Here is a 57671-nt window from a genome sequence, read left to right on the forward strand (position 1 = left end):
TGTGATGTAAATCGTGACGACGCCCCTTGGCGCGGCCCGGAAAAACGAGAACTGCCGCCCCAGGGACGGCAGTTCTCGGATCGGCCGACTCACCATGGGCAAGTCGACAAAGTTACTTCTCCTGCTGCTTGCGCCAGCGAATTCCGGCCTCCAGGAAGCCGTCGATCTCGCCGTTGAAGACGGCCTCGGGGTTGCCGACCTCGAACTCCGTACGCAGGTCCTTGACCATCTGGTACGGGTGCAGGACGTACGAGCGCATCTGGTTGCCCCAGGAGTTGCCGCCGTCGCCCTTGAGGGCGTCCATCCTGGCCTGTTCCTCCTGCCGGCGCCGCTCCAGCAGCTTGGCCTGGAGGACGTTCATGGCCGTCGCCTTGTTCTGGATCTGCGACCGCTCGTTCTGGCAGGAGACGACGATGCCGGTGGGGATGTGCGTGAGACGCACCGCGGAGTCGGTGGTGTTGACGCCCTGGCCGCCGGGGCCGGAGGACCGGTAGACGTCCACCCGCAGCTCGGACTCGTCGATCTCGATGTGGTCGGTCGTCTCCACGACGGGGAGGACCTCCACGCCCGCGAAGGAGGTCTGGCGGCGGCCCTGGTTGTCGTAGGGCGAGATCCGCACCAGGCGGTGGGTGCCCTGCTCGACCGAGAGCGTCCCGTAGGCGTACGGCACCTGCACGGCGAAGGTGGTCGACTTGATGCCGGCCTCTTCCGCGTACGACGTCTCGTAGACCTCGGTCTTGTAGCCCTTCTGCTCCGCCCAGCGCAGGTACATCCGCTGCAGCTTCTCGGCGAAGTCGGCGGCGTCCACGCCACCGGCCTCGGCGCGGATGTTCACGAGCGCCTCGCGGGAGTCGTACTCCCCGCTGAGCAGCGTCCGCACTTCCATCTCGTCCAGCGCCTTCTTGACGGCGGCCAGCTCGGAGTCGGCCTCGGCACGGGTGTCCGGGTCGTCCTCCTCCTCGGCCATCTCGAACAGCACCGCGAGATCGTCGATCCGCCCGCGCAGCGCCTCCGCCTTCCTGACCTCGGCCTGGAGGTGGGAGAGCTTGCTGGTGATCTTCTGCGCCTCGTCCGGGTTGTCCCACAGGGACGGCGCGGCCGCCTGCTCCTCGAGCACGGCGATGTCTGCCCTCAGCTTGTCGAGGTCCAGAACGGCCTCGATCGACTCCATGGTCGAGGAGAGGGACTTGAGCTCTTCGGATACATCGACGACTGCCACGCCTCCCAGCGTAACGGCTCCGCCAGGCGCACAGCGCCGGGCCGGTGGCGTCAGGGAGCCGACGTGCTGTGGGTGTCCTGGGGCGGGGCGTCGTCGCCGGAGGTGGCGAGCCAGGCGCCGACACCCACCGCGGCGGCCAGCACCGCCCCGGCCACGCCCAGCGTCACCCGGCGCCGCCGCTGCGCCGCCCGGTGCCGGGCCGAGCCCGGCCGGGGCGCCCCGGAGGCCCTGGGAACCCGGGCGGTGCCCCGGGCCCCGCCGGCCAGCTCGTCCGGCCCCGGCACCCGCATCGAGGTGTGCGTGTCCCGGTTGGAGTCGGGCTTCGCGCCCGGCACCAGGGAGACGGCCCCGCGGCGCCGGGCCCGCTGCTCCTCGGCGGCCGGGGCGGCGGACGGCTCCTCGGCGGTCTCCTCGGGCTGCGCCTCGCTCTCGGGTTCGTCGACGTCCAGCGGCGGCATGCCCGCCAGCGTCGGCAGCTGCTCACGCAGCCGCGCGCCCAGCTCGGAGGCGCGCAGCCGGGAGGCCGGCGCCTTGGCCAGGCACTGCACGAGCAGCTGCCAGAGCTCCTCGGGGATGCCGGGCAGGGGGACGACGGTCTCGGTGACGTGCCGGCGCAGGACGGCGCCGGGGTGGCCGCCGCCGAACGGGGTGAAGCCCGCGAGGAGCTCGTACAGGACGGTCGCCAGGGCGTAGATGTCGACGGAGGCCCGGGGCGGCAGGCCCTCGACGATCTCCGGTGCCAGGTAGTCCGGCGTCCCGATGATCTTCGTGGCGCGGGTCCGCTTCGGGGAGTCGATCAGCTTCGCCACGCCGAAGTCGGTCAGCAGGGCCGGGTGGGCGCCGCCGGGGCCGAGCGGGCCCTGCATGTCGAGCAGGACGTTCTCCGGCTTGACGTCCCGGTGGACGACGCCCGCCGCGTGCGCCGCGGCCAGGCCGTCGGCGACGTCCGCGACGATCGCCACCGCGGCCTCGGGCGCCAGGCGCCGCTCGCGCTCCAGGCGGGTGCGCAGGTCGGTGCCGCGGACCAGGTCCATGACGAGGGCGAGGTCGTTGCCGTCGACGACGAGGTCGCGGACGGAGACCACGTGGGGGTGGTCGAGGCCCAGCAGGGCCGTGCGCTCCTGGACGAAGCGGCCCACCAGCTCCTCGTCGGAGGCGAGGTCCTCACGCAGCAGCTTGATGGCGACGGGCCCCTCCGGCCCCTCGCCCAGCCACACCGTGCCGGCGCTGCCCCGCCCCAGGATCTGGTTGGCGGTGTACCGGCTGCCGATCTTCCGTGCCAAGGCTGCTCCTACAGACGCGTGTTGCCGACAAAAGTACGCGTCCGAAGAGCCAACCTTCACCAGGGAGGCGGAAATCACCCGCCGGATGTCGACAAATAACCAAACTCGCGGTCAGTTGCCGGCGCCCACGCTGTCGAAGAAGTCGCCGACCGCCTTCGACCAGTCCTTCAGCTGCTGCCAGTAGCCCCTGCCCTCGCCGACCCAGGTGTGCACCGGGGTGAGGTCCCAGATCAGCCAGCCCGCGACGAACAGGATGACGACCATGAACAGGCAGCCCTTGAGGCAGCCGAGCCCGGGGATCTTCATCGGGTTGGCGCCGCGCCGGCGCGGCTCGCGCGGGGCCCGCTGCGGCTCGGCGGGGGCGGCCGGGGGCGCGTAGCGCTGCTGCTGGCGCTGGGGCTGCTGCTGCGGTGCGTACTGCTGCGGCTGGTGCCCGTAGCCGGCGGGCTGCTGCCGGCCGTATCCGCCGTCCTGCTGTCCGCGCGGCTGCTGCCCGCGCGGCTGCGGCCGGCGCACCGGCTGCTGCTGCGGGGCCTGGCGCGGCTGGTCCTGCGGCCGGGCCACCTGGCGCTGCGGGCGGCGGCGCAGCGGGTCCTCGTTCGGGTCGAGGTACTGGATCTGCGTCTGCTCGTTGCGGTCGCGGGCCGCGCGCAGCTGGGTCTGCCAGGGGTGCGGCTGCTCCGGCTGCGGCTGCCCCTGCGGCTGTCCCTGCGGCATGGGCGGCATGACGGCCGTCGGGTCGGGGGCGCCGGTGTTCGGCAGTACGGCGGTCGGGTCGGCGGCGCCGGCCGGCCCGCCGGTGTGCGGGAGGAAGCTGGTCACCGCGTTCGGGTCGTACGAACCGCCGGGACCGCCGGTGTTCGGCAGCACCTGGGTGGGGTCGGCCGACCCCGGTACGGCGGTCGGCGCCGGGTCGGGGGCCAGCAGCGCGCCGACTCCCTCGGCGGCGGCGATCTGCGCGGAGTTCGCGTGCACGCCGATGCCCTCGGCGACGACCCGCAGGCCGCGGGCGAGGTTCTCGGCGCTGGGCCGGTCGTCGGGGTTCTTGCGCAGGCAGCGCTCTATGACCGTCCACAGCGGGTCGGGGACGGTGGACGGGCGGCGCGGCTCGGCGCTCAGGTGCTGGTGGAGGACTTCGAGGGCGCTGCCGCCGGAGAACGGCGGACGGCCGGTGACCAGCTCGTACAGCAGGATGCCGGCGCCGTAGACGTCGACGGCGGAGGTCTGCGGGCGGCCCTCGGCGGACTCCGGTGCCACGTACGCGGGCGTGCCGACGAACTCGTGGGTGCGGGTCAGGCCCGGGGAGTCGGCGAGCCGGGCGATGCCGAAGTCGGTCAGCAGCGGGTGCATCCGGCCGTCGTACTGCTGGAGCAGCACGTTGGCGGGCTTGAGGTCGCGGTGCACGACGCCGTCGGCGTGGCTGGCGGCGAGCGCGTCGGCGATCTGCGCGGTCAGCAGCGCGGCGGCGACCGGCGAGAAGGGGCCGTTCTCGCGCAGGTACCGGTGCAGGTCCGGGCCCTCGACGAGGTCCATGACCAGGGCCAGCAGGTCGCCCTCGACGACCAGGTCGCGGACCCGGACGATGTTCGGGTGGGTCAGCCGGAGCAGCACGGAACGCTCCCGCAGGAACCGCATCACGATGTCGGGGTCGCTCGCGAGCTCTTCCTTGAGGACCTTGATCGCGACGGTCTCTCCGGGCTGGCCGGGCACGGCCGCCTCGGCGCCCGCGGTCTCCCGCTGGCGGGCACGCCAGACGGTACCGGTGGCGCCGCGTCCGAGCGGCTCCTCCAGGAGGTACTTGCTGCCTACCGGCCGCACGTCATCCGCTCCCTGCTGCTTGCTGGTGTGTCCGGTTCTTGTGTCCGACCCACTGTAGTGCCGTGGCCCCCGACACCGGGCTGTCGTCCGGCTGTGCTTTGCCTCGCCCGGCGGGCGGTCGGCAGGTGTTCCGGACGTATCCCCATACGTTGGCGTTCCCGCACTTGTTCGATGGGAAGACGCTCGCTTCGGTCCGTCGGTTGCCGGGACAGGACGTGACCGATCTCAAGTGATCGTCCGCGCAGTATTGGTCAGGCACTTTTGGGGGCAGAGCTGACCAATCAAGATCACTTACCATCGGGGCGTGGGCGTGTTGTCAGTGGCAGGTGCGAGGATGCGTGCGACAGCAGAACTGGCCGACGTGCTCGTGGCGGTGGGGGGAATTCCGCGCCCGCGCAGAAGGGACCGCTGACGGCGATGCAGATCCGGCTGACCGTCGTAGACCCGCTGGGCCCGGCCGCGCAGCGGGGCCGGACCGTGAGCCGGGACGTGCTGGTGACGGCGCCCGCGGGCACGGATCTGGCGGCGGTGGCCTCCGCACTGGCCTCGGCGGTCACCGGTGACGGCAGCGTGGGCGGCCGGGAGTCCGGCGGCGCCCCGGTCGTGCTGTACGCGGGGGCGGAGCGGCTGGACGCCCGCCACCGGATCCTCGGCGAGCCCCCGCTGGTCGACGGCGCCGTGCTGGCCCTCGGCGCGCCCGCCGCCCCCGAACCGCATCCCGAGCTGGACGACGCCCCGGCCCAGCTGCACGTGATCGCCGGTCCTGACGCGGGCGGGGTGCACCTCCTGCACGGCGGCCGGATCACCGTCGGCCGTTCCGCCGACGCCGACGTCCCGCTCGACGACCCGGACGTCTCCCGCCTGCACTGCGCGGTCACGGTCGGCGCCGACGGCCACGTCCTGGTCGCCGACCTGCGCTCCACGAACGGCACGGCCCTGGACGGCGCCCGGGTCACCGACCGCCCGGTCCGGCTCGTCCCGGGCGCGCTCCTGCGCATCGGGGAATCGGCCCTGCGGCTTACGCCGTCCGGCGGACCCGGGGCCCGGGTGGAGACCGCACCGGACGGCGAGGGCTGCGTCCGGGTGCTGCTCGACGACGCGGACCCGGACGGTCCGGGCCTCGGCGGTGCCGCGGGCCCCGGGCGCCCGGTGGCCGCGCCCGGCGGTCCGGCGGGCCGCACCCACCAGGGCCACGGCACGGCGGGCTGGGGCGCCCCGGGAGCATCTGCGGGCCAGGAGCACGCGCCCGCGGAGCCGCACGTGGTGCCCGCACAGGGCGAGGCACCGCGGATCGAGAGCCACGGCGGGGTGCCGACGGCCGCGCGCGGCGCCGCGCGCCCCGCGGCCGGAGCCGGCCGGGACGGCGGGCCACGGACCGGTGCCGGGTCGTCCTCCGCGCCGGGACCGGGGCGGGAGCCGTTCCCGGCGGCCGGATCCGGCCGGTACGAGACCTCGCAGGCCGCCGGTCAGGGCCGGCTGCCCGGCCCGCGCGACGGCTCCGCCGCCGTGCGGCACACCGGCGACCCGCGGCACACCACGGACCACGCCCTCGGCACGGCCGCACGTTCCGGTGACACCCATGCCGGCCGCTCCGGCGTCCTCGGCGGCCCCGGCGCCCCGGCGGACGGCTCCGACGGCCGGCCGTCGGAGGCCCGCCACCGGCCCGCCCCGGACGGCGAGGCCCCCGAGGACCCCGCCGCGGGCCGCAAGGGCACCCCGCTCCGCGGCACCGACGCCCCCGCCCTGCCCGGCAGCCGCAGACGCGGGCTCGGCGCCTGGGCGCGGCGGCTGGCCGGCGGGCGGCCCGAGCCGCTGCCGGACGGCGACGACGAGCCCGCCGCCGAGGCCGCCCCCACCGTGCCGGCCGAGCGCGCGGCCCAGCCGGAGATCTGGCCGGATCCGGCCGCCCTGCTGCTGACCGCACTCGGCCCCGGCCCCCGTCTCTGGGAGCGCGGCGCCGGTCACCCCGAAGCGCTCACGGTCCGGCTAGGCACCGCGGACCGCCCCACGCCCGACGGGCCCGGACTGCTGCCCGCCGTGCCGGTCACCGCCGACCTGCGCGAGGCCGGTGCGCTCGGTCTCGCGGGCCCGCGCACCCGGCTCGCCGGCCTCGCCCGCGCGGTCCTGGCCCAGCTCGCCGCGCTGCACTCCCCGGACCTGCTGGAGATCGTGCTGATCAGCGCGGACCGGGCCCGGCCCCTGGAGGAGCGCGCGGCGGAGTGGGCCTGGCTCGGCTGGCTCCCGCACGTCCGCCCCGGACACGGCCAGGACTGCCGGCTCCTGCTCGCCTACGACCGCGAGCAGGCCGCCGCCCGCGTGGAGGAACTGCTCCGCCGGGTGGAGGACCTGTCCACGCCCCGCAGGACCGCCACCCCGTCCGACCGCCCCGACCTGTCCGGCGCGACCGCCCTCACCGCGGCCGCGGACCGCCCCTCCTGGGCCCGCGACGGCCTCGACGCGCACGACGGCGACGGCCCCTTCCCGGGGCCGTACACGGTCGTCGTGGTGGACGGCGATCCCGGCGGCTCCGCGCTGCGTGACGCGGTGGCGCGGCTGGCCGTCGCCGGGCCGCGCGCCGGAGTGCACATGATCTGCCTGGCGGAGACGGCACCGACCTCGCCCACCTCGCCGGTCGCCCGGACCTACGAGTCGGCGTGCGCGGTGACGCCGACGTTCCGGGAGTGCGGGGCCGTGGCCCTGCTCAGCGGGGACGTGGCGACGGCACTGCACCTGCTACGGGTGGCCCGTACCGACGCGGCGGGCCCGCTCGGTCCCGGCACCCTGGCCGCGGTGGACGCGGTCTCCGCCGCCTGGGCCGAGCGGTTCGCGCGGGCCCTGGCGCCGCTGCGCCCCGACGGCCCGGCCGACGACCGGCACGGGCGTCCGGCCGCCCCGCTCCCGCAGTCCGCCCGTCTGCTCGACGAGTTGGGGCTGGCGCGGGCCACCCCGGCGTCGCTGATGGCCCGTTGGGCGGACGCCGCCGACGACGCCGAGTCGCTGGGCGGCCGGGCCCGGACGGTGCTCGGCGCCGGACCGCGCGGCCCGCTCGGCGCCGACCTGGTGGCCGATGGACCGCATCTGCTGGTCGAGGGCCCGTCCGGCAGCGGCCGTACGGAGCTGCTGCGCGCGATGGTCGCCTCGCTGGCCGCCGCCGAGCGTCCCGACCGGCTCGGGATCGTCCTGATCGACGGCCGCGACGGCGTCGGCACCGGGGGCGGCGCGGGTCTCGGCGAGGGCCTGCGGGTGTGCACCGACATACCGCACGTGACGACCCACCTGTCGGTCAACGACCCGGTGCGGATGCGGGAGCTGGCGCAGTCCCTGAGCGCGGAGCTGAAGCGGCGGGCGGAGCTGCTCGGCCGCTCCGACTTCACCGACTGGCACGCCCAGCGGGAGATCTCGGGCCGGATCGTCGCCCAGCGCGGCCGTCCCGCCGCGTCGGGCGCCGCCGACATCGAGGCACCGCCCAGCTCGACGATCCGGCTGCGCCCGTCGGGCGGCGCCGCCGCCCGCAGCCGCACCGAGGTGCCGCCGCCGTTGCCGCGTCTGGTCGTCGTGGTCGACGACCTGGACGCGCTGGTCTCCCCCGCCCTCGGCTCGCCGGGCCGGCCGGCCGCCGGTTCGGTGATGCGGGCGCTGGAGGCCGTGGCGAAGGAGGGCTACCGGCTCGGCGTCCACCTGATCGCGGCGACCGGCGCGGGCGGCCGTACGGCGGAGACGGAACCGGCCCGGCGGGCCACCCTGCGCGTCACCCTGGACCCGCCGGCCGCGGGACCCGACGAACCGGCCCCGGGCCGCGGCCGTCTGACCACACCGGACGGCCGTGTCACGGCCTTCCAGGCGGGCCGGGTCACCGGCCGCATCCCGCGCACCGCGACCCAGCGCCCCACGGTCGTCGCCCTCGACTGGCCGCGCATGGGCGACCCGCCGACCCGCCGCCCGGTGCGGGAGCTGGGCAACGGCCCCACGGACCTCGCCCTGTTGGCGAGCGCGGTGGAGCGAGCGGCGCGCGAGGTCTCGGCGGCCGAGGTGCCCTCCCTGCTGTGAGCGGCGGTGTCCCCGCCCGCTGATCACGAGGCCATCACGATCCCCGGCCCCCACCTGCAGGCACCCTTGCCGCACAGGCGGCCCCCGCGTACACCGGAGCGCACGGAACAGAGTTCCGACGTTCAACGAGGAACGACGAACGGGGAAGTGATGCGCGCCATGAGCAGCACCATCCGGACCGGCAGGGCCCTCACGACGCTCGCCGCACTCCTCTCGGGAGCCTTGGTGCTCACCGCGTGCGGAGGAAGCGGCGGCAAGAAGGACGACGGCGGCTCCAAGGACGGCGGCGGTACGTCCGGCTCCACCCTCACCCTCCCGAAACTGGACGGCACCACACTGGAGGTGGCGGCCGTCTGGACCGGGCAGGAGCAGAAGAACTTCAAGCAGGTACTGGCGGAGTTCGAGAAGCGCACCGGCGCGAAGGTGACCTTCGTGCCCGCCCAGGACCCGATCATCAACTTCCTCGGCTCGAAGATCGCGGGCGGCCAGCCGCCGGACATCGCGCTGCTGCCGCAGCCCGGGGCGATCAAGCAGGCCGTGCAGAAGGGCTGGGCGAAGCCGCTCGGCGCGGACGCCCTGAAGGAGGTGCGGAAGAACTACTCGCAGGGCTGGCAGGACATAGGCAAGGTCGGCGGCAAGCAGTACGGCGTCTACTACAAGGCCGCCAACAAGTCGCTGATCTGGTACAACACCAAGGTCTTCGAGAACGCGGGCGCCAAGGAACCCAGGAGCTGGCAGGACCTGCTGACGACCGCTCAGACGGTGTACGACTCGGGCGTGACCCCGTTCTCGGTCGGCGGCGCCGACGGCTGGACACTGACGGACTGGTTCGAGAACGTCTACCTCTCCCAGGCGGGCCCGGAGAAGTACGACCAGCTCGCCCAGCACGAGATCAAGTGGACCGATCCGTCGGTGAAGCAGGCGCTGACCACGCTCGCCCAGATCTGGGGCAAGAAGGGGTACGTGGCGGGCGACGCCGACGGCGCGCTGCAGACGGAGTTCCCCGCCTCGGTCACCCAGACCTTCACCGGCGGCGACCAGCCGAAGGCGGGGATGGTCTACGAGGGCGACTTCGTGCAGGTCAACATCGGCGAGACGAAGGCGAAGGTGGGATCGGACGCCAAGGTGTTCCCGTTCCCGGCGGTCGGCTCCGCGGCGCCGGTGGTCTCCGGCGGTGACGCGGCCGTCGTCTTCAAGGACTCCAAGGGTGCCCAGGCGCTCGCGACCTTCCTGGCCTCCCCGGACGCGGCGACGATCCAGGCGAAGCTCGGCGGCTACCTCTCGCCGAACAAGAGCGTGGCGAACTCCGCCTACCCGAACGAGGTGCAGCGCACGATCGCCAAGTCCCTGATCGCGTCCGGAGACGACTTCCGTTTCGACATGTCCGACCAGGCCCCGCAGGCGTTCGGCGGCACCCCCGGCAAGGGCGAGTGGAAGGACCTCCAGGACTTCCTGAAGAACCCGAAGGACGTGGCGGGCACGCAGGCCAAGCTGGAGAAGGACGCGGCGGCCGCCTACGGCAGCGGAAGCTGACCCGGCGATGGCCGCACCCGCGACGACGGCCCCCGCTCCACCGGGCCGCCGCAAGAGCGTGACCGGCACCCGCCGGACGGTGGCGTTCCTCTTCCTGCTGCCGGCCCTGGTGCTGCTGGGCGCGCTCGTGGTCTACCCGATCGGGTACTCGCTGATCCGCAGCTTCTACAACGCCGACGGCGACGGTTTCGCCGGCTTCGACAACTACAAGGCGATCTTCACCGACGACGGCATCAGGACCGCCCTGAAGAACAACGTCATCTGGGTGGTGTTCGCGCCGACGCTCTCCACCGCCCTCGGTCTGGTCTTCGCGGTGCTGACCGAACGGATCCGCTGGGGAACGGCGTTCAAGCTGGTCGTCTTCATGCCGATGGCGATCTCGATGCTGGCCGCCGGGATCATCTTCCGGCTCGTCTACGACCAGGACCCGGACAAGGGCGTCGCCAACGCGGTCTGGGTCGGCGTCCACGACACCTTCGCCCGGTCCTCGGCGTTCCCCAACGCCCACCCGGGCCGGGAGTCGCCGCTCAAGCCGGACCAGGGCGGCTTCGTCACCACGGCGGCCGTCCACACCGGGCGGCCCGTCTCCCTCCCGCTGGTCGGCGTCGCCCCCGACCAGATGCCCGACGGGGCGAAACCGGCCGTGGCGGCGACGTCCGCCCCGGGGAAGATCACCGGCAGCACCTGGCAGGACTTCACGCGCGGCAAGGGCGTCGGCAGGCTCGGCGCCCCCGACCCGTCCGAGCTCGGCTACGCCGGCATGCGCGTCGAGGCGGTGAAGGGCGGCGAGGTGGTGGCGTCCGCCGAGGCCGCGGCCGACGGCACCTTCACGCTGCCGGCCGCCGCCGACGGGGCCGTGCTGCGGCTGCCCGCGAGCAACTTCAAGCAGCCCTACAACGGGGTCGACTGGCTCGGCCCGTCCCTGGTCACGCCCGCCATCATCGGGTCGTACATCTGGATGTGGGCGGGTTTCGCGATGGTGCTGATCGCGGCCGGCCTGGCCGGTGTGCCCAGGGAACTGCTGGAGGCGGCGCGGGTGGACGGGGCGACCGAGTGGCAGGTGTTCCGCAAGGTCACCGTGCCGCTCCTCGCCCCGGTCCTCGCGGTGGTCACGGTCACCCTGATGATCAACGTGCTGAAGGTCTTCGACCTCGTGTACATCATCGCGCCGGGCTCCTCGCAGGACGACGCGAACGTGCTCGCCCTGGAGCTGTACCGCAAGGGCTTCTCGGAGGGCCAGCCGGGCATCGCGAGCGCGATCGCGGTGTTCCTGCTGCTGCTCGTCATTCCGGTGATGTGGTTCAACGTCCGCAGGCTCAGGCGGGAGGAACGGCGATGAGCTGGCTGCTGGAGAAGATCAACGGCGGTCTGGTGCGGGTCTTCCTGATCGTCGTCGCGCTGTTCTGGCTGGTGCCCACGATCGGGCTGCTGGCCTCCTCGCTGCGCTCGCCGGAGGACATGAGCGCGAGCGGCTGGTGGCGGGTGTTCGCCAAGCCCTCCCAGCTGACGTTCGGCAGTTACCGCAACCTCCTGGAGAACGGCGACATCACGCACTCGCTGTGGAACACGGTCCTGATCACCGTCCCGGCGACCGTCCTGGTCGTGGTCATCGGGTCGCTGGCCGGATACGCGTTCGCGTGGATGGAGTTCCCCGGCCGGGACTGGTGGTTCCTGATCGTGGTCAGCCTGCTGGTCGTGCCGGTCCAGGTGGCGCTGATCCCGATCGCCGAACTCTTCGGCAGGATCGGCCTGTTCGGGACGATCCTCGGGGTGGTGCTCTTCCACGTCGGTTTCGGGCTGCCGTTCGCGGTGTTCCTGCTGCGGAACTTCTTCGCGGAGATCCCGCGCGAGCTGCTGGAGGCGGCCCGTCTGGACGGCGCCGGTGAACTGCGCCTGTTCACCCGGGTGGTGATGCCGCTGGGCGGACCGGCCATCGCGAGCCTGGGCATCTTCCAGTTCCTGTGGGTGTGGAACGACATGCTGGTGGCGCTGGTGTTCACCAAGTCGGGCACCCAGCCGATCACGGTGGCGCTCCAGACCCAGGTCCGCCAGTTCGGCAACAACGTCGACGTCCTGGCGCCCGGCGCCTTCATCTCGATGGTGATCCCGCTGGCGGTGTTCTTCGCCTTCCAGCGGCAGTTCGTCACCGGGGTGATGGCGGGCGCGGTCAAATAAGCACACGGGAAGCGTCAGGGAAGGGCGAGTCGTCCACCGGCTCGCCCTTCGCCGTTCACGGAACGTAACCCGGATGACCTAGCGAACCGTAACCGGATCACTCCACTGGCCGTTCCCGGGCAGAACGCCCGCGCCGACCGTTGGATGCCCGTTGCCCAGGTTCAGTGTCATCGTCCCCGCGTACAAGGTCCAGGCGTATCTGTCCGAGTGCCTGGACTCGGTGCTCTCGCAGTCGTATCCCGATCTGGAACTGATCGCCGTCGACGACCGCTCGCCGGACGCCTGCGGCGCGATCATCGACGAGTACGCGGCCCGGGACGCCCGGGTGCGGCCGGTGCACCTGGCACGGAACCAGGGCCTGGGCGGGGCGCGCAACGCCGGGATGGAGCTGGCGCGCGGCGACTACCTGCTCTTCCTGGACAGCGACGACACGCTGACCCCCGACGCGCTGCGGGCCATCGCCGACCGGCTCAAGGAGACCGGTGAGCCGGACGTGCTGGTCCACGACTACGCGCGGACCTTCTGGACCGGCCGTACGGAACGCAACAGGCAGGCGTCGCAGCTGACCGAGGAGGGCCCCGCGCCCTTCGCCCTCCGGGACCGGCCGGGTCTCCTGCGCGTGCTCATGGTGGCCTGGAACAAGGCGTACCGGCGGGAGTTCGTGGCCGAGCACGGCTTCGCCTTCCCGCCCGGCTACTACGAGGACACGCCGTGGACCTACCCGGTGCTGATGGCCGCCGGGACGATCGCGACCCTGGACCGGGTCTGCGTGCACTACCGGCAGCGGCGGCACGGCAGCATCCTCTCCACCGCCAGCCGCGACCACTTCGACATCTTCGACCAGTACGACCGGGTCTTCGCGTTCCTCGACGAGCGGCCCGAACTGGCGCACTGGCGGCCGGTGCTGTTCCGCCGGATGATCGACCACCTCTCGACGGTGTTCACCCGGCGGGAGCGGCTGCCCCGCGGCAGCCGGGCGGAGTTCCTGCGCAGGGCCCGCGCGCACTACCGCAGGTACCGGACCGAGGGCGGTCCGCTGCCCTGGCGGACCCGGCTGCGTCACGGCCTGGTCCACTACGGCCTGCACCGCACCTACCTCGCCCTCCAGGTGGCGCAGGCCGTCGGCCGCCGCACGGTGAAGGCGGCCGTGAAGTCCGCCCGCGCCCTGCGCTCGGCCCTCCTCCAGCTGCACTACCAGGTCCAGCTGCGGCTGCCGCTGCGCGCCGACCGCGCGGTCTTCGCCGCCTACTGGCACCGCGGCCACGGCTGCGGGCCGGGCGCCCTGGAGGCGGCGTTCCGCGACCACGCCCCGCACATCCGCACCGCCTGGATCGCGCGTCCCGAGCACCAGCACACCGTGCCGCCGGGCCCGCGCCGGCTGCGTCCGGGCACCTTCGGCTACTGGACCGCGCTGGCCCGCTCCACGTACCTGGTCAACAACGTCAACTTCGACCGGCGGCTGCGCAAGCGCCCCGGCCAGGTGTTCGTGCAGACCCAGCACGGCACCCCGCTCAAGCACATGGGCCTCGACCTCCAGGAACATCCGGCGGCCGGCGCCGGCATGGACTTCGAGGAGCTGCTGCGCGGTGTCGGCAAGTGGGACTACCTGCTGTCCGCCAACCGTCACACCACCCTGACCTGGGAACGCGTCTACCCCGGCCGCTACACCACCCTGGAGTACGGCAGTCCCCGCAACGACGTCTTCCAGCACGCCACCCTTGCCGACGTGACCCGGATCCGGGAGTCGCTGGGCGTCCCCGAGGGCGCCGTCGCCCTGCTGTACGCGCCCACCCACCGCGACTACCGGCGCACCCAGCGGCCCGCGCTGGACCTGGAGCGGATCGTGCGGCGGCTCGGTCCGCGCTTCGTGGTCCTGGCCCGCGCCCACTACTGGCACGGCGGCCCGCTCGCGGCCGGGAACCGGGTGATCGACGTCAGCGGCCACCCGAGCGTGGAGTCGCTCTGTCTCGCCTCGGACGCGCTGATCACCGACTACTCCTCCATCATGTTCGACTACGCGAACCTGGACCGCCCGATCGTGGTGCACACCGAGGACTGGGACGCCTACCAGGCGTCCCGCGGCACCTACTTCGACCTGCGCGCCGCCCCGCCGGGCGCGGTCGCCCGCAGCGAGGACGAGCTGATCGACATCTTCGCCGACGGCCACTGGCGAGGCTCGCGCTCCGCGGAGCTGCGGGCCGCGTTCCGCGAGCGGTTCTGCCGGTACGACGACGGGCACGCCGCCGAGCGGGTCGTGCGGCACGTGGTGCTGGGCGAACGGGACGGCCTGCCGGACTTCGTCCCGCTCGCCGAGCGGCATCCGGTCCCGTCGGCGGCCTCCGCACGCGCGGACTCCCCGTTGGCCACCGTTCCGCAACCTTCCGGCCATCTGCCCGTCACCGAGGGCCGCTGACCGCCGTTTGCCTTCCAGGGAGTTCCCTCATGCCCCCCAACACCTCGCGGCCCACTCCGTCGCGGCCGTCCACCTGGCGTCCCGCGGGCAGGCCGGGCCGCATGGACACCTGAGAAAGAGCAGCATGCCCCGCTTCAGCATCATCGTCCCGTCCCACGGGGTCGCCGGCCGGCTGTCCCAGGCGCTGGACTCGGTCCTCGCCCAGTCCTTCGGCGACCTGGAGCTGATCCCGGTCTGCGACGGCCCCGACGCCCCGGCCGCCGCGGTCGCCGCCGGGCACGCCGAGCGGGACTCCCGGGTGGCCCCGGTGCACTCGCCGCCGTCCGCCGGGCTGAGCGGGGCCCGCAACGCCGGGCTGCGGGCGGCCCGGGGCGCCTACCTGCTGTTCCTGGACGGCGACGACGTGCTGGTGCCGGGCGCGCTGGCGCGGCTGGCGGCACGGCTGTCCGAGACCGGTGACGTCGACGTGCTGTATTTCGAGCACGAGCGGGTGCCCTGGTGGGAGGGTGAGCCGGCGAACCCGGCCGCGCCGCTGCTGGCGGGCACCCCGCGGGGCGCGTTCGCCCCGGCCGAGGCGCCCGCGCTGACCGGGGTGGCGCTGCCGGCGTGGAGCGCGGCCTGGCGCCGCGCCTTCGTCACCGACGCCCGGCTGCGGTTCCCCGACGGCCACTTCACGGACGTCGGCTGGAGCGGGCTGGCCGGCATCGCCGCGGAACGCCTCGCGGTGCTGCGGTCGGTGGTCGTACGGCACCGGCTGCGCCGGCAGGGCAGTCGGCTGAACCTGCCGGGCGCGCACCAGCACGAACTCCTCGACCAGGTCGAGCTGGTGCTGGCGCGCTCGCGCGCCGCCGGGCTCCCGCCGGACCGGGCGCGGCCGCTGTTCGGGCAGCTCTTCGAGGTGGTGCTGAGGACGGCCGCGCGCCCGGGGCGGCTGCCGTTCGGGCGCCGGGCGTTCTTCCGGCGCGCCGGTTCGCTGCACCGCGCCCACCGCCCGGCCGGGTTCCGGACGCCGGGCGGGAGCCTCGGGGTGCAGCACCGGCTCCTCGCGGCCGGGGCGTACACCGCGTTCCGGGCGCTGCGCGGGGCGAACCGGGCGGCCGGACGGCTGCCCCGGCCGCGGCTGCCGCTCACCCGGCTGCGCTACGCCCTGGACCTGCGCCGCCCGCTCGACGAGAACCTCGCCGTGTTCTGCGCCTACTGGGGCCGCGGCTACACCTGCAACCCGGCCGCCATCCACGCCGTGGCCCGCCGGCTCGCCCCGTGGGTGCGCTCGGTGTTCCTGGTCGAGGCCGGCCAGGAGCACACCGTGCCCGCGGACGTGGAGTACGCGGTGATCGGCGGCCGCCGCTACTGGCAGCTGCTGGCCCGCGCCAAGTACCTGGTCAACAACGCCAACTTCGCCGAGGGGGTCGTGAAGCGGCCCGGCAGCGTGCACCTGCAGACCCAGCACGGCACCCCGCTGAAGAAGATGGGCGTCGACCAGGCGACGTACCCGGTGGTCGCGGCGCAGACGGGCAGCTTCGCCAAGCTGCTCGGCCGTGTGGACCGCTGGGACTTCAACCTCTCCGCCAACCGCCACTCCACCCAGACGTGGGAGCGCGCCTTCCCCGGCTCCTACGAGACACTGGAGTACGGCTATCCGCGCAACGACGTCTACTACGCGGCGTCCCCGCGCGACGTGGTCCGGGCCCGCCGCGCCCTGGGCGTCCCGGACGGCGCGACGGCCGTGCTGTACGCCCCCACCCACCGCGACCACCGCACCGGCTTCGAACCCGGCCTCGACCTGGAGGCGTTCTGCGAGGAGGCCGGCGAGGACGTCGTCGTCCTGCTGCGCGCCCACTACTTCTACGACCGGGGGGTCCTCGCGGGCGGCGGCCGGGTCATCGACGTGACCGCGCACCGCTCCGCCGAGGACGTGTGCCTCGCGGCGGACGCGCTGATCACCGACTACTCCTCCATCATGTTCGACTACGCCAACCTGGACCGGCCGATCGTCGTGTACGCCGACGACTGGGAGGTCTACCGGGAGACCAGGGGCGTCTGCTTCGACCTGATGGCCGAGCCGCCCGGCCCGGTCGCCCGCACCCCGGAGGAACTGGCCCGGATCTTCCGCGAGGGCGCGTACCGGAGCGCGGAGTCGACAAGGCTGCGGGCCGCGTTCCGGGCCCGGTTCTGCGAGTTCGACGACGGCCTGGCCGCCGAGCGGGTCGTGCGGCGGATCTTCCTCGGCCAGCCGCCGGAGTCGCTGCCGCCGCTGATCCCCCTGGCGGAGCGGCTGCCCGCCCCGGCCGCCACCGTCTTCGTGAGGAGCTGACCGTGCCCCGTTTCAGTCTGATCGTGCCCTGTCACCGGGTGCAGGGCTTCCTGCGCGAATGCCTCGACTCGGTGCTGGAGCAGTCCTTCCGGGACTTCGAGGTGATCGCCGTCGACGACCGGAGCCCGGACGGCAGCGGCGCGATCCTCGACGAGTACGCGGCCCGGGACCCGCGGGTCCGCGTCCTGCATCTGCCCGAGAACGTCGGCCTCGGCCGCGCCCGCAACGCCGGACTCCCGCACGCCACCGGCGACTTCCTGCTCTTCCTGGACAGCGACGACACCCTCACCCCGGGCGCGCTGCGCGCGGTCGCCGACCGGCTGGCGGAGACCGGCGACCCGGACGTCCTGGTCTTCGACTACGCGCGCACCTACTGGTGGGGCGGCACGCGGCGCAACGCCCTGGCGGAGGTGCTGAGCGCGACCGACGCCGTCTTCACCGCGGCCGAACACCCGGAAATCCTCGACCTGCTGATGGTGGTGTGGAACAAGGCCTACCGGCGGGACTTCGTCACGGAGAACGGCTTCCGGTTCCCGCCGGGCTACTACGAGGACACCCCGTGGACCTTCCCGGTCATGCTGGGCGCGGGCCGGATCGCCACCCTGGACCGGATCTGCCTGAACTACCGCCAGCGCCGCCGGGGCAACATCCTCTCCACCACCAGCCGCAAGCACTTCGACATCCACGACCAGTACCGCAGGGTCTTCGAGTACGTCGACTCCCGCCCCGAACTGGCCGGCTGGCGGCCGTACCTGCACCGGAAGATGGGCGAGCACTGCCTGGACATCCTCGCCAAGCCGGACCGGCTGCCGCCCGCCGCCAAGGGCGAGTTCTTCCGGCGCACGGCCGAGCTGTACCGCGCCTGGCGGCCGCAGGGCGCCCCGCTCGGGGTGCTCGGCGGTTCGTACGCGTCCTACCGGCTGCGGCAGCAGGCCGGGCGGCTGGGCCGGGAGGGCGGCCGGCAGGCGCTGCGGGTGCGGCGGGCGGCGGCCGCCCGGGCCCGGCGGGCGCTGCCCTCGCCGGGCGTCCACCGGGCGCTCGACGAGCACCTGGTGCTGTACTCGGCGGCCTCGCACCAGGGCCTGCGGGGCGACCCGGCGGCCGTCTACCGCAAGGCCCGGGAGATCGCGCCGGAGCTGCGCGGCGTCTGGGTGGTCAAGGACGCCGAGGTGGCGGCAGGGCTGCCCGGCGACGTGGAGCGCGTGCTGCTGGACTCACCGGAGTACCGACGGCTCGCCGCCCGTGCGAAGTTCCTCGTGAACGACGTCAACTGGCCCGGTGCGCTGGTCAAACGGCCCGGCAGCGTGCACGTCCACACCCATCGGGGCACCCCGCTGAAGCACCTGGGCGCCGATCTGCTGGACCGGCCCGGCGCCCGGCTCGGCCTGGACGTGCCGCAGATGCTGCGCCGGGCCGACCGCTGGGACCACAGCCTGGTCGCCAACCGACACTCCGAGCTGGTGTGGGAGCGGGCCTACCCCTGCCACTTCGAATCCGCCCGCACCGGCAGCCCGCGCAACGACGTCCTGGTCGCGGGCGGCACGACGGACTTCCGCGACCGGTACGGCATTCCCGCCGGTCACACGGTCGTCCTCTACGCGCCGACCCGCCGGGACTACGTCCGGGGCGGCCATGCCGAGCGGATCGACCTGGCGCGGTTCGCCGCCGACCTCGGCGCGGACCACACCCTGGTGGTCCGGCTGCATCCGGCGCTGGCGACCGGTCCGGCGCGCGGGATGGGCCTGGCCGAGCTGCACCGGCGCGGGATCGTGGTCGACGCGACCGGCGAACCGCACGTGGAGCGGGTGCTGCTGGCGGCGGACGTGCTGGTCACCGACTACTCCTCCGTCATGTTCGACTACGCCAACCTGGACCGGCCGATCGTCGTGCACGCCGACGACTGGGCCGCGTACACCGCGAGCCGGGGCACCTATTTCGACATCACCGCCGAGGCGCCGGGCCATGTGTCGTACTCCTACGAGGAGTTGGCGGGGCTCTTCGCCTCGGGCGGCTGGCGGGACGAGGAGTCGGCGCGGCTGCGGGCGGTCTTCCGGTCGCGTTTCTGCGAGTTCGACGACGGCCGGGCCGCCGAACGGGTCGTCAGGACGCTGCTGCTCGGCGAGCCGATGCCGGTCGCCGCCGTGCGGGTGCCGGAACCGGCCGCGGGCCGCGATCTGCTGGCGTCGACGTGAGGCCGCGCACCTGGGTGCTGGTGCTGGCCGCCGTCTTCGCGGTGCTGCAACTCGCCAACGTCACCGGCCGGGACACACCCGACTCCAAGAACTACGTGTCCTACGCGCTGGCCCTCGGCGGCGCCCAGCAGCGGGAGGCGGCGGTGCGCACGATCGCGTGGGTGTGCGCCGGGCAGGCGTCGGAGGCGGCGCGCGCGCAGAGCGTGGACGTCGTGCGCTTCCACGCGCCGAGCCCGGCGGAACGGGTCTCCGCGCGGTGCCGGCGGGACGAACTGCGGCGCGTGGAGCGCCGGTCGGCGGCCGGGCCGGCGGACGGGCACGTCGTGCCGTTCGTCGGTGCGCGGCTGCGGGCCATCTTCGAGGTGCGGCCCGGCTATCCGGTGTTCCTGCTGCCGTTCGTGACCGTGTTCGGGGTGACCTGGGGGGTGTGGCTGGCGAGTGTGCTGGTCACGGTCGCGGGTGGGGTGCTGGTCTTCCTGGTGCTGCGGACGCTGTCGGTGCCGGTGCCGCTCGCGCTGACCGGGCAGGCCCTGTACTACCTCCTGCCGGTGGGGGCGACGGCGATGCGGCCGATGACCGAGGGCCTGATGCTGGCGCTGACCCTGACGGCGGTGTGGGGCTGCGCGCTGGCCCTCACGGGGCGGGCGGGGACGGCGCGGGCCGGCACGGTGATGGTGGCGGGTGCGCTGGTGGCCCTGTTCGCCGTGAAGCACGCGCAGGCGCTCTTCCTCGGCGGGTGCCTGGCCGTGGCCGGAGCGGCGGTGGCCCTCGCGCGGCGGCGGCGCGGGCGGCCGGCCGGGTCCGGGGTGGTGGCGATCGCCGCGGTGGGCGGTGCGGCGGTGGCCGGCACCCTGCTGCTGGCCCGGCTGCTGCGCTATCCGTCCGAGGCGGAGAGCATGCAGGATCTGCTGACGGACCACTACGCCCACCCGGACCGGGTCCGGCCCTGGCCGGAGTTCCTCCATCTGGAGTGGGACTTCTGGGTGGAGTGGCTGCGCAGGCAACTGCTGTCCCCGGTGTTCCCGGCGGCGCTGGCGGCCGGGGCGTGGGGAGCGAGGCGGCGGCCGGCGTTCGGGGCGTTCCTGCTGGCGGCGGCGGGCACCGGGATCCTCACCCAGGCGGGGCATCCGGACATCACGATCGGCGGTGACCGGCTGATCGTGCTGGCCTGGCTGCTGCCGGTGGTGGGGGTCCCGCTGCTCCTGGACGGGCTGCTGTCCCGGGTGGCTCCGGTTCCGGCCCAGGGGTCACTCGACGAGGTGAGCGGTGCGGGTCTGCCGGAAGCTCACTCGATGAGGTGACGGGCGGCCGCGCGGCCGGGACGGCGGCGCGGCGGGCGGGAACACTCGGCAAATGGTCCGCCCTGTCCGTTCTCCCCGGTGAGCACCGGCGCCCTGGTCCGGCGCGCGGCGCGCGGCTCCACCGCCCTGTGCGGCGGCCGGGTCGGCAGACTCACCCCGTACCAGGTCTTCGGCCTGCTGTTCTGGCTGGTGATGACCCTGGCGTACTGGCGGGTGCCGCCGTGCTGCGAGGCCGGACTGCACGCGGCGGCGGTGGAGGGGCTGCGGTCGGGCCTGACGGACGCCGCGGTCTCTCCGTACGTCCTCGCGCAGGGCGTGCTGGCGCGGCTGACCGGGCTCAGCGGCTGGCAGCTGCTGCGGGTGAGCGGCCCGCTGAACCTGCTGGTGCTGCTGACCGGACTCGGCCGCCTGGTACGGGTCCTGACCCCGCGTCCGTGGGCGCCGGTGCTGGCGCTGGTCCTCGTGTCCGTGCTGTGCGGCACGCGGCCGGGCCGGGGCGGCGGTTCGCCGGCCCTGCTGCCGCTGGCCGGCGGTCTCGGCTACCCGTCCGCGTTCGCCCTCGGCCTCACCCTGTGGTGCTGGGCCCTGACCGGGGCGCGGGCCCGCGATCTGCGCCGGGTGCGCTATGTCGGCCCGAGCGGTCTGCGCAGTCTCTCCGGATACGCGGCGCTCGGCGTGCTGTACGGGGTGGTGGCGCTGGTCGACCCGCTGCTCGGCGCGGCGGCAGCGGCCGGCGCGGTGGCGTTCGCGGCGGGGTGGCAGCGCGGCTGGGACGGTGCCGTGCGGGGGCGGTGGGCGCTGCTGGGCGCGGTGGCGGCCGGGGTGTTCGCGGTCGGGACGCACGCGCGGGTGCTGCCGCAGACGTACCCGGTGGACGGGGTGTACGGCGGGGTGGCCGGACAGTGCTGGCTGGCGGTGCTGCTCGGGCTGCCCGCGCTGTGGCTCCGGGCCCGGGACGCGGCCTGGCGTGATCCGCTCGTCCTGCTGTTCGTGCTGGTGGCGCTGCCGGCCGGGTACGGCGTCCGCCACGGCACCGGCGAGCTGCTGGGCGCGGCGCTCCTGGCCCCGCAGTGCGCGCTCGCCGTGGAGCTGGCGGCCCGGCGGCCCTGGCCGGTCCGGCGGCGGGTGCTCGGCTGGGCCACGGCCGGCGGGGTCTGCCTGGGGTTCCTGACCGCGCAGGCCGGTGCGGTCGTGCCGCGCTCGCTGGACCCGGTCGGCTTCGTCCAGCCGCCGCGCTGGCCGTCGTACGACTGGGCGGCCCGGCACATCGGCGCCGGTGAACCGGTGGTCACGGACGCCCCCTACGCCGTGCGGCTGCTGCCCGGGTACGGCATCCGGCTGACCGACGCGCACGACCACCGCTCCCGGGTGCGCTGGCTGCTGCTCACGCGGCGGGAGCGGCTGCCCGGGGATGCGGTGGTCGTGGACTGGAGCCGACGTACCGGCGAGGTGCTCGCGCGGCTCACCGGGGCACGGGACGTGCCGGCGGCCGGCGGGCCCGCTACTCGACGATGAGCTCGACCGGGATGTTGCCCCGGGTGGCCTTGGAGTAGGGGCAGAACGCGTGGGCCTGGTGGACGAGCTTCTCGCCCGTCTCGTTGGAGAGCTCCTCGGGCAGTTCGACGCGCAGGGTGACCTTGAGCGCGAAGCCGCCGTCGGCCTCGTCCTTGCCGATGCCGACCTCGGCGGTGACGGAGATCTCGCCGGTGTCGACCTTGGCCTCGCGGCCGACGGCGCCGAGGGCGCTGGCGAAGCAGGCGGCGTAACCGGCGGCGAAGAGCTGCTCGGGGTTGGTGCCCTGGCCGTTGCCGCCGAGCGCCGGCGGGAACGCCAGCGCGAGGTCCAGCTGCCCGTCCGAGCTGACCGCCCGTCCTTCCCGGCCGGTGGCGGTGGCGGCTGCGGTGTAGAGCGCGTCCATGGAAGACCATCCCTCTCGAAGTCTGCGTGGTCCGGCGGCTCCGTTCCTGCCGCCCTCACGACCACAAGTAGAGCACACAATTCAATTGCGCACAACTGAATGACTCGCAAGAGGTACCATCGGGTCATGACCGCTGCGACCCCGGCCCCCGCCCCCGAGGCGGAGTGGCTGCACCTGGACCGACAGATCTGCTTCTCCCTGCACGCCGCGTCCCGCGCCTTCAACAGCGTCTACCGCGTGCTCCTGAAGGACCTCCGGCTCACCTACCCGCAGTACCTGGTGATGCTGGTGCTGTGGGAGCACGGCGACCTGCCGGTCAAGAGGCTCGGCGAACACCTGCGCCTGGACTCCGGCACCCTGTCCCCCCTGCTCAAGCGCCTGGAGACGGCGGGCCTGGTGCGCCGGGAGCGCAGCGCCCGCGACGAGCGCTCGGTGGAGGTGCGGCTGACGGAACAGGGCACCGCGCTGCGGGAGCAGGCCTTCGAGGTACCGCGCCGGATCATGTCCGCGACCGGCTTCGACCTGGACGGGATCCGGGACCTGAAGGACCGTCTGGACCAGCTCACCGGAGCCCTGGACGCGGCCGCCGCCGAGGAGGGGACGCGCTGAGACGCCCGCGGCCGGCCCGGGACCGGGCCGGCCGGCGGCGTCTCCTCACCGGCCGGCCGGCGTCCGGTCCTGCGTGCCCCGGATCGGCCGTACGTACAGCCGCAGCGCCATCCGGTCGATCACCATCTCCTCCCGCAGCACGAACTCCTGGTTCAGCAGGGCGAGTTTCGCGCGCTCCGTGGCGAGCCGCGGCCGGTACCCGCTGACCAGCGCGTACTTCTCCATGACCGCCCACACCTCGTCCGCCCCGGCCAGCCGCCGCCGCAGCGTCCCCGCGCCGACCTCACCGCCGTACAGCGTCCCGGACGGCGCCGCGGGCCGGGCGAGCGCCACGTCCCGCGTGCCGCGGAACGCGTCGGGATAGGCCAGTTCCGTGCCCCGCGCGTGGGACGGCAGGTACAGCACGGGGTCACCGGGCCGCAGCACGCGCGCCGCCGCCTCCGCGACCGCGCCGAGGTCGTCGGGCCGGGTGCCCGGCACGCGGTCGTGCCGCAGCAGCGGCACCTGGTGGGTGAAGGCGAGGGCGACCGCCAGCACGCCGGCCACGGTGAGCGCGGGCGACCTGACCGCGGTCGGCGCGCCGTGCGGCAGGAGCCGGCCGAGCAGGCCGGCGGCCCGGTCCGCGCCGAGCGCCACCAGCAGCGGCGCCCCGGCGAGCGCGTACAGCACGTACCGGTCGACGTAGAGCGGGGTGAGCTGGGACGCCAGCATCAGCGCCACCGGCGGCAGCACCGCGAGCGGCAGCGCGACGGCCGCCAGGGTCAGTTCGCCGCGCCGGCCCACCAGCCGGGTCAGCCCCAGCAGGCCGAGCGCGAGGCACGCCCAGTACACGCCGTCGCTCGGCCCGAGGAAGTCGCGCAGCAGGTCCTGCGCGGTCTCCAGGTCCGGCTCCCACAGCCACGCCAGCTGCGCCGACTGCGCGTGCGAGACGACGGCCATCGGAGCCAGCGCCACCGTCACCGCCCCGGCCGCGCACCCCCAGCCCCGCCACACCCGTCCCGAGGACCGGGCCAGCGCCAGGGTCGCCGCGTGCGCGAGCAGCAGCAGGATCGCGAACTCGTGCAGCCAGCAGGTGACCGCGAGGACGACGCCGTACCACCACCAGGCCCGCCGTCCGGCCGAGCCCTCCGCGTCCGCCGCCCGGACGAACAGCAGGGTCGCGCCGGTCGCGCCCGCGGCGACCAGGGCGTAGGAGCGGCCCTCCTGCGCGTAGTGCCCGACCAGCGGGGTGACCGCGAACATCAGCCCGGCCCACAGGCCGACGCGCGGCCGGGCCAGGCGGATGCCGAGGGCGGCCACCAGACCGGCGGTGACGGCCGCCGCGCACACCGAGGGCAGCCGCAGGTCCACCTCGCCCGGCCGGCCGGGCGCGACGGCGAGGACGACGTGCATCAGCAGGTAGTACAGGCCGTGCACCGCGTCCACGCCGTGCAGCAGCCGCCAGATCTGCGGCACGGTGCGCCGGGCGACCTGGTAGGTGACGGCCTCGTCGCGCCACATCCCGCCGCGGCGCAGGCCCCAGAGGCCGACCGCGAGCATCACCGCGGCCGGGGCGGCCACGGCGGCGGCGCGGCGCGCGCGGCCCGGGGGTCCGGCGGGCAGCCCCTCCGACGGCTTCGGCCGGCTCGACGGAGCCGGCCGGCCGGTTGCTGTCGTTCGCGTCGTCCGCGGATGCGCTTTTACGAGAGGCCCGATACTCACCACGGCCCGATCTTTTGCGATTAGCCAACCTTTGCCGGGTATTGACGGCGTATCGGCATGGATACACCATCCGCGCGGCTTACGCTCGCCGTTGATGAATCACCGCTCGTTCTTCCCGCTCCCCCGCGTCCCGTTCGCCCCGTCTGTTCGACTCTCGCGTCTGTGGCACACCGCGCGCACCGCACAACCCCCGCGCACCTCACGCCTCGCGCGCCCCCTGTGCCTCGCCGGTGCCTGGCTCGCCACGCGCGCGCTGATGCTGTGGCTCCTCGCGCACAACGACGAGCGACTCCTCGGACACGGCGCGGTCGCACGCGAGGTGTGGCGGCTGTACTTCCACTGGTACGGCGTGCTGTCGCAGGGCGCGTTCCCGGCGCACGACACGCTGTGGCAGTACCCGCCGGGCGCCGGTGCCGTGCTGCTGGCGCCGGGGCTGCTGCCGGGACTGAGCTACTTCCAGGCGTTCGTGGCGCTCACCCTGGCGGCGGACGCGCTGATCACGGCCGCGCTCATCCGCGCGGGCACCCGCCCCGGGCGCACCCTGCTGGGCGCGGCCCTGTGGACCGGTGCCCTCCCGCTCCTGCTGCACCTCCCGCTCGCCCGCTACGACGTGGCGGTGACCGCCTTCGCGGTGCTCTCCCTGCTGGTGCTGGGCCGTGCCACGCGCGCGTGCGGCGCGCTCGCGGCACTGGGCGCGCTGGTGAAGGTGTGGCCCGCGCTGGTCCTGCTGGGCGTAGGACGCGGACGTACCACCCGCAGCGCGTGGACCTGGGCGGCAGCGACCGGCGCCGCGGCCCTGTCCGTCTTCCTGCTCGCCTTCCGCAACCCGCTCGCGTTCCTGCGCCAGCAGGGCGGCCGGGGCGTGCAGGTCGAGTCCCTCGGCGGCACCGCGCTCAGCCTGGCCCGGCACGCGGGCTGGCGGGGCACGACCCGCTACCGGTACGGCGCGATGGAGCTGGTCGGCCCGCACGTGCACGCGGTCGCGACCGCCTCGCTCGCGTTCACCGCAGCGGCCTTCGCGCTGCTGCTGCTGTGGCGGGTGCGGGCCCGCCGGTGGACCGAGGCCACCCCGTACGACGCGGCGCTGAGCGCGGTGCTCCTGTTCACCGTCACCAGCCGCGTGATCAGCCCCCAGTACCTGATCTGGCTGCTCGGCCTGACCGCCGTGTGCCTGACCTCCCGGCACACCACCCAGCGCCCGGTCGCCGCGCTGATCGTGACCGCGACCGCGCTCAGCTCGGTCGCCTACCCCGCGTTCTACGCCGAGGTCGTGCACGGCACCTGGACCGGCTGTCTGCTGATGCTCGCCCGCAACGGCCTGCTGGCCGCCGCCGCCGTCCTCTCCCTCGCCCGCCTGTGGCGCGCCACGCGCCGTCCGCGGGCCGCCGTCCCCACCTCGCCCGGCCCGGCGCCGCGGCCCGGCCGTCCGCTGGCGGCGGCCGCACCTGGTTCACTGAGGGGTGACCGCGGCTGACGACGCCGCGGGCGGACTGACGGAGGGGACGGGCACGCATGACCTGGCTCATCACCGGCGGCGCCGGTTACATCGGGGCGCACGTCGTACGCGCGATGGCCGAGGCGGGCGAGCGGACGGTGGTGTACGACGACCTGTCCGCCGGCATCGCCGCGCGGGTGCCCGAGGACGTCCCGCTGGTGACGGGCTCCACGCTGGACGGGGAGAAGCTGGCGCGCGTGCTGGCCGAGCACGAGGTGACCGGGGTCGTCCACCTGGCGGCGAGGAAGCAGGTGGGCGAGTCGGTGGAGCGGCCCCTGCACTACTACCGGGAGAACGTGGAGGGCCTGCGGGTCCTGCTGCAGGCGGTGACGGAGGCACGGGTCGGCTCCTTCGTGTTCTCCTCCTCCGCCGCGGTCTACGGCATGCCGGACGTACCGCTGGTGACGGAGGAGACGCCGTGCGCGCCGATGTCGCCGTACGGCGAGACGAAGCTCGCGGGTGAATGGCTGGTGCGGGCGACGGGCCGGGCCACCGGCCTCTCCACGGCGTCGCTGCGCTACTTCAACGTGGCCGGCGCCGCCCGCCCCGAACTCGCCGACACGGGTGTCTTCAACCTCGTGCCGATGGTCTTCGAGAAGCTCACGCAGGACGCCGCGCCGCACGTGTTCGGCGACGACTACCCGACGCCCGACGGCACCTGCGTGCGCGACTACATCCACGTGGTGGACCTGGCCGAGGCCCATGTGGCGGCGGCCCGCGCCCTCCAGGCCGGACCGGGCCGCGCGCTGACCCTGAACATCGGGAGCGGCGAGGGCGTCTCGGTCCGCGAGATGATCGACCGCATCAACGCGGTCACCGGCTACGACCGCCCTCCCACCGTCACCGCGCGCCGCCCCGGCGACCCGGCCCGCGTGGTCGCCTCCGCCGAGCGCGCCGCCGCGGAGCTGGGCTGGAAGGCCAGGCACGACGTCCAGGACATGATCACCTCGGCCTGGCAGGGCTGGCTGCGCCTGCATCCGGAGGCGGCCCGGTCCTGATCCGCCGCACCGCCGCCCTCAGGGCGCCTGCCTGCGGGCCCGCTTGTACTCCTCGGACACGGCCCAGGCGTCCGCCACCGGGCCCATGTGGGCGAGCTTGTCGGGGTTGAGGACCAGGCGGATCGCCTGGATCCTGCCCTCGGCCACGTCCAGGGAGAGGGTCTGCAGGATCCCGCCGTCGCGGTCGCGGAAGACAGCGCCCGGCCGGCCGTTGACCTCGCGTTGCTCGCAGGTCACCTCGATCCGGAACATCACCGGCAGGACGGCGGCGAGCAGGCGCGCCACGTGCGGGGCGCCCAGGATCGTGCGGGCCAGCTGCGGGGCCTTGCCGCCGGCGTCGCCCACCAGGGTCACGTCCGCCGCGAGCAGGTCCCGCAGACCGGCCAGGTCGCCTTCGTGCAGGGCCTCGAAGAAGCGTGCCGCCAGTTCCTCGCGTTCGGCGCGGTCCGCCTCGAAGCGGGGACGGCCCTCGGCCATGTGGCGGCGGGCCCGAGCGGCGAGCTGACGGCACGCGGTCTCCGAGCGGCCCACCGCCGCGGCGACCTCGGGGAACCCGAAGTCGAACACCTCGCGCAGGACGAAGACGGCCCGCTCCAGCGGACTGAGCCGCTCCAGGAGCAGCAGCGCCGCCATCGAGACCGAGTCGGCCAGCTCCGCCGACCGCGCCGGATCCTCGTAGGGGTCGGCGAGCAGCGGCTCGGGGAACCACGGACCGACGTACTGCTCGCGCCGGACCCGGGCCGAGCGCAGCACGTCGATCGAGATCCGGGTGACCACGGCCGACAGGAACGCCTTCGGCGACCTGACCTCCGTCGGTGAGCCCTCGAACCGCAGCCAGCTCTCCTGGACCGCGTCCTCCGCCTCGCCGACGCTGCCCAGGATCCGGTACGCGATCGAGAACAGCAGCGGCCGCAACTCCTGGAACTCCTCGGCCCTGTTCGTGTCCATGGCGCCTGCTCCCCCTCGGTGTCCGTGAACCGGCCGGTCAGAAGGACGCGGGACCGAACCGGCCCACCGCGACGACGAGCGCGAGCACGAGGTAGACCAGGTTCAGCGCCACGAACGCGGTCTCGCCGCGCCGGCCGTGGGTGATCATCGCACCGGTCATCAGCAGAACCCAGGCCGCGGCGGTGACCGGTACCAGCACCGGTGCCACGCCGACGGCCGCGGGCAGCAGCAGACCCGCCGCCGCCAGCAGCTCCAGCACACCGAGCGTCTTGACGAAGCCGGTGCCCGCGTCCGCGGTCCAGCCCCCTCCGTGCGCCGCCGCCAGCTTCTCCCGGGGCACGAACGTCTTGCTGATCCCACCGGTCAGAGCCACCGCGGCGAGCAGTGCCGCGGCGATCCACAGGGCGAGGTTCATCGTCCACTCCTTGATCGAGGATGCCTGCGCCCCTGTGACGAGACGGCTTGGCCGCCTGTGACATCCCCGGCCGAGCGGTTCACAGCGCCTTGAGCGCCTCCGTGGTGCCACGGGCCAGTGCCGCCAGATACCCCTTCGGCAGCTTCGGGGTGCGGATCACCACCGAACGCCAGTACAGCGGGCCGGAGATCAGGTCCATGGCCAGGTCGTCGTCGAGGTTCGCGGCGAGTTCACCGCGCCGCTGGGCCGCCTCGATGATCTTGCTGGCGACGCCGTCCTGGCCCTCGCGCAGCGTCTTCTGCATGGCCTCGGCGATCTCCGGGTTGCGGGCCGCCTCGGCCTGGAGGTCCGGGATGATCTGCGAGGCGACCGGGTGGCGCAGCGCGCGGGAGGTGACCTCGTACAGGAGGCGCAGGTCGCCCTCCAGGGAGCCGGTGTCGGGGACCGGCAGGCCCAGCACCGCGAGAGCGGAGACGACGTCGAGGACGAGATGCAGCTTGGAGCGCCAGCGGCGGTAGACGGCGGTCTTGCCGACGCCGGCGCGGCGCGCGATGCCCTCGATGGACATCCGGGCGTACCCGACCGCCGCGAGTTCCTCGAAGACGGCGGCCCGGATGGCCTCGGTCACGTCCTCGCGGAGGACGGCCGCCCCGGCGGGGGCTCGTCGGCGCGGACGCGTCTGGGGCTCCTCGGCGTTCGTCGTCATACCACCCAGCATAGGGGCGTAACGACGAAACGGTTGCGTCCCGACGAGGCCCGCCACCCGATCGCCCCGACACCGCCGTTGTGAACGCCTCCCAGCTCACCGCCGTACCGAGAGCGGACCCGAGTACTGCGACGCAACGAACCGGTCGCGCCCGGACCTCGGGAGTGTCACGGCACACACCGGCCCGTGACGACGAAACGGTTGCGTTCCGACGCCAACTCCGCCTACGCTCCCGTTGCGACGATACGGTCCCGTCCCGACGTAAGAAAACGTGAAGAGAAGCGTAAGCGAACGCCGGGTGACGGGACCGGTGCCAGCCGGACGCCGCACCCCCACCCCCCGAGTGAAAGCAGCGGATGTGACCCAGGTTCTCCACACACCGCCCCCGACCCCGGTCACGGCCGAGGACGACCTCGCGGCACTGGCCGCCCGGCACGGACTCTCGGTCAGCGGCGCCCGCCCCACCCTGCCGCAGTACATCGGTCAGCTGTGGGCGCGACGGCACTTCATCACCGCGTTCGCCACCGCCAAGCTCACCGCCCAGTACGCGCAGGCGAAGCTCGGCCAGGTCTGGCAGATCATGACCCCGCTGCTGAACGCGGCGGTCTACTACTTCATCTTCGGCATCCTGCTCGGCACCAAGAAGGGCGTGGCGGACTACATCCCGTTCCTGGTCACGGGCGTGTTCATCTGGACGTTCACGTCCAGCTCGATCATGACCGGCACCCGGGCGATCGCCGGCAACCTCGGCCTCGTCCGCGCGCTGCACTTCCCGCGGGCCGCGCTGCCGATCTCCTTCTGCCTCCAGCAGCTCCAGCAGCTGCTGTTCTCGATGTGCGCGCTGATCGTCATCCTGCTCTGCTTCGGCGTGCCGGTCGCCGCCTCCTGGCTGCTGGCCGTCCCGGCGCTGTTCCTGCAGTTCACGTTCAACACCGGCATGTCGCTGATCATGGCCCGGATGGGCGCCAAGACCCCCGACATCGCCCAGCTGATGCCGTTCGTGCTGCGCACCTGGATGTACGTGTCCGGCGTCATGTGGAGCATCGACAAGCTGACCGGCGGCCACAAGGGTCTGCCGAGCTGGGTGGCCCCGGTGCTCAAGGCCAACCCGTCCGCCGTCTACATCGACCTGATGCGCTTCTCGCTGATCGACAGCTTCCACGCGAGCCAGCTTCCCGCACACGTGTGGGTCATCGCGACCGGCTGGGCCCTCGTGGTCGGCGTCGGCGGCTTCATCTACTTCTGGAAGGCTGAGGAGACGTACGGCCGTGGCTGAGTACATCAACGACACTCCGATCCCCACCGTCGTCGCCGACCACGTCGACATCGTCTACCGGGTCAACGGCACCGGCGCCGGCCGCGGCTCCGCCACCGCCGCCCTCAACCGCATGCTGCGCCGCAAGCAGGTCGAGAAGGCGGCCGGCGTCCGCAAGGTGCACGCCGTCAAGGACGTCTCCTTCGTCGCCTACAAGGGCGAGGCGATCGGCCTCATCGGCAGCAACGGATCCGGCAAGTCCACCCTGCTCAAGGCCGTGGCCGGTCTGCTCCCGGTGGAGAACGGCGCCATCTACACCGACGGCCAGCCCTCCCTCCTCGGCGTCAACGCGGCCCTCATGGGCGACCTGACCGGCGAGAAGAACGTCTACCTCGGCGGCCTCGCCATGGGCATGTCCCGCGAGGAGATCAAGGAGCGCTACCAGGAGATCGTCGACTTCTCCGGCATCAACGAGAAGGGCGACTTCATCACCCTCCCGATGCGCACCTACTCCTCCGGCATGGGCGCCCGGCTGCGGTTCTCCATCGCCGCCGCCAAGGACCACGACGTCCTGCTCATCGACGAGGCCCTGGCCACCGGTGACGCGTCCTTCCGCAAGCGCTCCGAGGAGCGCATCCGGGAACTGCGCCAGCACGCCGGAACGGTGTTCCTGGTCAGCCACAACAACAAGTCCATCCGCGACACCTGCGAGCGGGCGCTGTGGCTGGAGCGCGGTGTGCTGCGCATGGACGGACCGACCGAGGAGGTCCTCGCCGAGTACGAGGCCTTCACCGGCGACAAGTCCGACAAGGCGAAGGCCAAGCCGAAGCCCAAGGCCGCGCCGCCGAAGCAGGCCGAGTCCCCGGACGCCCCCAAGGTCACCCAGCCCTCCTGAGGCCCGCCCCTCCCGGGGTCCGGCCTTCCGGGGCCTCGCCTCCCAGGGAGCCGACCAGCGCAAAGGCGCCCCGAGCCGTCACCGGCCCGGGGCGCCTTTCATGTCGTACGACCGTCACGCCGTACGGCCGCGTCTACGCGTGCGTGCGCAGCAGCGTCCGCATCGTCCGCATGGCCACCGACAGGTTGGCCAGGTCGAAGGAGTCCGAGCCGCGGATCTCCTCCAGCGTGGTCCGGGCCCGGCCCAGGATGGCGGCGTTCTTCTCCTCCCAGTCCTGGTAGCGCTGCTCGGGCGTGGCACTGCCGTCGCCCGCGGCGAGCACGTCGGCGGTGAGCATCGCGTGTGCCGCGTACAGGTCCTCGCGGATGGAGGCACGGGCCATCGACTGCCAGCGGTCGTCCCGCGGAAGCTCGATGATCCGGTCCATCAGCTGGGAGACCCCGAGGCGGTCGGCGAGGTCGTAGTAGACCTCGGCGACGTCCAGCGGCTCCTTGCCCATCCGGTCGGCCACCGAGACGATGTCCAGCGCCGGGAAGGCCGAGGAGAACCCGGCCACCCGCGTCGCCAGCTCGTCCGGGACGCCGGCCTCGGACAGCTCGTCGTACACGTGCTGGTACCACTCCAGGTCCGCGCCGCGCAGCAGCTTGGGCAGCTGCTGCCAGACCTGCTCGACCCGCTCGGAGAAGAAGTCGACGTTCTCCAGCAGTTGCAGCGGCTGCGGCCGGTTGTTGAGCAGCCAGCGGGTGCCGCGCTCCACCAGACGGCGCGAGTGCAGCCGGATCCGGGTCTGGACGGCCGCGTCGACCTTGTTGTCCAGCTCCTCGACCGCGTCCCAGACCGGCGCGGAACGGAAGATCGCACGCGCCGCGGTCTGCGCCCGGACGATCTCCTCCAGGGAGGCCCCGGTCTCCTCGCGCAGCCGGTGCAGGTAGGTCGTGCCACCGGTGTTGACCGTGTCGTTGACCAGGACCGTGGTCGTGATCTCGCGGCGCAGCGGGTGGGTGGCGAGCGCGGCGGCGAACCGGTCGCGCAGGGCGCTGGGGAAGTAGGCGTGCAGCAGACCGCTCAGGTACGGGTCGTCCGGGAGCGTGGTCGCCAGCAGCTCGTCGGCGACCGTGATCTTCGTGTACGCCAGCAGGACGGCCGTCTCCGGGCTGGTCAGGCCCTGGCCGGAGCCCAGCCGCTCGCGGATCTGGCGGTCGGTGGGCAGGAACTCAAGGGCCCGGTCGAGGTGCCCCTCCCTGACCAGGTGGCGCAGGAACCGCTGCTGGGCGTGGAGCATGTCCTTGGACTGGGCCAGCGCGTTGGCGATCGCCGTGTTCTGCGCGTAGTTGTTGCGCAGCACCAGCGCGCCGACCTCGTCGGTCATCTCGGCGAGCAGCTTGTTGCGCTGCTTGACCGTCATGTCGCCGTCCGCGACCACGCCGTTGAGCAGGATCTTGATGTTCACCTCGTGGTCGGAGGTGTCCACGCCGGCGCTGTTGTCGATGGCATCGGTGTTGATCTTGCCGCCCTGGCGGGCGAACTCGATCCGGCCGAGCTGGGTCAGGCCCAGGTTGCCGCCCTCGCCGACAACCTTGACGCGCAGGTCGGCGCCGTCGACGCGGATGGCGTCGTTGGCCTTGTCGCCGACGTCCGCGTTGGACTCGGTCGACGCCTTGACGTAGGTGCCGATGCCGCCGTTCCACAGCAGGTCGACCGGCGCCTCAAGGATCGCCTTCATCAGCTCGGCCGGGGTCAGCTTGCCGACCTTCTCCTCGATGCCGAGGGCCTCGCGGATGTGGCCGTTGACCTGGATCGCCTTGGCGCTGCGCGGGAAGATCCCGCCGCCCGCCGAGAGCAGTCCGGTGTCGTAGTCGGCCCAGCTGGAGCGGGGCAGGTCGAACAGGCGGCGGCGCTCCGCGTAGGAGGTGGCCGCGTCCGGGGTGGGGTCGATGAAGATGTGCCGGTGGTCGAAGGCGGCGACCAGGCGGATGTGCTCGCTGAGCAGCATGCCGTTGCCGAACACGTCACCGGACATGTCGCCGATGCCGACGACGGTGAAGTCCTCGGACTGCGTGTCGAGGTCCAGTTCCCGGAAGTGCCGCTTCACGGACTCCCAGGCACCGCGCGCGGTGATGCCCATGCCCTTGTGGTCGTAGCCCGCGGAACCGCCGGACGCGAAGGCGTCACCGAGCCAGAAGTCGTAGCTGCCGGCGACCTCGTTGGCGATGTCGGAGAACGTCGCCGTGCCCTTGTCGGCCGCGACCACCAGGTAGGTGTCGTCCTCGTCGTGACGGACCACGTCCTGCGGGGGCACGACCTCGCCGGCGACCATGTTGTCGGTGATGTCGAGCAGCGCCGAGATGAAGGTCTTGTAGCTGGCGATGCCCTCGGCCAGCCACGCGTCGCGGTCCTTCGCCGGGTCCGGCAGCTGCTTGGCGACGAACCCGCCCTTCGCGCCGACCGGCACGATGACGGTGTTCTTGACCATCTGCGCCTTGACCAGGCCGAGGATCTCGGTCCGGAAATCCTCACGCCGGTCGGACCAGCGCAGACCGCCGCGGGCGACCTTGCCGAAACGCAGGTGCACACCCTCGACCCGCGGCGAGTACACCCAGATCTCGAACGCCGGACGCGGCGCCGGGAGGTCCGGGATGGCCTGCGGGTCGAACTTCATGGAGACGTACGAGTGCGGGGTGCCGTCCGCCGTCTCCTGGAAGAAGTTGGTGCGCAGCGTCGCCTTGATGACGGTCAGGAAGGAGCGCAGGATGCGGTCCTCGTCGAGGCTCGCCACCTGGTCGAGCGCCGCGTCCAGCTCCTCCTGGAGGGCGTCGGTGATCTCCAGGCCGGCCTTCTGCCGGTCCGGGGACATCCGGGCCTCGAACAGGGAGACGAGCAGCCGCGTGGTGTGGACGTTGTGGCGGAGCGTGGTCTCCATGTAGTCCTGGCTGAACGTGGAACCGGCCTGCCGCAGGTACTTCGCGTACGCCCGCAGCACCATCGCCTGCCGCCAGTTCAGCCCGGCGCTCAGCACCAGCGCGTTGAACCCGTCGTTCTCCGCGAGGCCGGTCCAGGTCGCCGCGAACGCGTCCTGGAACCGCTCACGGCCGTCCTCGCCCAGGTAGTCGCCGTTGCCGCCGCCGGACACCTTCGGCATGCGCAGCCCGAAGTCGTAGATCCACGCGGTCGTCCGGTCCGAGCAGCGCAGCTCGTAGGGCCGCTCGTCGATCACCTCGACGCCGAGCCGGTTCAGGACCGGCAGCACCGCCGACAGCGAGATCGCGGCGCCCTTGCGGTAGATCTTGAAGCGGCGCTCGCCGGGAGCGGCGCCCACCGGCTCGTAGAGGCTGAGCGAGAAGTCGTTGCCCGGCTCCTCGGTGAGCCGCTCCAGGTGCACCAGGTCGGCGACCGCGGCGCGCGGGGTGTGGTCGGCCTTGTAGCCCTCGGGGAACGAGTTGGTGTAGCGGCGCTGCAGTTCGGCCGCGCGCTCCTCGCCGCACTCGGCGTTGAGCGCCTCGGCGAAGCTGTCGGCCCAGGAGCGGGCCGCCTCGACCAGGCGGGCCTCGATGCGCTCCTTGTCGGCGTCCGACAGCTCGGACAGCTCGGTGCCCTGCGGGACCCGGACGACGAAGTGCAGCCGGGAGAGGATCGATTCGGTGTTCCAGGCGGTGAAGTCGACGCTGGTGCCGCCGAGCTCCTCCTTCAAGATGTCGATGATCCGCAGCCGGACGCCGGTGGTGTAGCGGTCCCGGGGCAGGTAGACGAGGGCCGAGTAGTAGCGGCCGTACTCGTCCTGGCGCAGGTAGAGGCGGAGCCGGCGGCGTTCCTGGAGGTAGAGGACGCTGGTGACGATCGATTCCAGCTCGGGGACCGGGGTCTGGAACAGCTCGTCGCGCGGGTAGGTCTCCATGATCTGGAGCAGGTCGCGGCCGTCGTGGCTGTGCGGCGAGAAGCCGGCCCGGGCGAGGACCTCGTCGACCTTGCGGCGGATGACCGGCACCCGGCGCACCGACTCGGTGTACGCGGCGGACGAGAACAGTCCGAGGAAGCGGCGCTCGCCGACCACGTTTCCGTCCGCGTCGAACTTCTTGACGCCGATGTAGTCCAGGTACGACGGCCGGTGCACGGTCGAGCGGCTGTTCGCCTTGGTCAGGACGAGGAGCTTGTGCTCACGGGCCTTGGCGCGCGCGTCGGCCGGCAGCCGCTCGAAGGACGGGCTGACCGGGTGGCCCTCCTCGCCGCCGTGCGGCGGGTCGGAGCGCAGGATGCCGAGGCCGGTGCCGGGCACGGCGCCCAGCGAGTCGTCGTCGCGCAGCTGGTACTCGCGGAAGCCGAGGAAGGTGAAGTGGTCGTCGGCGAGCCAGCGCAGCAGCTCGCGGGCTTCCTCGGTCTCGTGCGCGGGCAGGTCGGTGGGCAGCGCCTCGGCCTCGATGCCGTCGGCGATCCGCAGGGCCGCCTCCCGCATCTTCTCCCAGTCCTCGACGGCCTCGCGGGCGTCGGACAGGACCCGCAGCAGGTCGGCGGTGATCTGCTTGAGGTCGGCGCGGTCGGTCTCGCGGTCGATCTCGACGTGGATCCAGGACTCGATGTGCCCGTCGTGCGGCAGCTCCTCGCCGGCGCCCGGGGCCGGGAGCATCTCGATCAGCTTGCCGGTGAGGTCGCGGCGGACCGCGAACTGCGGGTGGATCACGACGTGGATGCCGCGCCCCTGCCGGGTCAGCTCGTTGGTGACCGAGTCGACGAGGAAGGGCATGTCGTCGGTGACGACCTCCACCACGGAGTGGCTGCAGGTCCACCCGTTCTCCTCGACGGACGGGGTGTGGACCCGGACGCTCGCGGTGCCCTGCGGGCGGGTCTCGGCAAGACGGAAGTGCGAGAGGGCCGCGCCGAAGACGTCGACCGGGTCGCGGTCGGCCAGGTCCTCCGGTGCGGTGTGCAGGTAGTAGCGCTGCAGGAACGCGAGCACGGACTCCTGGTCCGCGGTCCCCGCCGTCCCCGTCGGTAGGTGCCCCCCTGCCGGGCTGTTCTCAGCTACCCGGGCGGCCCGATCGAGCAGCTCGGCCTTGGCTTCGTCCAGCTTGGTCTGCATTGTCCTCTGGCTCCTGTCGCGCGCCATTGCGTGACGTAGAAGGAAGTACGGGCTCTTCCCCCTGCGGCTCGACGCCACGGCCGGGGTCTCCGGTCTGCTCCGACGCTATGCCGCAGGGTGAGACGAGCGGGGGGTATTCGGCCATTCTCGACATGCCCCAGGGGTGTGACGTGCCTCTCGGGGCCGCCGTCACCAGGGCCGTTCCGAGCGCCCTCCGCCCGCGAAGACCAGCGACCGCCGCCCGGTCACGGAGGTGTTCCGTGCTCGCCGGGCGCAGGGCAGGGGCGTCGATGCCCCCGCGAACTATCGCGCTGATCACGCCACCAGGCTATCGCTCCTCACCCGGGAGCCGTCATGAGCCGTATGTGTACAAAAGAGGGGGTGGAACTTTGACGTTCTGCACAGCGACGCGGCGCCGGCTTGACCGCGGGAGGCACCTCGCGCCTCCCCGGCCGCTCACGCCACCAGTCGCTGCGCCTCCTCGACCGCCTCCGCGAGCGAGTCCACGACCGGCACCCCGACCTCCTCCAGGCTCGCCCTGCCGTGCGACCCGCCGGTGTACAGCACCGCCTGCGCGCCCACGGCCCGCGCGGCCACCGCGTCGTCCGCCGCGTCCCCGATCACCACGGTCCGCCCGGGCCGCACCTCTCCCAGGGACCGCAGGTGGCGCACCATGTGCTCGGCCTTGCTGCCGCCGGACGGCCCGACCCGGCCCTCGACCCGGACGAAGTGCGGCTCGATCCCGAAGCCCCGCACCAGCGGCACGAGCTCCTCGTGCACGTACATGCTCAGCAGCGACTGGCTGCCTCCCGCCGAACGCCAGCCGGCCAGCAGCTCGGCGGCCCCGTCGGTCAGCCCGCACAGGGCGCGGTGCTCGGCGTAGTACCGGTGGAAGATCTCGTCCATGGCCTCCCACTCGGCGTCGGTCGGCAGCCGCCCCATCAGCCGCTCGTAGAACTTCGGCACCGGCACGCAGTACAGCGCCCGGTACTGCTCCAGCGTGATCGGCGCGAGGCCCAGCTCGGCCGACGCCGCGTTCGTCGCCCCGATGATCGCGTCGTTGTCGTGGAACAGCGTTCCGTTCCAGTCCCAGACGATGTGCGCGCTTTCGTGCTTCCCCATGCCGAAAACGCTACCCGCCACCGCCGACACTCAAGACCGGTGGAACATCGCCGCAGCTCAGAGCCTTCCGGTCGGGTTCAGCCGCCCAGGCCGACCAGGTTCGGGATCTCCTGCGTGGCGTACCAGAGCAGCTCGTGGTCCTCGGCGCCGTCCACGACGACCTGCGCGTCGTCGTCGCCGTCGTCGGCGGCCGCCAGCGCTCCGGCCGCCGCTGTGACGTCCTCCTCGGCGTCGTCGGAGTCCACGTGCACCGCGGCCGCCCTGGCCAGCGCGACGGTGCCGGTCACCCGCACCTCGCCCAGTGCCGTCGGGTCGAGGCCGCGGTCCGGGCCGGCCGCCGCCGCGCCGTCGGGGACGTCCACGGCGACCACGACCCGGCGCCGCGGCGCGTCCTGGCCGGCCGCGAGCAGCCGCAGCGAGGCGAGCGCGGCCCGGTTGAGCGCGGCGTACTCCAGCTCCTCGATGTCGTCGGAGAGGTACCACTCGCGCAGCGCGGGCGTGACGGCGTAGGCGACGAACGGACCGGTCCCCAGCTCGCCCGTCTTGTGGGCCTCGGCGAGCCCGGGGAGGGTCAGGGGGACGTAGACGCGCATGACGGGCCGCTCTCTTCCGGGACTCTTCGACTGCTCGGCTGCTGCCTCTCCCGGAGATCCGTGCGGCCTCCCGGAGGGCCTCAAGGATACGTGCGGGCGTCCCCCTTCGGGTCCCGGGCACCGACGCCCGCATCGTCAACCCGGCGCCGCGCGATTCACCCGGTACCGGCGCCCGCCCCGAGGGTTTCCGGGCTCACGGATCACTCGGATAAGTGAATCCTGCGGGGCCCCCCGCATGGGCGGTCATCGCCTTGCTGGCGCCGTCCCGGCCCCCGTACAAGATCCCCGACCGCAAGTTACCGCCCGGTACCCGCCGGGCCCGCCGAACGGGGTTCCCGATGAACAAGGTCATGACCAGGACCGTCCAGCTCCGCCCGGGCACCCGCCCGCCCGGCCGCCGCGACTCCCGCCGTCCCGGCGCGACCTCCCGCAGGCCGCTGACGCCTCCGGCGGCCCCGCAGGGCCCTCGCCCCACCGACCTCTTCGCGGAGCGCCTGCTGGCCGTCCTCAGCGGCCGCCGCCCCGTCCACTGGATGCTCCGGCACACGGCGGGACCCGCCTACGACGACCTGGCCCGGCTCGCCGCACGCGGCCCGCTGCGCACCCGCGGCACCGACCCCGTCGTCCACGACATCGGGTACTACGTCCCGCGGGCCGGCGCCCTGGAGGTCTTCGCCCGCATCGCGGCGGGCGACCAGCTGCGGGCCATGGCCTTCCGCCTGGAACAGAGCCAGGACCTGCGCTGGCGCTGCACGGCGGTCGAACTGGGCGTCCCCCGCCCTCCGCACACCGACTAGCGCTCCCCGCGCCGCCCCGCGGCAAGCCGAAGGGCCGGCCCCCCTCGCGGGGTGGCCGGCCCTGGCCGGTGTCGCGGATGCCGTCACTTCCTGCGGCGGCGGCTGCCCTTCGCCTGCTTGCGGCGCTCGGCGCGGGTGAGGCCGTCCGCCTCGGAGCGCGCCGGCTCGTCGTCGTACTCGAAGTCGCCCTCCACGAGGCCGCCCTCGCCGTCCACGGTGGCCGCGGAGAAGTGCATGCCCCGGCGCTGCGGCGCCTCCAGGCCCTTCGCGCGGATCTCGGGACGGGCGCCCGCCTGGGCCGGAACCGCGTCCTGGACACCGTCCCCGACCACTGCCACGTCCTCGACCGGGACCTCCTCGACCTGCTGCTCGACCTGGACCTCCAGGTTGAACAGGTAGCCGACGGACTCCTCCTTGATGCCGTCCATCATGGCGGTGAACATGTCGAAGCCCTCGCGCTGGTACTCGACCAGCGGGTCCTTCTGGGCCATCGCGCGCAGGCCGATGCCCTCCTGGAGGTAGTCCATCTCGTAGAGGTGTTCGCGCCACTTGCGGTCGAGGACCGACAGCACGACCCGGCGCTCCAGCTCACGCATGATCTCGGAGCCGAGCTGCGCCTCCCGCGCCGCGTACTGGTCCCGGATGTCGTCCTTGATGGACTCGGAGATGTACTCGGCGGTCAGACCGGCACGGTCGCCGGCCGCCTCCTCCAGCTCCTCGATGGTCACCTTGACCGGGTAGAGCTGCTTGAAGGCGCCCCACAGCCGGTCGAGGTCCCAGTCCTCCGGGAAGCCCTCGGCGGTCTCCGCGCCGACGTACGCGTCGATCGTGTCGTCCATGAAGTGCTGGATCTGCTCCTGCAAGTCCTCGCCCTCCAGGACCCGGCGGCGCTCGCCGTAGATGACCTCACGCTGGCGGTTGAGCACCTCGTCGTACTTCAGGACGTTCTTGCGCGTCTCGAAGTTCTGCTGCTCGACCTGCGACTGCGCGGACGCGATCGCGCGGGTGACCATCTTGTTCTCGATCGGCACGTCGTCCGGCACGTTGGCCATGGACATCACGCGCTCGACCATCTGGGCCTTGAACAGGCGCATCAGGTCGTCACCGAGGGAGAGGTAGAAACGGGACTCACCGGGGTCGCCCTGACGGCCGGAACGACCGCGCAGCTGGTTGTCGATCCGGCGCGACTCGTGCCGCTCGGTGCCCAGGACGTAGAGCCCGCCGAGGTCCTTGACCTCCTCGAACTCGGCCTTGACCGCCAGCTGGGCCTTCTCCAGCGCGGCCGGCAGCGCCTGCGCCCACTCCTCGATGTGCTCCTCGGGGTCGAGGCCACGCTGACGCAGCTCCGCCTCCGCGAGGTCCTCGGGGTTGCCGCCCAGCTTGATGTCCGTACCACGGCCGGCCATGTTGGTGGCCACCGTCACGGCGCCCCGGCGGCCGGCCTGCGCGACGATCGACGCCTCCCGCTCGTGGTGCTTGGCGTTGAGCACCTCGTGCTGGATGCCGCGCTTGGAGAGCTGCTGCGAGAGGTACTCCGACTTCTCGACGGAGGTCGTGCCGACCAGGATCGGCTGGCCCTTCTCGTGCTTCTCCGCGATGTCGTCGACGACCGCCTCGAACTTGGCGACCTCGGTGCGGTAGATGAGGTCGGACTGGTCCTTGCGGACCATCGGCCGGTTCGTCGGGATCGGGACCACGCCGAGCTTGTAGATCTGGTGGAACTCGGCGGCCTCGGTCATGGCCGTACCGGTCATGCCGGAGAGGCCGGGCTGCTCCTTGCCGTTGTGGTCGTGGCGCTTGTAGAGGCGGAAGAAGTTCTGCAGGGTGATCGTGGCGAGGGTCTGGTTCTCGTCCTTGATGTCCACCCCTTCCTTCGCCTCGATCGCCTGGTGCATGCCCTCGTTGTAGCGGCGGCCGGCGAGGATACGGCCGGTGTGCTCGTCGACGATCATGACTTCGCCGTCCAGGACGACGTAGTCCTTGTCCTTCTTGAAGAGCTCCTTCGCCTTGATGGCGTTGTTCAGGTAGCCCACCAGAGGCGTGTTCACCGACTCGTAGAGGTTGTCGATGCCCAGCCAGTCCTCGACCTTGGAGACGCCGGACTCGTGGATGGCGACCGTGCGCTTCTTTTCGTCGACCTCGTAGTCGCCGGTCTCCTCGATGCCCTTGAGCGGGTTGCCGGCCTCGCCCCTCTTCAGGCGCAGGACCAGCTTGGCGAAGTCGCCGTACCACTTGGTGGCCTGGTCGGCCGGGCCGGAGATGATCAGCGGCGTACGGGCCTCGTCGACCAGGATGGAGTCGACCTCGTCGACGATGGCGAAGTTGTGGCCGCGCTGGACGAGCTCGTCCTGGGCCCACGCCATGTTGTCGCGCAGGTAGTCGAAACCGAACTCGTTGTTCGTGCCGTACGTGATGTCCGCCGCGTACTGCTCGCGGCGCTCGGCGGGCGACATGTTGGCCAGGATGCAGCCGACGCTCAGGCCGAGGAACTTGTGGACGCGGCCCATCATCTCGGAGTCGCGCTCGGCCAGGTAGTCGTTGACCGTGATCAGGTGGACGCCCTTGCCCGACAGCGCGTTGAGGTACGCGGGCAGCGTGCCGACGAGGGTCTTGCCCTCACCGGTCTTCATCTCGGCCACGTAGCCCAGGTGGAGAGCGGCGCCACCCATGATCTGCACGTCGTAGTGGCGCTGGCCGAGGGCGCGCTTGGCGGCCTCGCGGACGGTCGCGAACGCCTCGGGGAGCAGGTCGTCGAGGCTCTCTCCGTCGGCGTAGCGCTGCTTGTACTCATCGGTGAGGGCCCGCAGCTCGGCGTCGGAGAGGTCGACGAAGTCCTCTTCGATGGAGTTGACCTGGTCCGCGATGCGGTGCAGCTTGCGCAGGATCTTGCCTTCGCCTGCACGCATGATCTTCGAGAGGACGGACACGGGGGTTTGTCTCCTTGCCGGTCGGGCCTGGGACGGTCGGTTTCGATTGGACGTACTGAGCAACGGCCATCGTATGCGAGGACCCGGCCGCGCCGGGAGGCCTGGCGGCCCGACGGCCGTCCGTCGCTTTTCCGAGGGCGCCGCGGGCCCCCTTCGGGTGACTCCTCCGGGTGGCCATTCGGTTGTGCGGGGTGGTGCCGGGTCGCTTTCCGCCTTCTCGCCGCTTCACAGGGAACAACGGCCGGGGCGGCCCGATAGTGCCGCATCCGCCGAGGAATTGCGCGAAACGTGATCACACGGTCACGGAACGCATAACCCGTGGCGCGCCGGGTGCCCGGCCCCGCAGAATCGGCCGATGGAACCCGTCACGCTCACCACGGCCCGTCTGCTGCTGCGCACGGTCGGCCCGCGGGACACCGAAGCGGTGTACGCGGCCGCCCAGGACCCGGACATCCAGCGCTGGACGACCATCCCCTCGCCCTACCTCCCGGAGCACGCCCGGAGCTTCACCGAGCGGCTGGTCCCCGACGGCTGGTCCGCGGGTTCGATGTTCACCTTCGGCGTGTTCCTGCCGGCCGGGGAGCTGGCCGGGATGCTCGGCCTGACCATGCGCTCGCCGGGCACGGCCGAGGTGGGTTTCTGGACCGCCGAGGAGCACCGCGGCCGCGGCTACATCACCGAGGCCACCCGCGCGGCCGCCCGCTGGGCGTTCACCGACCTGGCGGTCGACCGGGTCGAGTGGCGTGCCGAGGTGGGCAACCAGGGCTCGCGCGCCGTCGCGGAGCGTGCCGGGTTCACCATCGAGGGCACCCTGCGCTCCGCCATCGACAACAAGGGGGTGCGGCGGGACTGCTGGGTGGGCTCGCTGCTGCCGTCCGACCTGGGCCTGCCCTCGGCCGCGCCCTATCTTCCGGCCCCTTCGCGGGGCTGAGAGCGGGAGTCTTTCCGCTCTGTCAGTGCCACCCTCTATCGTCCGATCCATGACGACCCTCCCGCGCCCGACCACCGTCCTCTCGGCGGACGACGCCCGCCGTATCGCCCTGCGGGCACAGGGCTTCCTCGGTGCCCCCGACCGCCGCTCGGGCGTGCGGGGCGTGCTCCGCCACCTCGGCGCGGTCCAGCTCGACACCATCTCGGTCCTCGCCCGTTCCCACGAGCTCATCCCGTACGCGCGCCTCGGCGCCGTCGGGCGCAAGGCGGTCGACGCGGCCTACTGGACCGACACGCACGCGTTCGAGTACTGGTCGCACGCGGCCTGCATCCTGCCCGTCGAGGAGTGGCCGCACTTCGCCTTCCGCCGCCGCGCCTACCGCGACCGCCCGCACTGGAGCCACGACCTCCCCGACGGCGTCTACGACCAGGTCATCAAGCAGCTGCGCACCGAAGGTCCGCTGACCGCGACGGAGTTGGGCGGCGCGAAGAAGACCAGCGAGTGGTGGGACTGGTCCGGCACCAAGGTCGCCGTGGAGCGCGCGCTGATGTACGGCGAGGTGGTGTGCGTCCAGCGGCGCGGCTGGAAGCGGGTGTACGACCTCGCCGAGCGCGCCGTCCCGAGCGCGCTGCTCCACGACGACCTGGACGACACCGAGTGCCTGCGCCGCCTGGTCGGGCTGGCCGGGCGGTCGCTGGGCGTCGGCACGCGCGCGGACATCGCCGACTACCACCGGCTCAAGGGCGAGCAGGTCGACGCGGTGATCGCCGACTCGGGGCTGGTCCCGGTGGAGGTGGAGGGCTGGGCCAAGCCGGCCTGGGCGGACCCGGCGGCGCTGGCCGCGCCTGCGCGCGGGCGGCACCGGACGACGCTGCTGTCCCCCTTCGACTCGCTGATCTGGGACCGGGCACGCACCGAGCGGATCTTCGGATTCACCCACCGCCTGGAGGCCTACGTCCCGAAGCCGAAGCGGGTGTACGGCTACTACGCGATGCCGGTGCTGGCCGGCGGCCGCCTGGTGGGCCGGGTGGATCCGGCGCGTGAGGCGGGCGGCGTGCTGGTGGCACGGCAGGTCGCGCTGGACACGCCGAAGGCGGTGCCCGCGGTGGCCGAGGCCCTCGTGGAGGCGGCGAGCTGGGTGGACTGCACGACCGTGCGGGTGGAGCGCGTGGACACTCCGGAGCTGCGGGAGCCGCTCGTCCAGGAGGTCAGCCGCGCGCTGATGACGGCGCTGCGCTGAGCGGTCCCGGAGGTCTCAGCGGATCTCCAGGATCTTCTCCCGCATCGCGTAGACCACCGCCTCCATCCTGGAGTGCAGCTGCAGCTTCTCCAGGATGTTGCGCACGTGGTTCTTCACGGTGTTCTCGGAGATGAACAACTCCTTCGCGATATCGCGGTTGTTCATGCCCGTGGCGACCAGTTTGAGGACTTCGAGTTCGCGATCGGTGAGCCGTGGCGCCGGGACCAGCCGGCGCTCGTCGGTGCGCTGGATCATCGACTTGAACTCGGTGAGGAGTTTCGACGCCATGGACGGACTGATCTGCGACTGCCCGTCGGCCACGGCGCGAATGGCGGTGGCCACCTCGTCGGTGGAGATCTCCTTGAGGAGATATCCGGTCGCGCCCGCTTTGATCGCCTCGTAGAGGTCGGCTTCCTCGTCGCTGATCGTCAACATGATGATCTTCGCGCTGGGTGCGACCTCCTTGATGGAGGTGCAGGCCTCGATGCCGCCGCGTTTGGGCATCCGGACGTCCATCAGGACGATGTCCGGCAGGAGGTCGGCGGCCTTGTCCACGGCCTCGGCGCCGTCTCCCGCCTCGCCGACGACCTGGATGTCCTCCTCGGCGGCGAGCACGATCTCCAGGCCACGGCGGAAGAGCGCGTGGTCGTCCACGACAAGGACCCTGATCGGTTCCTTGCGCGCAGCGCCCTCCGTGTCCGGGCCCAAGCCGGTGACGCCGTCGCCGGCATCAGCCCGCATCGGTCCGAAGCTGTCCGCCATCGTTCCTCCCCCTGAAGGCTGTGGCCTGTGGTGCTGTGCCATCGCCAACCCAAGGCAGCGGCCCACCGGTTGGACCGTTGCGGCCATGATTCCATGCCCGGGCGGCAACGCGGAGACAGAGCGGGGCGCGAAGTGGTCGCACACCGGTGCCCCTGGGGGGCGCACGCACGCTTCCAGGGGCACAGGCTCAGCTGCCGGGCGGGCGGGTCAGCCGCCCAGTGTGCCTCCCGCCGCCGGGGGTTGCGCCTGGGCGACCATCGGGTCGGTGCTCAGGTGGATGACGCCGTAGTCGTACGCGTGTCGCCGGTAGACGACGCTCGGCTCCTTGGTCTCGGAGTCGACGAACAGGTAGAAGTCGTGTCCGACCAGTTCCATCTCGTACAGGGCCTGGTCGAGGCTCATCGGTGAGGCGACGTGGGTCTTCTCGCGGACGATGAGGGGGCCTTCGCCCTTCACCTCCAGGGAGCCCATCTTCTTGGTGGGCACGCCGTCGGGCTCTTCCGCCGGGACCGGGACACCGTTCCCGTTGAGGGTCGCCGCGTCCGGGACGTGGTCGGCGACTTCGGCGGCCGGGATCCGCTGGGCGCCACGGCGGGAGTACCGCTTGTCGTGCTGCTTGCGCAGCCGCGCGTCCAGCTTCTCCGCCGCCAGGTCGAGTGCCGCGTACGGGTCGCTGGCCGCTGCCTCCGCCCGGATCACCGGACCGCGGGAGCGGAGCGTGATCTCCACCCGGTCGCAACGGTCCGCCTGTCGGGGGTTGGGCTCCTTGGACACCTCGACGTCGAGGCTGATCACCTTGCCGTCGAGCTTCTGGATCTTCTCCAGCTTCAGCTTCTCGGCCACGTGCTTGCGGAACCGCTCGGGCACCTCGGTCTTGCGGCCCTTGACGACGATGTCCACGCAGAACTCCGTTCCCGGAGCGCTCCGCTCCTATGGCGGAGCATCTCCCTTTTTGCACCCGACTCCGGGGAACCCCGGAGCCTCGGACTCGGCGACTTCACCTCCTCCTCCCCCATGGGCAAGATCAGCACCCCAGCACCGCGATGATTACGGAAAACACGCGGCACAGCATTCGGATTCGGGAGGCACGGCCTGCGGCTTTCTCCCTCACAACCGAACATATCTCGCCCGGACGGATGTCGTCACCCTCTACTGATGCGTACCTCCATTCAGGCGAATTGGGCTGGTCACTACCTGCAACGATGAGCGTCGGCAGTCAGTTCCGGTTCATTTCAAAAGAATCCGGTGCGGCTGCGATCACGGCCGCGAGGATCGGCCACGCGGGGGCGTTCCCCTCGGCGATTCCCGGTGCGTCCCGTGTCCACCTCGCTCGTTCTTCCCTCGGTCCGGCGGTCCGTTCCTCCCTACCTTCCCAAGCCGCGCGCCGATACACAGCCGTTGTCTCTTCTACTGCCCCTTCCGGCGCCGTCTCCTCCCGTACCGCACGCGCCGCTTCCGCGAGGGTGGCGCCGGTCGTGACGAGGTCGTCGACGAGGACGACCCGGCCGCCCGCGAGCAGCCGGGCACCGCCGGCCACGACCTCCAGCGCGCCGTCGATGTTCGCCAGCCGCTGCCGGGAGTTGAGCCCGGACTGGTCGGCCACGGCCCGCCGCTGCCGGAGCACCGGGACGACCCGCGCCGGGGCTCCGGTGCGCCGCAGCCCGGCGGCGGCCGCGCGGGCGATCCGGCGCACCGGATCGTGTCCCCGCGCCCGCACGGCCCACGGCGCGGAGGGCACCGGCACGAGAAGCAGCGGCGTGACCCCGGGGACGTCGCCCGTGCCGCCGGTCTCGTCGTACTGGAGCCCGGCGCACACCGCTCCCGCCAGGGCCGCGCCGAGCGCCCCCGCGAGCGCCAACGCGCCCCGCTCCTTGTGGGCGAGGAGTGCCGCCCGCACCTCGTCCGCGTAGGTCGCCGCCGCGTACACCGCCGGCAGCCCGCGCGGCTCCGGCACCGGTCGCACCCGGCGCGGTACGGCCCCGCTCAGGGCGGCACGGCACTCGGGACAGAGCACCGTGCGAGGCGTCCCACAGCCTCCGCACTCGGCCGGGAGCACCAGGTCGGTGAGGTCCTGCCACCACCCCCGCATGAGCCCACTGTGCCCACACCCGGCCGCGGCGGCCACCCCTGTGGACAACCGCCTGTGGACACCGCCTGTGGACAACCGGACGAAAAGCGATCGTCCGCGGAGCGGGGCTCCGAGCCGGCCCGAGCCCCAGGCCTCAGCCCAGCCCAGCCCACAGGCCCTCAGCGCTCAGGGCACCAGACCCTCAGGCCCACAGGCCCACAGGCCCACAGGCCCTCAGCCCGGATATATCGGCGCCGAGCCGTCCTTGACCACCTTCTGCCACTGCGCCCCGGACGGCAGCCGGACGATCCCGTCGTCCTTCGAGCGGGCCACCAGCGGCACCCGGTCGTCCTCGGACGCGGCGATCGCCAGGACGCCCGTGAGGGCCGCGGGCGCCGGTCCGTCCGGCGTGGAGCCGTCGACCTGCACGTACCGCGTCTGCTGCACACCGCCCTGCTCACGCCCGACCACCACGAGCCGGCTGTCCCCGGCCCAGGACATCGCGGTGACCTCCTCGGAACCGGGCGTGGCGGAGCGCAGTTCCAGGACCGAGACCTCCTGCTGGTCGTCGGACCTGCTGCGCTCGATCCGCCCCACCAGCAGCGACTGCTTGCCGTCCTTCTCCACGACGAGCGCGATCCGCACCCCGTCGGCGGCGACCCGCACGTCCTCGATGCGGCCGTCCAGCTCGGGGATCTGCACCGCCATCGGCTGGCCGACGCCCTGCGCGAGCATGTACAGCTGCGGATCGGCGGCGTTCCGGTCGGCCACCCACAGGTCGCCCCTGGCGTCCCAGCTCGGCGCCGTCAGCCGGTCGGCCTCGGTCGCTCCGTGGCTGGTCAGCACGGCGCCGCCGAGCGTGCCGTCCGACGCGAGCGAGGTGACGTACAGCGACCTGCCGTCGCTGCTGACCCCGGCCGCGGTCCGCTCGTCGCGGGCGACCGCCACCGACTGCAACGGCTTGTCGCCCACCCCGAACGGCCCCGGTACCGCCACCGCGCCGGTGCCGGTCCCGCCCGCCGTCATCCGCACCAGCCGGTGCTTGCCGTCCAGGAAGTAGAGGTAGTCGGGCCGCTTCGCGGACGGGCGCCAGGCAGTGGCCTCGGCCTCCTCCTCGGTGACGTCGCACATCCGGCCGCCGTTGACGGACTGCAGCGCGACCGATTCCACGGTGGGCGTCAGGTTCCGCAGCGTGAACAGCAACTCGGTCGCCATCTCGGTGCACTTGACCGAACCGACCCGGGACGCCTTGACGTTCAGCGGCACGGTGACCTGGTTCTGGTCGTCCGGCGTCAGCCCGGACACGCCCTTCTTCAGGGCCGTACCGGTCGGGAAGCTCGACCGGACCACCGGGCCGAGCCACGTGGTCGGGCCCTTGATCAGCGAACGCACCAGCTGGGTCGTCGGATCCACCCGGCTGCGGACGAAGACCGGGTCGGCGACCGCCACCGGCTGCCCGGTCTCCCCGGCGGACGTCCCCGAGGCGAAGTAGTACTTGTTGACGGACGTGTAGTTGCGCTGGAAGTCGGACTTGCCCATCACCACGCCCTGCGGCAGCGAGTCGATCCGCCACTGCCCGCTCTTGGCGTCCTTCGTCAGGTGCACCGTCCGCTGATACGACCCGTCGGCCGGCGTGTACGCCTGCTGTGCGTCGACCGTCGCCACCCGGCTGCCCTGCAGCGTGTACGTGATGCTGTTCGTGCCGTCCCGGCCGACCGGGCGCGGATCCGTCTGCATGCTCGGCCCGTTCGCCAGCACCGTCGCCTGCGAATCCGGCCGCCAGATCTTCGCGGCGGCCGGGCTCAGGTACTTGCGTGCCGTGTCGTACCGCGGATCGTCACTGGTCAGGGCCTCGAGGAACCCCTGGACGATCTCGGTGGAGGAGGCGTCCTGCTGCGGCGGCATGGCGAAGACCCGCACCTGCGTGTCCTGCCGTGGCGTGGACTCGACGTCCCGCAGATCGCCGCTGTCCGGCATGGAGGCACAGCCCGCCAGCAGTACGGCTCCGCAGGCGGCGTACGCCGCCACGCGCACCGGTCCGGGCCGCGCGCTCCCCTCGCGGTCACCGACCACGAAATGCCTCCCCTGGTGTGTTCGACTCGTCCGCCCCGCCGACGCTCCCGTCGCCCGCCGGGCCGGTACCGGCCGTGCTCTCCTGGCGCCGCACGCTTCCGCCGGGCCTTGGCACCACCCGCGCCCCGTTGCCCGGCAGCGCGGTCGGGTCGGCGGTCGGAGTCATGCCGGCCATCCGCTGCGCCATGGGAGCGAGCGCCGCTCCCTGCCCGCCGCCGGGCTGCATCGGCACGGTGGCCCGCTTGGCGTCGCCGCCCGGCAGACCGGCGTCGCTGAGACCCCGGTTGCGCCGGGAGTCCTTCGGTTCCAGAGGTATCGGCGAGCCCCGCAGCGGCTCGTCGGCGGTCCTCGGCAGCGTCAGCCGGAACTGCGAACCGCCGCCCGGCTCACCCCACGCCTGCAGCCAGCCGCCGTGCAGTCGCGCGTCCTCCAGGGCGATCGACAGCCCGAGGCCGGTTCCGCCGGTGGTACGCGCGCGTGCCGGGTCCGCACGCCAGAAGCGGCTGAAGACCCGCGTCGCCTCGCCGGGCTTGAGCCCGACGCCGTAGTCGCGCACCGCGATCGCCACCGCGCCGCCGGCCGAGGCCAGCTTGACGACGACGTCCTTGCCCTCGCCGTGCTCCACGGCGTTGACGACCAGGTTGCGCAGCACCCGCTCCACGCGCCGGGCGTCCGCCTCGGCCACCACGGGCTGCAGGTCGCCGAGCACGCGTATGTGCGTGCCCTTGCGCTCCGCGAGCGGCACGGCCCCGCTGACCACGCGCCGCACGACCTCCCTGAGGTCTATCGGCTCGGCCTCCAGCGCCGCCGCGCCCGCGTCGAAACGGCTGATCTCCAGGAGATCGGCCAGGAGCGACTCGAACCGGTCCAGCTGGTCGGCGAGGAGCTCCGCGGACCGCGCGGTCACCGGGTCGAAGTCCTCGCGCGCCTCGTGGATGACGTCGGCTGCCATCCGCACGGTCGTCAGCGGCGTACGCAGCTCGTGCGACACGTCCGACACGAACCGGCGCTGCATCCGCGACAGGTCCTCCAGCTGCTGGATCTTCAGCTGGAGGTTCTGCGCCATCTTGTTGAAGGCCTCGCCGAGCCGCGCGATGTCGTCCTCGCCGGTGACCTTCATCCGCTCCTGGAGCCGCCCGGCGGACAGCCGCTCGGCGATCCCGGCCGCCATCCGCACCGGCGTCACGACCTGCCGCACCACCAGCCAGGCGATGGCTCCGAGCAGGACGACGACGAACAGACCGGCCGTCGCGAGCGTGCCCTTGACCAGGCTGAGGGACTTCTCCTCCTGAGTGAGCGGGAAGAGGTAGTACAGCTCGTACGGGTCGCCGTTCGGGTCGTTGACCTGCTTGCCGATGACCAGGGCGGGCTGCGAGTCCTTGTCGCTGTCCGTGTAGACGATCCGCGCGTAGCTCTGCGCCGCGGTCATGGTCCCGTTGATCCGGGTCCGCAGGTCGTCGGGGACGCTGGACGTCGGGTCCACCTGGCCGGAGGCGCGCGGACCGCGCCCGCCGCCGCTGTTGTCGCCCGCGGGCAGCGTCACCACGTCGAAGGCGCCCTGACCACCGCTGGACAGGGACTCGACGAGATCGCTCATCCAGGGGGTGAGGTTCTGCGACTGGCGTCCGTCCGGTGACACCGTCGTGTCCCCGGTGCCGGTCGCGGCCTCGTCGGCCTTCTGCTTGGCGACCGCGAAACCGCCGGTGGCCTGGCTCTGCGAGGCCTTCACCTTGGCGTCGAGGAGGCCGTTGCGGACCTGCCCGATGACGACGAACCCGAGCAGCAGGACGACGCCCAGCGACATCAGCAGGGTCGTGACGACGACCTTCAGCTGGATGTTGCGCCGCCACAGGCGCATGACCGGCAGCAGCGGCCGGCGCACCCAGCGCATGAACAGCCGCAGCACCGGGCTGCCCTGGACCCCGCCCTGCAGCAGCCCGCCCTCGACGAGCAGCGCCCAGCGCGAACGGGGCCTCTTCACGCCGACAGGCCGCTCCGGACGGTCCCCGGACCGGCCGGGGGCCGAAGCGGCACTGTCCTCGGACATGTCAGCTCGGTCCGGCCTTGTAACCGACACCACGGACGGTCACCACGATCTCGGGACGCTCCGGGTCCTTCTCGACCTTCGAGCGCAGCCGCTGGACGTGAACGTTGACGAGACGGGTGTCCGCCGCGTGCCGGTAGCCCCAGACCTGCTCCAGGAGCACCTCGCGGGTGAACACCTGCCACGGCTTGCGGGCGAGGGCGACCAGCAGGTCGAACTCCAGCGGGGTCAGCGCGATCGACTGCCCGTCGCGCTTCACCGAGTGCCCGGCCACGTCGATGACCAGGTCGCCTATGGCGAGCTGCTCCGGCGCCGGCTCCTCGGACCTCCGCAGCCGGGCGCGGATCCGGGCGACCAGTTCCTTCGGCTTGAACGGCTTCACGATGTAGTCGTCCGCGCCCGACTCCAGGCCCACGACCACGTCGACGGTGTCGCTCTTGGCCGTGAGCATCACGATCGGCACCCCGGACTCCGCCCGGATCAGACGGCACACCTCGATGCCGTCCCGGCCGGGCAGCATCAGGTCAAGCAGCACCAGATCGGGCTTGGTCTCACGGAAAGCGGCCAGCGCCTTGTCGCCGTCGGCTACGAAAGACGGCTCAAAACCTTCACCACGCAGCACGATGCCGAGCATCTCGGCCAGTGCGGTGTCGTCGTCGACGACAAGGACTCGTCCCTTCATAAACGACATCATCCCATTCTCATAACAGTGAAGGTTGCGCAGGTGACCAGGGTCACCGGCCTGTGACGATAGCCGCAGGAAGGCGTCACTGTCTGCCCACGGATACGGCGGGACCGGGCGCGGGCCCACGAGAGCCGCCGCGCACCCCGTGCCGGCCGACGCCCCCCGCCCTGCTCATCACCGCAGGTCGAGGGGTCGTTTCAGCCGCCGCACCGGCCGTCGTCAGCCGATCGGCACCTGCCGTGACCTGGCACACAGCTCCGCCAGCCCCTCGGCCGTCACCGGCGAGAGCACCCCCTGCTCGGTGACGATCGCCGTCACCAGCTCGGGCGGCGTCACGTCGAACGCCGGGTTGTACGCCTGCGTCCCCAGCGGTGCCACCGGAATCCCGCCACCCGCGCCCGTCACCGGCACGTGCGGCGCTATGACCTCGGTCACCTCGTAGCCGGGGCGCTGCTCTACCTCGATGGACGCCCCGTCCGGCGTCTCCGGATCCACCGTCGTCAACGGCGCCACCACGATGAACGGCACATGGTGGTACCGCGCCAGCACCGCCAGCGGATAGCTCCCCACCTTGTTCGCCACCGAGCCGTCGGCCGCGATCCGGTCCGCTCCGATCAGCACCGCGTCCACCTCGCCCGCGGCGAACAGCGAACCGGCCGCGCTGTCGGTGAGCAGGCTGTACGCCATGCCGCTGCGCGCCGCCTCGTACGCCGTCAGCCGGGCGCCCTGCAGCAACGGACGGGTCTCGTCCACCCAGAGCCGCCGCAGCCGTCCCGCCCGGTGCGCCTGCAGGGCCACCGCGAACGCCGTCCCCTCGCCCCCGGACACCAGCGACCCGGTGTTGCAGTGGGTGAGGATGCGATGCCCGCCGCCCGGCAGCAACTCGTCGAGGAGCGCCAGCCCGTGCCCGGCCATCCTGGCGCTCGCCTCGGCGTCCTCCCGGTGCAGCGCCCGCGCCGCGACCAGCGCCGCCACGGCAGCCGCCCCGGTGTCACCGTTCTTCGCCAGCGCCGACCGGTACGCGGCGGCGGCCCTGCGCACCCCGACGGAGAGGTTCACGGCCGTGGGCCGGGCCCCCTCCAGCGCCAGCGCCGCCTCGTCGACGTCGAACCCCCGCACGGCGGCGAGCGCGACGCCGTACGCCCCCGCTATGCCCAGCAGCGGCGCTCCGCGCACCGCGAGCGTCCGGATCGCCTCGACCAGGGCCGACGCGTCCGTGCACACCAGCTCGACCTCCTCGGCCGGCAGTCTGGTCTGGTCGAGAAGGACCACCACGGGGCCCTCGGGCGGCTCCTCCCACCGGATCACGGGCATTCCTGTCGGCCGCTTGTCCTCGCCGGTTTGCGCGTACTGATCAGCCATGCCGTCAGTCTGCCCCGGATCCGGCGGACAATTGAAGGTGCGGAGCCTGTACCGCGGCAGGTCACTGGGTGACCTGCCCATGGCACGATGGCAGCCAACCTGCCACCGCGACCGCGGACGGGCACCGTGAAGGAGCTTCGATGAACGACACTCCGGGCTGGGCCTCGCCCGGATCCGCCCCGTCCGACGGGCGGGAACCCGGCGCGTCCGCCCCTGCCGACCGCCCCGTTCCCGCAGGCCCTGCCGAGCAGCCCTCCGAGCAGCCGGGTACCGGCCCACAGGACTCCGGTCCGAAGTGGTCCAAGGACCAGCCGCCGGCCGGCCAGTGGTCCGCGCCCACCGGCGCCCCGGCGCCGGGCCAGGCACCGCCGCCACCACCGCCCGGCCCCGGCTGGGGCGGCCGGCCCCCCGGCGGCGGTTACGGAGGCTACGGCGGCCCCGGTGGACCCGGCGGCTACGGCCCGCCCGGCGGCTACGGAGCCTGGGGCGGCGGCTGGGGCGGCCCTCCGCCCGCGGCGAAGCCCGGCGTGATCCCGCTGCGCCCGCTCGGCGTCGGCGAGATCCTCGACGGCGCCGTCTCCACCATGCGCACCTACTGGCGCACGGTCCTCGGCATCTCGCTGACGGTCGCCGTCGTCACCCAGGTCGCGGTCATCCTCCTCCAGGGCTTCGTCCTCAACGACACCGAGACCACCGACGCCCTCAACGAACCGGGCGCCTCCCTCCGGGAGGTCTCCCGCGCCGCGGGCGAGGTCATGGCCGGCTCGGGCGCCGTCCTGCTGATCTCGCTGGTCGGCACGATCATCGCGACGGCCCTGCTGACCACCGTCACCAGCCGCGCCGTCCTCGGCAGGTCCGTGACCATCGGCGAGGCCTGGCGCGACGCCCGCCCGCAGGTGCTGAGGCTGTTCGGCCTCATCGTCCTGCTGGGACTCATCGCGGTCGGCGTCCTGCTGGTCGGCGCACTGCCCGGCATCGTCGTGGCGATCGCCGGCGGCCCCGGCGGCGCCATCGCCGCACTGCTCATCGTCGGCATCCTCGGGGGCGCCGTCGTCACCCTGTGGCTGATGATCCGCTTCTCGCTGGCCTCTCCCGCCCTGATGCTGGAGAAGCAGGGCATCACGAAGTCGCTGGGCCGCTCGGCCAAGCTCGTCCGCGGTTCCTGGTGGCGGGTCTTCGGCATCCAGATCCTCGCGACGATCATCGCCAACGTCATCTCCTCGATCGCCGTGATCCCCTTCGCCGTGATCGCCGCCATCCTCAGCGGCGACGGCTACTCCGGCTTCCTGGAGAGCACCAACACCAGCGTCGGCTGGACGTTCCTCGTGATCAGCGGCATCGGATCGGTGATCGGCTCCATGCTGACCTTCCCGATCAACGCGGGCGTCACCGTGCTCCTCTACATCGACCAGCGCATCCGCCGCGAGGCCCTCGACCTCGAACTGGCCCGCGCGGCCGGCGTGGAGAACCACGGCGCGAGCGCCGCCGGCGCCGTCCCGGGGAGCTGATGCGGTGAGTCCGGGGGGAGTTCTCACCGCGGTGCCCGCGGTCCTGCCGCGCGCCGCCGACGGGGCCGTACGCGGCCTGCTGCGGGCCCGGGAGACAGCCCTGCTCGCGTCGGCCCGCTCCGGCGACGAGCCGCCCGTGACCATCCCGCGCGACCCTGCGCGGGAGGCGGCACGGCGCGAGCTGGCCAAACGGATGTACCACGAGAACGACCCCGGACTGTTCCAGCGTGCCCTGCACGCCTTCCTGGACTGGGCGGGCCGCATGCTGTCCGCCGCCGCGTCCGCGACACCCGGAGGCACGCTGGGCCTGGTCGTCGTGGTCCTGGCGGTCGTCGCCGTCGTCGGCGCCCTGTGGTGGCGTCTGGGCACACCGCACCGCCGGCCCGTCTCCGCCACCGCCCTGTTCGACGACCGCCCCCGCAGCGCCGCCGAACACCGCGCGGCCGCCGAGGCCCACGCCGCCCAGGGCCACTGGAACCAGGCCCTCCAGGAACGCATGCGCGCCGTCGTCCGCTCCCTGGAGGAACGCGCCCTGCTCGACGTCCGTCCGGGCCGCACCGCCGACGAGGCCGCCGACGAAGCGGGCCGCGTGCTGCCCGCCCACCCGGACCGGCTGCGCGCCGCCGCCCGCGAGTTCGACGACGTGACGTACGGCGGCCGCAGGGCGACCCAGGCGTCGTACGAGCGCATCGCGGAACTCGACCGCGACCTGGAACGCACCAGGCCGACCCTCGCGACCAGCACCGCGAGCACCGCCCACCACATCCGCCGGGGAGACGCCGAATGACGACCGGCACAGCCCTCGCGCCCACCACCACCGCGCCCACCACCCGCCAGGTCTGGACGCGCAGCCGGGGCATCGTCCTCGCCGTGGTGCTCCTGCTGGCCGGTGCCGTCGCCATCGCCGTCATCCGCTCCGACAGCAGGCACGGCGAACTCGACCCGCGCTCCGTCGACCCCTACGGCAGCCGCGCCGTCGCAGAACTCCTCGCCGACCGGGGCGTGTCCACCCGCGTGGTCACCACCCTGTCCGAGGCCCGCGCCGCGGCCGGCCGGGACACCACCCTGCTGATCGCCGTCCCCGACCTGCTCACTCCGGGGCAGCAGTCCCAGCTGCGGCTGTCGACCGCCGGATCGGGCGGCCGCACCGTCCTGGTCGCGGCCGGCAGCACGTCCGTCGAACGGCTCGCCCCCGGCGTCACCGCCGACCCCGCCACCAGCCTGAAGTCCACGCTCGACCCGCACTGCGGACTGGCCGCGGCCCGCCGCGCGGGCCGCGCGGACACCGGCGGCATCCGCTACACCACCACCCACCTCGACGCCGACACCTGCTACCCCAGCCAGCGTCTGGCCACGCTGATCCGGGTCCCCGCGGCCTCCGGAGGCGGCGACACCGTCGTCCTCGGCTCGCCCGACATCCTGCTCAACGACCGGCTCGACCAGCAGGGCAACGCCTCGCTCGCCCTCCAGCTCCTCGGCTCCCGCCACCATCTGGTCTGGTACCTCCCCTCGCTCTCCGACGCGTCGGCCGCCGGCACGGACGACCAGAAGACCTTGTTCGACCTGCTCCCCTCCGGCTGGCTGTGGGGCGCGCTCCAGCTGTTCCTCGCCGCGGTCCTCGCCGCCTTCTGGCGCGCACGCCGGCTCGGCCCGCTGGTGCCCGAGAGACTGCCCGTGGCGGTCCGCGCCTCCGAGACCGTCGAAGGCCGCGCCCGCCTCTACCGCAAGGCCAACGCCCGCGACCGGGCGGCCGCGGCTCTCCGCGCCACCGCACGCACCCGGCTCGCCCCGCTCGTCGGCGTCCCCGTCTCCCAGGCGGACGCGCCCGAGGCCCTGCTGCCCGCCCTCTCCGCCCACCTCCACGGCGACGGCCAGGCCCTGCACGCCCTGCTCTTCGGACCGCCGCCCGGCGACGACGCGGCCCTCATCGCCCTCACCGACCAACTCGACGCCCTCGAAAGAGAGGTACGCCGTCCATGATGGACCCGACCACTGACAACGCCGGGACCACCGGGAACCCGGCCGACGCCCGGGCCTCCCTGGAGTCCCTGCGCGCCGAGATCGCCAAAGCCGTGGTCGGCCAGGACCCCGCCGTGACCGGCCTCGTCGTCGCTCTCCTGTGCCGTGGACACGTACTCCTCGAAGGGGTCCCCGGTGTGGCGAAGACCCTGCTCGTGCGTGCGCTCGCCGCAGCGCTCGAACTGGACACCAAACGCGTCCAGTTCACCCCCGACCTGATGCCGAGCGACATCACGGGCTCCCTCGTCTACGACACCCGCACCGCCGAGTTCTCCTTCCAGGCGGGCCCGGTCTTCACCAACCTCCTCCTCGCGGACGAGATCAACCGCACCCCGCCCAAGACCCAGTCCTCCCTCCTCGAAGCCATGGAGGAACGCCAGGTCACGGTCGACGGCACCCCGCGTCCGCTCCCCGACCCCTTCCTGGTCGCCGCCACCCAGAACCCTGTCGAGTACGAGGGCACGTACCCCCTCCCCGAGGCCCAACTCGACCGTTTCCTCCTCAAGCTGACGATCCCCCTCCCCTCCCGCCAGGACGAGATCGACGTCCTCACCCGCCACGCCGACGGCTTCAACCCGCGCGACCTGCGCGCCGCCGGCGTACGCCCGGTGGCGGGCCCCGCCGACCTCGAAGCCGCCCGCGCCGCGGTCGCCAAGACGACGGTCTCTCCCGAGATCACCGCCTACGTCGTCGACATCTGCCGTGCCACCCGCGAGTCGCCGTCCTTCACCCTCGGCGTCTCACCTCGTGGCGCGACCGCCCTCCTCGCCACCTCGCGGGCGTGGGCCTGGCTGACCGGCCGGGACTACGTCATCCCCGACGACGTCAAGGCCCTCGCCCTGCCCACCCTCCGCCACCGTGTCCAGCTCCGCCCGGAGGCCGAGATGGAGGGCGTGACGGCCGACTCCGTCATCAACGCGATCCTGGCCCACGTCCCGGTCCCCCGCTGATGCCCGTCACCGGACGTGCCGCCCTCCTCGCGGCCATCGGATCCGTCCCGCTCGGCATCTGGGACCCGAGCTGGACGGGTGTCCTCGCCGTGAACGGTTCGATCGCGCTGGCCTGCGCCTGCGACTTCGCCCTGGCGGCTCCCGTACGACGCCTGGTGCTGACCCGCTCCGGCGACACGTCGGCGCGCCTCGGCGAGAGCGCGGACGTCACCCTGACCGTGACGAACCCGTCGGGACGCACCTTGCGGGCCCGGCTCAGGGACGGCTGGCCGCCGAGCAGTTGG

At 72.9% G+C, this 57671-nt stretch carries 41 protein-coding genes (1 of these 41 only partly in view); 22 read left to right on the forward strand and 19 right to left on the reverse strand.

Annotated elements, in window-relative coordinates:
* Positions 1-112: 112 nt before the first annotated feature.
* The 3 genes from prfB to ACIRQ9_RS10960 form a co-directional block, all read right to left on the reverse strand.
* Positions 113-1219, reverse strand: coding sequence for a peptide chain release factor 2 (gene prfB, locus ACIRQ9_RS10950; RefSeq protein ID WP_402624701.1), 1107 nt, complete (start codon positions 1217-1219; stop codon positions 113-115).
* A gap of 50 nt (positions 1220-1269) precedes the next feature.
* The gene (locus tag ACIRQ9_RS10955; RefSeq protein WP_404169776.1) at positions 1270-2502 is read right to left on the reverse strand and encodes a serine/threonine-protein kinase; all 1233 of its coding nucleotides are present in this window, start codon (positions 2500-2502) and stop codon (positions 1270-1272) included.
* 111 nt (positions 2503-2613) lie between these two features.
* The gene (locus ACIRQ9_RS10960) at positions 2614-4320 is read right to left on the reverse strand and encodes a serine/threonine-protein kinase (RefSeq protein WP_404169779.1); all 1707 of its coding nucleotides are present in this window, start codon (positions 4318-4320) and stop codon (positions 2614-2616) included.
* Positions 4321-4737: 417 nt separating this feature from the next.
* Here ACIRQ9_RS10960 and ACIRQ9_RS10965 point away from each other — a divergent pair, with 417 nt between their 5' ends.
* The 9 genes from ACIRQ9_RS10965 (at position 4738) to ACIRQ9_RS11005 (ending at position 21810) form a co-directional block, all read left to right on the forward strand.
* Positions 4738-8367: an FHA domain-containing protein gene (locus tag ACIRQ9_RS10965; protein WP_404169782.1), complete on the forward strand. Its 3630-nt coding sequence runs from the start codon at positions 4738-4740 to the stop codon at positions 8365-8367.
* A gap of 150 nt (positions 8368-8517) precedes the next feature.
* A complete protein-coding gene (locus ACIRQ9_RS10970) occupies positions 8518-9900 on the forward strand; it encodes an ABC transporter substrate-binding protein (RefSeq protein WP_404169785.1) in 1383 nt (460 codons plus the stop codon).
* Positions 9901-9907: 7 nt separating this feature from the next.
* Positions 9908-11239, forward strand: coding sequence for a carbohydrate ABC transporter permease (locus ACIRQ9_RS10975; RefSeq protein ID WP_404169787.1), 1332 nt, complete (start codon positions 9908-9910; stop codon positions 11237-11239).
* Complete coding sequence (locus tag ACIRQ9_RS10980; protein WP_404169790.1) at positions 11236-12075, forward strand: carbohydrate ABC transporter permease; 840 nt, start codon at positions 11236-11238, stop codon at positions 12073-12075. The genes ACIRQ9_RS10975 and ACIRQ9_RS10980 overlap by 4 nt, the downstream gene beginning before the upstream one ends.
* A gap of 151 nt (positions 12076-12226) precedes the next feature.
* Positions 12227-14488, forward strand: a complete 2262-nt coding sequence (locus tag ACIRQ9_RS10985) for a CDP-glycerol glycerophosphotransferase family protein (RefSeq protein ID WP_404169793.1) — start codon at positions 12227-12229, stop codon at positions 14486-14488.
* Between the two features lie 124 nt (positions 14489-14612).
* Positions 14613-16802: a bifunctional glycosyltransferase family 2 protein/CDP-glycerol:glycerophosphate glycerophosphotransferase gene (locus ACIRQ9_RS10990; RefSeq protein ID WP_404169796.1), complete on the forward strand. Its 2190-nt coding sequence runs from the start codon at positions 14613-14615 to the stop codon at positions 16800-16802.
* A gap of 2 nt (positions 16803-16804) precedes the next feature.
* Positions 16805-18994 carry a CDP-glycerol glycerophosphotransferase family protein gene (locus ACIRQ9_RS10995; protein WP_404169798.1) on the forward strand — a complete coding sequence of 730 codons (2190 nt, stop codon included), beginning with the start codon at positions 16805-16807 and terminating at the stop codon, positions 18992-18994.
* Positions 18991-20295, forward strand: coding sequence for a hypothetical protein (locus tag ACIRQ9_RS11000; protein WP_404169800.1), 1305 nt, complete (start codon positions 18991-18993; stop codon positions 20293-20295). Before ACIRQ9_RS10995 ends, ACIRQ9_RS11000 begins: the two co-directional genes overlap by 4 nt.
* Positions 20296-20373: 78 nt before the next feature.
* Positions 20374-21810, forward strand: a complete 1437-nt coding sequence (locus tag ACIRQ9_RS11005) for a hypothetical protein (RefSeq protein WP_404169803.1) — start codon at positions 20374-20376, stop codon at positions 21808-21810.
* On the opposite strand, the gene ACIRQ9_RS11010 is transcribed toward ACIRQ9_RS11005, so the two are convergent.
* Positions 21797-22213, reverse strand: coding sequence for an organic hydroperoxide resistance protein (locus ACIRQ9_RS11010; RefSeq protein WP_404169806.1), 417 nt, complete (start codon positions 22211-22213; stop codon positions 21797-21799). The genes ACIRQ9_RS11005 and ACIRQ9_RS11010 overlap by 14 nt on opposite strands.
* A gap of 126 nt (positions 22214-22339) precedes the next feature.
* On the opposite strand from ACIRQ9_RS11010, the gene ACIRQ9_RS11015 reads away from it, so the two are divergent.
* Positions 22340-22822 carry a MarR family winged helix-turn-helix transcriptional regulator gene (locus ACIRQ9_RS11015; protein WP_404169809.1) on the forward strand — a complete coding sequence of 161 codons (483 nt, stop codon included), beginning with the start codon at positions 22340-22342 and terminating at the stop codon, positions 22820-22822.
* A 45-nt stretch (positions 22823-22867) separates the two neighbouring features.
* Here ACIRQ9_RS11015 and ACIRQ9_RS11020 read toward each other — a convergent pair whose 3' ends face one another.
* Positions 22868-24382: a glycosyltransferase family 39 protein gene (locus tag ACIRQ9_RS11020; RefSeq protein ID WP_404169811.1), complete on the reverse strand. Its 1515-nt coding sequence runs from the start codon at positions 24380-24382 to the stop codon at positions 22868-22870.
* Between the two features lie 397 nt (positions 24383-24779).
* Here ACIRQ9_RS11020 and ACIRQ9_RS11025 point away from each other — a divergent pair, with 397 nt between their 5' ends.
* Both ACIRQ9_RS11025 and galE read left to right on the forward strand, forming a co-directional pair.
* Entirely contained in the window at positions 24780-25997 is a 1218-nt protein-coding gene (locus tag ACIRQ9_RS11025) for a glycosyltransferase 87 family protein (protein ID WP_404169918.1), read from the forward strand.
* Between the two features lie 38 nt (positions 25998-26035).
* A complete protein-coding gene (gene galE / locus ACIRQ9_RS11030) occupies positions 26036-27016 on the forward strand; it encodes a UDP-glucose 4-epimerase GalE (protein ID WP_404169814.1) in 981 nt (326 codons plus the stop codon).
* An 18-nt stretch (positions 27017-27034) separates the two neighbouring features.
* Here galE and ACIRQ9_RS11035 read toward each other — a convergent pair whose 3' ends face one another.
* The 3 genes from ACIRQ9_RS11035 to ACIRQ9_RS11045 all read right to left on the reverse strand — a co-directional run bounded on the left by ACIRQ9_RS11035 (position 27035) and on the right by ACIRQ9_RS11045 (position 29085).
* Entirely contained in the window at positions 27035-27964 is a 930-nt protein-coding gene (locus ACIRQ9_RS11035; RefSeq protein WP_404169817.1) for an RNA polymerase sigma-70 factor, read from the reverse strand.
* A gap of 37 nt (positions 27965-28001) precedes the next feature.
* Positions 28002-28379 carry a DoxX family protein gene (locus ACIRQ9_RS11040; protein WP_404169820.1) on the reverse strand — a complete coding sequence of 126 codons (378 nt, stop codon included), beginning with the start codon at positions 28377-28379 and terminating at the stop codon, positions 28002-28004.
* Positions 28380-28458: 79 nt separating this feature from the next.
* Entirely contained in the window at positions 28459-29085 is a 627-nt protein-coding gene (locus tag ACIRQ9_RS11045; protein ID WP_351322876.1) for a TetR/AcrR family transcriptional regulator, read from the reverse strand.
* Between the two features lie 358 nt (positions 29086-29443).
* Between ACIRQ9_RS11045 and ACIRQ9_RS11050 the strand changes: the two genes are divergently transcribed.
* Positions 29444-30361 (forward strand): ABC transporter permease, encoded by a 918-nt coding sequence (locus tag ACIRQ9_RS11050; protein WP_404169824.1) that lies wholly within the window; start codon positions 29444-29446, stop codon positions 30359-30361.
* Complete coding sequence (locus tag ACIRQ9_RS11055) at positions 30354-31235, forward strand: ABC transporter ATP-binding protein (protein ID WP_404169827.1); 882 nt, start codon at positions 30354-30356, stop codon at positions 31233-31235. Before ACIRQ9_RS11050 ends, ACIRQ9_RS11055 begins: the two co-directional genes overlap by 8 nt.
* A 133-nt stretch (positions 31236-31368) precedes the next feature.
* On the opposite strand, the gene ACIRQ9_RS11060 is transcribed toward ACIRQ9_RS11055, so the two are convergent.
* From ACIRQ9_RS11060 to ACIRQ9_RS11070, 3 genes are all read right to left on the reverse strand, one after another.
* Complete coding sequence (locus tag ACIRQ9_RS11060) at positions 31369-36306, reverse strand: NAD-glutamate dehydrogenase (RefSeq protein WP_404169830.1); 4938 nt, start codon at positions 36304-36306, stop codon at positions 31369-31371.
* A 456-nt stretch (positions 36307-36762) separates the two neighbouring features.
* Complete coding sequence (locus tag ACIRQ9_RS11065; protein ID WP_362167840.1) at positions 36763-37428, reverse strand: HAD family hydrolase; 666 nt, start codon at positions 37426-37428, stop codon at positions 36763-36765.
* A 77-nt stretch (positions 37429-37505) separates the two neighbouring features.
* Positions 37506-38021, reverse strand: coding sequence for a DUF6912 family protein (locus tag ACIRQ9_RS11070; RefSeq protein ID WP_404169834.1), 516 nt, complete (start codon positions 38019-38021; stop codon positions 37506-37508).
* A gap of 338 nt (positions 38022-38359) precedes the next feature.
* On the opposite strand from ACIRQ9_RS11070, the gene ACIRQ9_RS11075 reads away from it, so the two are divergent.
* On the forward strand, positions 38360-38818 hold the full coding sequence (locus ACIRQ9_RS11075; RefSeq protein ID WP_404169837.1) for an Rv3235 family protein: 459 nt from the start codon (positions 38360-38362) through the stop codon (positions 38816-38818).
* A gap of 83 nt (positions 38819-38901) precedes the next feature.
* On the opposite strand, the gene secA is transcribed toward ACIRQ9_RS11075, so the two are convergent.
* Complete coding sequence (gene secA, locus ACIRQ9_RS11080; protein ID WP_404169840.1) at positions 38902-41745, reverse strand: preprotein translocase subunit SecA; 2844 nt, start codon at positions 41743-41745, stop codon at positions 38902-38904.
* A 355-nt stretch (positions 41746-42100) separates the two neighbouring features.
* Between secA and ACIRQ9_RS11085 the strand changes: the two genes are divergently transcribed.
* Together ACIRQ9_RS11085 and ACIRQ9_RS11090 are read left to right on the forward strand one after the other, a co-directional pair.
* Complete coding sequence (locus tag ACIRQ9_RS11085) at positions 42101-42676, forward strand: GNAT family N-acetyltransferase (RefSeq protein ID WP_404169843.1); 576 nt, start codon at positions 42101-42103, stop codon at positions 42674-42676.
* Positions 42677-42725: 49 nt separating this feature from the next.
* A complete protein-coding gene (locus tag ACIRQ9_RS11090; protein WP_404169846.1) occupies positions 42726-43916 on the forward strand; it encodes a winged helix-turn-helix domain-containing protein in 1191 nt (396 codons plus the stop codon).
* A 15-nt stretch (positions 43917-43931) separates the two neighbouring features.
* Here ACIRQ9_RS11090 and ACIRQ9_RS11095 read toward each other — a convergent pair whose 3' ends face one another.
* The 7 genes from ACIRQ9_RS11095 to mtnA all read right to left on the reverse strand — a co-directional run bounded on the left by ACIRQ9_RS11095 (position 43932) and on the right by mtnA (position 52910).
* Positions 43932-44678 (reverse strand): response regulator, encoded by a 747-nt coding sequence (locus tag ACIRQ9_RS11095; protein ID WP_404169849.1) that lies wholly within the window; start codon positions 44676-44678, stop codon positions 43932-43934.
* 207 nt (positions 44679-44885) lie between these two features.
* Positions 44886-45578, reverse strand: coding sequence for a ribosome hibernation-promoting factor, HPF/YfiA family (gene hpf, locus ACIRQ9_RS11100; protein ID WP_351322863.1), 693 nt, complete (start codon positions 45576-45578; stop codon positions 44886-44888).
* A 316-nt stretch (positions 45579-45894) separates the two neighbouring features.
* Positions 45895-46767, reverse strand: a complete 873-nt coding sequence (locus ACIRQ9_RS11105) for a phosphoribosyltransferase family protein (protein WP_404169853.1) — start codon at positions 46765-46767, stop codon at positions 45895-45897.
* A 213-nt stretch (positions 46768-46980) separates the two neighbouring features.
* On the reverse strand, positions 46981-48819 hold the full coding sequence (locus ACIRQ9_RS11110) for an LpqB family beta-propeller domain-containing protein (protein WP_404169856.1): 1839 nt from the start codon (positions 48817-48819) through the stop codon (positions 46981-46983).
* A complete protein-coding gene (mtrB, locus tag ACIRQ9_RS11115; protein WP_404169859.1) occupies positions 48809-50866 on the reverse strand; it encodes an MtrAB system histidine kinase MtrB in 2058 nt (685 codons plus the stop codon). The genes ACIRQ9_RS11110 and mtrB overlap by 11 nt, the downstream gene beginning before the upstream one ends.
* Position 50867: 1 nt before the next feature.
* Positions 50868-51557 (reverse strand): two-component system response regulator MtrA, encoded by a 690-nt coding sequence (mtrA, locus tag ACIRQ9_RS11120; RefSeq protein ID WP_015659998.1) that lies wholly within the window; start codon positions 51555-51557, stop codon positions 50868-50870.
* Between the two features lie 210 nt (positions 51558-51767).
* Positions 51768-52910, reverse strand: coding sequence for an S-methyl-5-thioribose-1-phosphate isomerase (gene mtnA, locus ACIRQ9_RS11125; protein ID WP_404169863.1), 1143 nt, complete (start codon positions 52908-52910; stop codon positions 51768-51770).
* Positions 52911-53050: 140 nt separating this feature from the next.
* On the opposite strand from mtnA, the gene ACIRQ9_RS11130 reads away from it, so the two are divergent.
* The 5 genes in view from ACIRQ9_RS11130 to ACIRQ9_RS11150 are tightly spaced (at most 31 nt apart) and all read left to right on the forward strand, a layout consistent with a single transcriptional unit that may run on beyond the window.
* Positions 53051-54418 (forward strand): hypothetical protein, encoded by a 1368-nt coding sequence (locus ACIRQ9_RS11130; protein ID WP_404169866.1) that lies wholly within the window; start codon positions 53051-53053, stop codon positions 54416-54418.
* Between the two features lie 31 nt (positions 54419-54449).
* Entirely contained in the window at positions 54450-55205 is a 756-nt protein-coding gene (locus tag ACIRQ9_RS11135) for a DUF4129 domain-containing protein (protein ID WP_404169869.1), read from the forward strand.
* Positions 55202-56398: a DUF4350 domain-containing protein gene (locus tag ACIRQ9_RS11140; RefSeq protein ID WP_404169872.1), complete on the forward strand. Its 1197-nt coding sequence runs from the start codon at positions 55202-55204 to the stop codon at positions 56396-56398. Before ACIRQ9_RS11135 ends, ACIRQ9_RS11140 begins: the two co-directional genes overlap by 4 nt.
* Entirely contained in the window at positions 56398-57387 is a 990-nt protein-coding gene (locus ACIRQ9_RS11145; protein ID WP_404169921.1) for an AAA family ATPase, read from the forward strand. Before ACIRQ9_RS11140 ends, ACIRQ9_RS11145 begins: the two co-directional genes overlap by 1 nt.
* Positions 57387-57671, forward strand: the 5' portion of a protein-coding gene (locus tag ACIRQ9_RS11150) for a DUF58 domain-containing protein (RefSeq protein ID WP_404169875.1). Its footprint extends 1026 nt past the window's final position; only the first 285 of its 1311 coding nucleotides appear in the window; its start codon is at positions 57387-57389; its stop codon lies beyond the right edge, outside the window. The genes ACIRQ9_RS11145 and ACIRQ9_RS11150 overlap by 1 nt, the downstream gene beginning before the upstream one ends.

It is taken from the genome of Streptomyces sp. NPDC101237 (genome assembly GCF_044767465.1).
Classification (GTDB): domain Bacteria; phylum Actinomycetota; class Actinomycetes; order Streptomycetales; family Streptomycetaceae; genus Streptomyces; species Streptomyces gramineus.

Bases quoted from the DNA above. Each gene is read 5' to 3' on its own strand.
- mtnA (WP_404169863.1), bottom strand. From the start codon at position 52,910: ATGGCTGATCAGTACGCGCAAACCGGCGAGGACAAGCGGCCGACAGGA.
- mtrA (WP_015659998.1), bottom strand. From the start codon at position 51,557: ATGATGTCGTTTATGAAGGGACGAGTCCTTGTCGTCGACGACGACACC.
- ACIRQ9_RS11070 (WP_404169834.1), bottom strand. From the start codon at position 38,021: ATGCGCGTCTACGTCCCCCTGACCCTCCCCGGGCTCGCCGAGGCCCAC.
- ACIRQ9_RS11035 (WP_404169817.1), bottom strand. From the start codon at position 27,964: ATGGACACGAACAGGGCCGAGGAGTTCCAGGAGTTGCGGCCGCTGCTG.
- ACIRQ9_RS10980 (WP_404169790.1), top strand. From the start codon at position 11,236: ATGAGCTGGCTGCTGGAGAAGATCAACGGCGGTCTGGTGCGGGTCTTC.
- ACIRQ9_RS10970 (WP_404169785.1), top strand. From the start codon at position 8,518: ATGCGCGCCATGAGCAGCACCATCCGGACCGGCAGGGCCCTCACGACG.
- ACIRQ9_RS11045 (WP_351322876.1), bottom strand. From the start codon at position 29,085: ATGACGACGAACGCCGAGGAGCCCCAGACGCGTCCGCGCCGACGAGCC.
- ACIRQ9_RS10975 (WP_404169787.1), top strand. From the start codon at position 9,908: ATGGCCGCACCCGCGACGACGGCCCCCGCTCCACCGGGCCGCCGCAAG.
- ACIRQ9_RS11065 (WP_362167840.1), bottom strand. From the start codon at position 37,428: ATGGGGAAGCACGAAAGCGCGCACATCGTCTGGGACTGGAACGGAACG.
- ACIRQ9_RS11040 (WP_404169820.1), bottom strand. From the start codon at position 28,379: ATGAACCTCGCCCTGTGGATCGCCGCGGCACTGCTCGCCGCGGTGGCT.
- mtrB (WP_404169859.1), bottom strand. From the start codon at position 50,866: ATGTCCGAGGACAGTGCCGCTTCGGCCCCCGGCCGGTCCGGGGACCGT.
- galE (WP_404169814.1), top strand. From the start codon at position 26,036: ATGACCTGGCTCATCACCGGCGGCGCCGGTTACATCGGGGCGCACGTC.
- ACIRQ9_RS11145 (WP_404169921.1), top strand. From the start codon at position 56,398: ATGGACCCGACCACTGACAACGCCGGGACCACCGGGAACCCGGCCGAC.
- ACIRQ9_RS11060 (WP_404169830.1), bottom strand. From the start codon at position 36,306: ATGCAGACCAAGCTGGACGAAGCCAAGGCCGAGCTGCTCGATCGGGCC.
- ACIRQ9_RS11010 (WP_404169806.1), bottom strand. From the start codon at position 22,213: ATGGACGCGCTCTACACCGCAGCCGCCACCGCCACCGGCCGGGAAGGA.
- ACIRQ9_RS11130 (WP_404169866.1), top strand. From the start codon at position 53,051: ATGAACGACACTCCGGGCTGGGCCTCGCCCGGATCCGCCCCGTCCGAC.
- ACIRQ9_RS11025 (WP_404169918.1), top strand. From the start codon at position 24,780: ATGCTGTGGCTCCTCGCGCACAACGACGAGCGACTCCTCGGACACGGC.
- ACIRQ9_RS11090 (WP_404169846.1), top strand. From the start codon at position 42,726: ATGACGACCCTCCCGCGCCCGACCACCGTCCTCTCGGCGGACGACGCC.
- ACIRQ9_RS10965 (WP_404169782.1), top strand. From the start codon at position 4,738: ATGCAGATCCGGCTGACCGTCGTAGACCCGCTGGGCCCGGCCGCGCAG.
- ACIRQ9_RS11015 (WP_404169809.1), top strand. From the start codon at position 22,340: ATGACCGCTGCGACCCCGGCCCCCGCCCCCGAGGCGGAGTGGCTGCAC.
- ACIRQ9_RS11075 (WP_404169837.1), top strand. From the start codon at position 38,360: ATGAACAAGGTCATGACCAGGACCGTCCAGCTCCGCCCGGGCACCCGC.
- ACIRQ9_RS11140 (WP_404169872.1), top strand. From the start codon at position 55,202: ATGACGACCGGCACAGCCCTCGCGCCCACCACCACCGCGCCCACCACC.
- ACIRQ9_RS11095 (WP_404169849.1), bottom strand. From the start codon at position 44,678: ATGGCGGACAGCTTCGGACCGATGCGGGCTGATGCCGGCGACGGCGTC.
- ACIRQ9_RS10990 (WP_404169796.1), top strand. From the start codon at position 14,613: ATGCCCCGCTTCAGCATCATCGTCCCGTCCCACGGGGTCGCCGGCCGG.
- ACIRQ9_RS11105 (WP_404169853.1), bottom strand. From the start codon at position 46,767: ATGCGGGGGTGGTGGCAGGACCTCACCGACCTGGTGCTCCCGGCCGAG.
- ACIRQ9_RS11085 (WP_404169843.1), top strand. From the start codon at position 42,101: ATGGAACCCGTCACGCTCACCACGGCCCGTCTGCTGCTGCGCACGGTC.